Here is a 57671-nt window from a genome sequence, read left to right as displayed (position 1 = left end):
TCGTCGGCCTGCCGGGCAACCCCGTCGCGGTCTACGTGACGCTGCTGTTCGTGGTGCGTCCCCTGCTCGCGCGCCTCGGTGGGGCGAGTGTCGTACCCCCGGTTCCGCAGAAGGTCCGCGCCGCCTTCGCCTATCGCAAGAAGTCGGGACGCCGCGAGTTCGTCCGGGTGACCCTGGCACCCGGCCCCGACGGGGTGATGGAGGTACACAAGTTCCCCCGTGAGGGCGCAGGCCTTCTCACGTCGTTGACCCAAAGCGATGGCCTCGCCGAACTTCCGGACGACGTCATCGGCGTCGCGCCCGGCGACACCGTCGCGTTCTATCCCCACGCCGTACTCTGGTAGCGCGTCCCCGATCAGTTACGGTCGGGGATAAGACGCCGCTCTGCATCGGAAGAGAACTTCTTATTGCGCTCGTCCGCCCGGGCGTTGCATCGCAGCCGAACCCCTGCTTCCGGCGCGCATGACCGAGACCCTTCACGAGACGTTCGCACGGCTGGCCACCCTCGATCGCGACGTCGTCGCCATCGCGTGGCTGTCCTTGCGCGTCAGCCTGTCGGCCGTGGCCATCGGCCTCGTTCTGGGCATTCCCTTGGGTGCGTTCCTTGCCGTGACACGGTTTCGGGGCCGGTCCGCGCTCGTCGGGCTGCTCAACGCGTTCATGGGGCTGCCGCCGGTGATCGTCGGGCTCGTGCTCTACCTCGTCCTGTCACGGTCGGGACCGTTCGGGTCGCTCGGCCTGCTGTTCACCCCTGGCGCCATGGTGGCGGCGCAGGCGGTCCTGGCGACCCCCCTCGTCGCGGCCCTGACCCGCCAAGTGATCGCCGACGCCGAGGACCATCTCGGCGAGCAGTTGCGCTCACTCGGTCTCTCCGCTCCGCGCCGGGCGGGCGTACTCATCCACGACACCCGCTTCTCCCTCGTGACCACGGCACTCGCGGCATTCGGAAGGGCGATCTCGGAGATCGGCGCCGTGCTGGTGGTGGGCGGCAACATCGACGGTCACACCCGCACCATGACGACGGCGATCTCCCTGGAGACCCAGAAGGGCGATCTCAGCCTCGCCCTGGCGCTGGGCCTCGTCCTCATCGGACTCGTGGTCACGGTGAACGCGGTGGCGGCCCTCCTGCGCGGCCACGCCGCCCGCGCCTACGGGTGAGCGCGATGGCGGGCATCACCCTCACGGACATCCGCCTCGTCCTCAATCGCACCACGATCCTCGACAGCCTGAGCCTCGCGATCCCGCCCTCCGGCATCACCGCCCTCGTCGGCCCCAACGGGGCGGGCAAGAGCGCGACCCTGCGGGTGATCGACGGGCTGTTGGTTCCGACGGGTGGCAGCCTGCGGGTGCCGGGTGCGGCGCGCCGGGCCTTCGTGTTCCAGAAGCCGGCCCTCATCCGGGCGAGTGCCGCCGCCAACGTCGCCCTCGGCCTCGTGCCCCTGAGCCTGTCTCGGGCCGAGCGCCGGGAGCGCACCCGCGCGGCGCTCGCCCGCGTCGGCCTCGCACACCGGGCCGGCGACCCGGCCACCCGCTTCTCCGGCGGCGAGCAGCAGCGCCTCGCCCTCGCCCGCGCCTGGGCGGCCCGGCCCGACCTCCTCCTCCTCGACGAGCCGACGGCGAACCTCGATCCCAGTGCCACCGAGCTCGTGGAAGCCCTCATCGCCGAGATGGCGGCGGAAGGCACCAAGGTGGTGCTCGTCTCCCACAATCTCGCACAGGTCGCGCGGCTCGCCGCCGACGTGATCGTCCTCGCCCGGGGCCGCGCCGTCGAGCACGGCCCGACCCGGACCACCCTCCTGTCCCCGCGCACGCCCGAAGCGCGCGCCTATTTCGATGGAGAACTGCCTTGGACTTCCCTCGCCGCAGCGTCCTGACCCTCGGTCTCCTCGCACTCCTGGGGGCTTCCCCCCTGGGGGCTTTCCCCGCGAGCGCCGAGCCGGCCTCCATCGTCGTGGCCTCGACCACCTCGACGGAGCAGTCCGGCCTGTTCAAGCACATCCTCCCCGCCTTCGCGGCAAAGACCGGCATCACCGTGAAGGTGGTGGCGCTCGGCACCGGTCAAGCCCTCGACGCGGCGCGCCGGGGTGACGCCGACGTGGTTCTCGTCCACGACCGGGCGGCGGAGGACGCCTTCGTGGCGCAGGGCTTCGCCAAGGCGAGGTTCGACGTGATGTACAACGACTTCGTACTGGTGGGGCCGAAGGGCGACGCGGCCGGCACGAAGGGCACCGACATCACCGCCGCCCTCCGGAAGATCGCCGCGGCCAAGGCGCCGTTCGTCTCGCGCGGTGATCGTTCGGGAACCCACAGCGCCGAGCTGCGGAGCTGGAAGGAGGCCGGGATCGATCTGGCCGCGGTGAAGGGCGAGTGGTACCGCGATGTCGGCCAGGGCATGGGACCGGCCTTGAACACGGCCTTTGCCCTCGGCGCCTACATCCTGGCCGATCGCGGAACGTGGCTCGCGTTCAAGAACCGGGGTGATCTCGCGATCCTGGTCGAGGGCGACAAGCGCCTGTTCAACCCCTACGGCGTGATGCTGGTCGACCCGGACAAGCATCCCACCGTGAAGGTGAAGGAGGGGCAGGCCTTCATCGACTGGCTCGTCTCGCCCAAGGGCCAAGACTCCATCGCAGCGTATCGGATCGGCGGCGAGCAGCTGTTCTTCCCGAGCGCCGGGCCCGTTCGCGCGCCGTGACCCTCAGCGCGACTGACGCTGGCGCACGATGTACCAGAGGGCGGCCCCGAGCACGATCGCCACGAGGCTTACCCAAACCCAATTGAAATCCATCGCCGCCAGGGTGTTGGCGCTGGAGTTGGAGCCCGCCGGCCCGGTCTCCGGGATCGGCGGGGCCGGGTTCATCGTCTGTGCGACGGCCTCGCCCACGGCGCCGAGCAAAATCGGTACGGCCAGTATCCGGTTCATCGCTCGATCCTCACGGTTGCCGTCCGGCCGTACCGTCGAATGTGAAAGCCGGCGCAGCGGCGAGCTCGGCCTTCGTCAGCCGCAGCTCCGCCCGGACGGGTGCGTTGCCGGAGGCGCCTGCGAGCACGGTCGCGCGTTCCCCCGTGGGCGTCTGCGCGCCCGTGGAACCCGTTGCGTCGGTGACCCGCCCGCTGTGCTTGTCCTCGACGGCGCCGAGGACGTCGCGGGTGGTGTCGCTCCCCGGCATCGTCTGCGGCCCGGCCTGGGCGGCCTCGGCCGTCGACGCGGCATTCTGGGGGGTGGCGACCGAGGTCGGCCCCGAGGTGAGTGGCACGTCGCCGACGTTCCAGGCCAGCAGTTCGAAGGGGACCGCGACGTACTTCTCACCGATCCCCAGGAAGCCGCCGACGCCGATCACGACGGTCTCGATCCGGCCGTCGGCTGCGAGCAGCACATCCTCGATGGTACCGACCCGGACGTGATCCATCCCGACGACGCCGACCCCGATCACCTTCGAAACCCGCATGGTGCCTGGGGCCGGTGCGGTCCGGAACTGAGCCGGCTTCGCGGCACTCGCCTCATCGGCGGCGCGTGCGGGTGCGTTCAGGGTCAGGGCGCCGGATCCGCACAGGATGGCGGCAAGGAGTACGGCGCTCCACCGATACGATTTCATGGCTGACTCCAGGCGCCGGGACACGGGCTTCACGGTCTCAATGCGCGGGCGTGCGGTCCGGTTCATCGCGGTCCCATTCCGGGCGCCGGGGCGACAAACCACGAAAAATCGTCCAGAGCACCCAGCCGGACCCCGCTTTCGAGGCCCCTGCCCCTGATGCCTGCCGAGCCCCTCCTCGTCGCGGCCGCGCTCCTGCCCTTCCTCGGCAGCGTGGCGGCGGCCCTGCTGCCCCGCGACGCGCGCAACGCCGCGGCCCTTCTCGCGGGGTTCGTCACACTCACAAGTCTCGCCTGTATCGGAGCGCTGTATCCCCGCATCGGCGGGGCGCCGGTGGTGCAGACCCTCGACTGGCTGCCCTCCCTCGGGGTCGCACTGGTGCTGCGACTGGATGGCCTCGCCTGGCTGTTCGCCGTCCTCGTCCTCGCCATCGGCGCCCTCGTGGTGCTCTACGCGCGTTACTACATGTCGGCGCAGGACCCGGTGCCGCGGTTGTTCTCGTTCTTCCTCGCCTTCGTCGGCGCGATGCTCGGCATCGTGCTCGCGGGCAACCTGATCCAGCTCGTGGTGTTCTGGGAACTGACGAGCGTCTTCTCGTTCCTGCTCATCGGCTACTGGTACGACAACCGCGCGGCGCGGGACGGCGCGCGCATGGCCCTCACCATCACGGCCCTCGGCGGCCTGTGCCTCCTCGTCGGCATGGTGATCGTCGGGCGGATCGTCGGCAGCTACGATCTCGCCGTGGTGCTCGCGTCGGGGGATGCCATCCGGACGAGCCCGCTCTACCTGCCCGCCCTCGTGCTGATCCTGGCGGCGGCGCTGACGAAATCGGCGCAGTTCCCGTTCCACATCTGGCTGCCCCGGGCGATGGCGGCACCCACGCCGATCAGCGCCTACCTGCACTCGGCCACCATGGTGAAGGCCGGCATCTTCCTGATGATCCGCTTCTGGCCAGTGCTGGCCGAGACCGACGCCTGGTACTGGATCGTCGGCACCGCCGGCATGGCGACGATGCTGATCGGTGCCTGGAGCGCGATCTTCCAGCACGACCTCAAGGGCCTGCTCGCCTACTCCACCATCAGCCATCTCGGGCTGATCACCCTGCTTCTCGGCCTCAACTCGCCGCTGGCCGTCGTCGCGGCGATCTTCCACACGGTGAACCATGCCACCTTCAAGGCGTCGCTGTTCATGGCCGCCGGCATCATCGACCACGAGACCGGCACGCGCGACATGCGCCGCCTCAGCGGCCTGTGGCGGGCCATGCCCTACACCGCGACCCTCGCCATGGTCGCCGCCGCCGCCATGGCGGGCGTGCCGCTGCTGAACGGCTTCCTGTCGAAGGAGATGTTCCTGTCGGAGGCCGTCGACAACGTCGGCGACCATCCGCTCCAACTCGCCCTGCCGGTTCTGGCGACCTTGGCCTCCGCCTTCACGGTGCTCTATTCCCTGCGCTTCATCCGCCAGACCTTCTTCGGGGCACCGCCGCACGATCTGCCGAAGGCGCCGCACGAGCCGGAGCGCTGGATGCGCCTGCCCATCGAGGTCCTGGTGCTGGCCTGCATCAGTGTCGGACTCGTGCCCAACCTCACCATCGGGCCGGCCCTGGAGACCGCTTCGCGTTCGGTGTTCGGCGAGGCCGGCCCAGCCTACGACCTCGCGATCTGGCACGGCTTCAACGCACCCCTCGCCCTCAGCATGGGGGCGCTCGCCGGCGGTGTCGGCCTCTATTTGGCGTTCGGCCGGCGCATCAACACCAACCCCCGCGGCGGCCCCTGGCTCATGCACCGCCTCGACGGCGGCTGGATGTTCGAGCGCGCCATGACCGGCCTCGTGCATGCGGCCCGCGGGCTCGAACGGGCGCTCGGGGCGACGCGCGTACAGGTGCAATTGCGCGCCCTGTTCCTCGTGGCCCTCATCGCGGGCCTGTCGGCCGTGCTCGCGCGCGGCCTGCCCGCCCTGCCGGTCCCCGATCCCTCCGGGATCGATCCCGCCTTCGCGCTCCTGTGGCTGGTGGGCGGCGCCTGTGCCGTGGGGGCCGCCGAGCGCGCCAAGTACCATCGCCTGTCGGCCGTGATCCTCACCGGTGGGGCGGGCCTCGTCAGCAGCCTCACCTTCGTCTGGCTGTCGGCACCCGACCTCGCCGTCACCCAACTGCTCATCGAAATCGTGACGACGGTGTTGCTCCTCCTCGGCCTGCGCTGGCTGCCCAAGCGCGATGAGGCCATCCTGGCACCGGCGGCCGAGAACCGCCGCGCCCGGCGCCGCCGGGTCACCGACTTCGTCGTCGCGGGCGCCGTCGGCATCGGTCTCGCCGGCCTCGCCTACGCGGTGATGACCCGGCCGTCACCCGAGGGCATCGCCCGCTGGTTCGTCGAGGAGGCCTATCCCCAAGCCGGCGGTCGCAACGTCGTCAACGTCCTGCTGGTGGATTTCCGCGCCTTCGACACCATGGGCGAGATCTGCGTGCTCGGAATCGTCGGTCTCACGGTCTTCGCCCTCCTGCGCCGCTTCCGTCCGGCCGCCGACAGCCTGGAGCGGCCGAAGCAGCAGCTCAGGCAGGAGGCCGCCGACCTCGCCCACGCGGAGCGCAGCGTCGGCGACACCGCGTCCGACGCCCTGCTGATCCCCTCCGTGGTGATCACCTGGCTGTTCCCGTTCGTGTGCGTGCTGGCCCTTCACCTCTTCCTGCGCGGGCACGATTGGCCCGGCGGCGGTTTCGCGGCGGGCATCGCGCTCACCATCGCGTTCGTGCTCCAGTACATGGCCCACGGGGCGCAATGGGTGGAGGAGCGCCTGCGCATCCGCCCGATCGCCTGGATCGGCTTCGGGCTCCTCGTCGCCGTTCTGGCGGGGGCGGTGCCCTGGCTGTTCGGCCGCCCCTTCCTCACCGCCGCCTTCAAGTACGCCGACGTGCCGGTCCTGGGGAAAATCCCCCTGGCCAGCGCCGTTGCCTTCGATCTCGGCGTCGTCGTGCTCGTGGTGGGGGCCAGCGTGCTCATGCTCGTCGCCCTGGCGCGGCAATCCCTGCGCCGCGCCCGCGAAGCGGCCGCCGACCTGGAGACCGACGCCTGATGGAGATCGTTCTATCCCTGGGGATCGGCCTGTTCGCCGCCTCGGGCGTATGGCTGCTCCTGCGGCCGCGCACCTTCCAGGTGGTTCTCGGGTTGTCGCTGCTCACCTACGCGGTGAACCTGTTCATCTTCGCCATGGGCCGCCTGACGATCGGCGCCCCGCCGGTTCTCGAAGCCGGCGCCGATGCGGCGCGGATCGCCGATCCGGTGCCCCAGGCCCTGGTGCTCACCGCCCTCGTCATCAGCTTCGCCCTCACGGCGCTGTTCCTCGTCGTCCTGCTCGCCGCACGGGGCATCACCGGCAGCGATCACGTCGATGGCCGCGAGCCCGGCGCATGAGCGCACCGAGCGATCACCTCGTCGTCCTGCCCATCGTGCTGCCCATCGCCGCGTCGGGCCTGATGCTGCTCCTCGACGAGCGGCGCAGCCGCCTCAAGGCGGCGATCAGCCTCGCGACGACCACGGTCCTGCTGGCCACCGCCCTCATCCTGGCCTGGGGCACGCTGGCGGCTCCCCAGGTCTACCGCCTCGGAAACTGGGCCGCCCCCTACGGCATCGTTCTCGTCGCCGACCGGCTCGCGGCGATGATGCTGGTGCTGACGGGAATCCTCGGCCTCGCGGCCCTGGTCTTCGCCGTCGCCCGCTGGGACCGGGCGGGGCCGCGCTTCCACGCCCTGTTCCTGCTGCTGCTGATGGGGGTGAACGGCGCCTTCCTCACCGGCGACCTGTTCAACCTGTTCGTGTTCTTCGAGGTGATGCTGGCCGCGTCCTACGGCCTCGTGCTGCACGGCTCGGGCGAGACGCGGATCAGGGCCGGGCTCACCTACATCGCCGTCAACCTCATCGCGTCGCTGTTCTTCCTCGTCGGCGTCAGCCTGATCTACGGCACCATGGGGACCCTCAACATGGCCGACCTCGCCCGCCGCCTGTCGGGGCCGGCTGGGGCCGAGGCCGGGCTGTTCGAGGCCGGCTGCGCGGTGCTCGGCGTCGCCTTCCTGATCAAGTGCAGCGCCTGGCCCCTCGGGTTCTGGCTGGCCCCGACCTACTCCGCCGCGAGCGCGCCCGCCGCCGCCATCCTGGCGATCCTGAGCAAGGTCGGCATCTACGTCGTCGTGCGCCTGAGCCTGCTGCTGTTCGGCACCGGCGCCTCTGCGGGGTTCGGCCAGGGTTGGCTGTTCGCCGGCGGCCTCGCCACCATCGCGTACGGCACCATCGGGATCCTCGCCGCGCGCGACCTCACGCGGGCGGCGGCCTACGCGGTGATGATCTCGTCCGGCACGGTGCTGGCCGCCCTCGGAACCGGAAGCCGGGCCGCCCTGTCGGGCGCCCTGTTCTACCTCGTCGGCTCGACCCTGGCGGCGGGGGCGCTGTTTCTGCTGGCCGAGATCCTCCAGCGCGGCCGCGACCCGGCCGCGGCGTCCCTGGCCGTGTTCGCCGACGAGTACCACGATCCCTTCGACGACGACGGTGCCACCGAGACCGGCCGGGCGATCCCGGCGGCCGTGGCCATCGTCGGCGGCGGGTTCCTGCTCTGCACCCTGATGCTCGCCGGGTTGCCTCCGCTGGCCGGCTTCATCGGCAAGCTCGCGATGTTCACAGGCCTCGCGGGCGGTGCGATGGCGCCCATGGCCTGGAGCTTCATACTCGTCCTGACGGTCTCCAGCCTCGGGACCCTGATGCCCCTGGTGCGCCTCGGCATCCAGGGCTTCTGGGTGCCGCACGACGGTCCCGATCCGGTGATCGGGCGGCTCGAATTCGCGGCCCTGGCCGGACTGATGACCGTCTGCCTCGGCCTCACACTCTGGGGCGGGCTCGGGCTCGCCTACACCGATCGCACGGTGGCGTGGCTCGCCGACCCCACCGCCTATGTCCGCGCGGTCCTCCCCGGGGGCGCGCCATGAACCGGTTCCTGCCCTATCCCCTGCTCTCCCTCGCCCTTGTCGCGACGTGGCTGCTGTTGAACCCGCCGCTGACCGTCGCGACGGCATTTCTTAGCGTCGTCGTCGGATGGCTCGTGCCCTTCGTCATGCGGGCCCTGCGGCCCGAGGCCGTGCGCGTGCGTGCGCCGGGCACGATCCTCGGGCTGGCGGGGCGCGTTCTCGGCGACGTGGTGCGATCCAACATCGACGTCGCGAAGGTGATCCTGGGCCTGCGCCGCGGCACACGCCACACCGGCTTCGTGTCGATTCCCCTCGACCTGCGCAGCCCCTACGGCCTCGCGGTGCTGGCGATCATCCTCACGGCGACGCCCGGCACCCTGTGGATCCAGTACGATTCCAACACCGGGCGCCTGCTCCTTCACGTTCTCGACTTCGTCGAGGGCGACGAATGGGTCCGCAGGGTCAAGGATCGCTACGAGCGCCCATTGATGGAGATCTTTCCGTGAGCCCGACCCTCGTCCTCACCTACGGCCTGGGGCTGGCGCAGGCGATGCTGGTCCTCGCGATGGTGCTCGCCGCCTGGCGCGTCCTACGCGGTCCCCGAGCCCAGGATCGCGTGCTCGGCCTCGACACGGTCTACCTCAACGGCATGCTCGCCATCGTGGTTCACGGCCTGCGCACCGGCAGCGGGCTCTACTTCGAGGCGGCGCTGATCATCGGCTTGCTCGGCTTTGCCGCCACCCTGGCACTGGCGAAGTTCCTGATGCAGGGCGAGGTGATCCAGTGACCGGCGCCGACCTGCCCGCCTGGGCCGCCTGGCTCGTGGTCGCCCTGGCGCTCGCCGGGGCCGGCTTCTCGCTCACCGGCGCCGTCGGCCTGATCCGCCTGCGAACCTTCTACGAGCGCGTGCATGCGCCGACCCTCGGGGCGACCCTCGGCATGGCCCTGATCGTCACGGCCTCCGTGCTGTACTTCTCGGTAGCAGAGGGGCATTTGGTCCTGCGCGATCTCCTGATCGGGCTGTTCCTCACCGTGACTACGCCCGTCACCCTAATCCTGCTCGGCCGCGCCGCCACCTACCGCGACCGGGCCGAGGGCAACGCCGACGCACCCCCCGACCCGTAAAGCGTGCGCCTCACCCGCTCGCCCGCAGCGAGGCGCCGAGGGCCGCCCTGAGCTGGCGGGTGGTGGACGCGTTGGCATCCGGATCGACCGGCCGGGGCGTGGCGATCGCGAAGATATCGTGGATGCGGCCGGGCTTCGGGCGGAGCACCACGGCCCGGTCGGCCAGCACGGCGGCCTCCCCGACATCGTGGGTGACGAGGACGATGGTCGGGCGCGTCTCGGCCCAGAGGCCGAGAAGGTGGCCGTGCAGATCCTGGCGCGTCACCGCGTCGAGGGCCGAGAACGGCTCGTCGAGGAGGAGAACCTTAGGCTGCGCCACGAAGGCTCGGGCGATGGCGGTCCGCTGCTGTTGACCGCCGGAGAGGTCGCGCGGCCAACGGTCCGCGTGCTCGGCGAGGCCGACCCGCTCGAGGGCATGGGCGACCCGCCTGACTCGCTCCGGTGCGGAAAGATCGGCGAGGCCGAAGCCGACATTCTGCGCGATGGTGAGCCAGGGCAGCAGGCGCGGCTCCTGGAACACGAGTCCGACGCCGGGATGGGGCCGGTCGAGCACCTCGCCGTCGAGGCGGATCGTTCCGCCGCTCGCCGTATCGAGGCCGGCGGCGAGGCGCAGGAGCGTGGTCTTCCCGCAGCCCGAGCCGCCGACCAGGGCGAGAATTTCGCCACGCGCCACCTCGACGGAAATGCCCGCGAGCGCCCGCGTCCCGTCGGCGTAGGTCTTGGAGACGTTCCGGAAGGTGAGCACATCCGCCCCTAGAGGATGTCGCGCGCCACGTCCTGCCAGCGCAGGAGCGGTCGGGTCAGGACGACGAGGATCGTGTCGGCCGCCTTGCCCAGCAGCGCGAAGGTCAGGATCGCGGCGAGGATCTGCTCGGGCTTGCCGAATTGCTGGCCGTCCACGAGGAGGTAGCCGAGCCCCTCGGACGCGCCCATCAGCTCGGCCGCCACCACGAACAGGAAGCCGAGGCCGAGGCCCGTGCGGAGCGCGACGATGGTGGCGGGCAGGACCGCCGGGAGCAGAATGCGGCGGGCCAGCGCCGGTTTCGACAGCCGGAAGATGCGCCCGACCTCTACCAGCTTGCGGTCGACGGAGGCGATGGCCCCCGATACGCCGACATAGACCGGAAAGAACACGCCGACGCCGATGAGAACCACCTTGGGCGTCTCCAGGATACCGAGCCACAGGATGAACAGGGGCACCCAGGCCAGCGACGGCACCGCCCGCAGGGCCTGGAACGCCGGATCGAGGAGGTGGCGCGCCAGTGGCAGGGTGCCGGTCACCGCGCCGAGGGCGATGCCGAGGCCTGCCCCGAGGACGAAGCCGGAGGCGACGCGCACGAGGGTGGCCTGGACGTGCAGCCACAGCTCGCCCGAGGCGGCGAGGTCCGACAGGGTGGCGAGAACCCGGCTCGGCGGCGGAACGAGGCGCCCCTGCGCCAGGCCGCCCCGGACGGCGATCTCCCACCCGATCGCCAGACCGAGCGGGAGGAGCAACCCCAGCACCGCGCGGCCCACGCGATCGCCACGGAGCGGGAGCCCCGAGGCGGGCGCCTCCCGACCATCCGCCTCCGCCGTGTCGGTCAGCCCCGCAGCCATGCTCAGCGCTGGGCCGTTGCGGGCGAGAAGCGAGTGTCGATGAGGCCGTCGACGGCCGCAGCCACATCCGTTTCGGCCGGGATGACGCCCGCCTGCTGCAGGGCGAGGCCGGCGGCGCGGATGCTCGCCGCCTGGACCGGTCCGATCGCGGGCTGGCTCAGATCGGTGCGGGTCAGTTGCCGGGCGATGACGGCCTCGGGCAGCTTGGTCGCCGCGATCAGCGCTGCCTGCACGGCGGCCGGATTGGCCAGCGCGTAGGTGCGGGCGCGCTCGTAGGCGGCGATCACCGTGGCCACGAGGTCGGGATGATCCTTCGCGAAATCCTCGCGCACGTCGAGGACGCCCCAGGTGTTGGCCGAAGCATCGCGGAAGAACAGTACGCTGCCGCCCTCGATCTCGGCCGCCGCCATCATCGGGTCGAGGCCGGCCCAGGCATCGACGTCGCCGCGCTCCAGGGCGGTACGTCCGTCGGCATGCTGCAGCAGGACGAGCTTGGCGTCTTTCTCCGTGAGGCCGGCGCCCTGGAGGGCGCGGATGAGGAAGATGTGCGGATCGGTGCCGCGGGTGACCGCGATGCGCTTGCCCTTGAGGTCGGCGGGTTTGGCGATGCCGCTGTCCTTTCGGGTGACGAGGGCGGTCCATTCGGGCTGCGAGAAAGCGTAGATCGCCTTCACCGGGTTGCCGTTGATCCGCGCGAGCAGGGCGGCGGCCCCGGCCGAGGAGCCGAAATCGATGGCGCCGCCATTGAGGAATTCCAGCGCCTTGTTGGAGCCGAGCGACTGCACCCAGCGCACTCCGATGCCCTTCTGCTTCAAGGCTTCCTCGAGGAAGCCCTTCTCTTTCAGGACGAGGCTCACCGGATTGTAGGTCGCCCAGTCGAGGCGGACCTCCTTCACCTCGGCCGCCAGCGCCAGGCACGGGGCCGCCAGGAGCGCGAGGGCGCCGCAGGCCATGGCGAGAAGCGTGCGGCGCGGAACGGCTTTGAGGTGACGCATGGGAGGCTCGCTCGTTCATCGCGGCGGCCCGTGGGCCGCCGCCGGTTGGGGAGTCTAGCGGCGCGGCAGGGAGTGCAGCGCCTTCAGGAACACGTCGACGTCGTGGCGGGTGTTGTAGAAGGCGAGCGACGCGCGCACCGACTGATCGACGCCGAACCGGCGCAGGGCCGGCAGGGCGCAGTGATGCCCCGACCGCACGGCGATGCCGCGTGCGTCGAGGTGGTGGGCCACAGCCTCGTTCTCGTGCCCGTCGACGACGAAGGACATGACGCTGGCTTTCTGCCGGGCCGTACCGATGAGGCGCAGGCCCTTCACCTCGGCGATGCCCGCTTGGGCGTACTCGAGCAGGTCGTGCTCGTAGGCGGCGATGCCCGGCAGTCCGACGCTTTCGAGGTAGTCCAGCGCCGCGCCGAGACCCACGGCCCCGGCGATGTCGGGCGTGCCCGCCTCGAACTTTTCGGGCGCGCCCTTGTAGACGGTCCGCGCGAAGGTGACGTCTTCGATCATGTGGCCGCCGCCCTGCCACGGGGGCATCGCCTCGAGCAGGTGCTTCTTGCCGTAGAGGGCGCCGATGCCCGTTGGGCCGAACACCTTGTGGCCGGAGAACACGAGGAAGTCCGCATCCAGCGCCTGCACGTCGAGGGGGATGTGCGGCGAGGATTGGGCCGCGTCGACCAGCACCGGTACCCCGTAGGCGTGGGAGAGCGCGATGATCTCCGCCACCGGGTTGATGGTCCCGAGCGCGTTGGCGACGTGGGTCACCGACACGATCTTGGTGCGGCCCGACAGCAGGGCGGCGAACTGCTCGAAGATGATCTCGCCGCGGTCGTTGACCGGTATCACCCGCAGGGTGGCGCCGGTGGCCTGGGTCAGGAGTTGCCAGGGCACGATGTTGGCATGGTGCTCGATCTGGGAGACGATGATCTCGTCACCCGGACCGACATTGGCGCGGCCGTAGGAATTGGCCACGAGGTTGATCGCCTCCGTGGTGCCGCGCAGGAAGACGATGTCGTCCTTGGAGGGCGCATTGAGGAAGCGCCGCACCTTCTCGCGGCCCCCTTCGAACAGATCCGTGGAGCGGGCCGCCAGGGTGTGGGCGGCCCGGTGGATGTTGGAGTTGTGGCGGGCGTAGAACTCCGACGTGGCGTCGATGACGCTCTGCGGCTTGTGCGTGGTGGCCGCGTTGTCGAGCCAGATCAGGGGATGGCCGTTGATGCTCTGGTGCAGCGCCGGGAAGTCCTTGCGGACGCGCTCCACGTCGAACGGCGCGGCGACGGGGCTCGCCCCTTGGGTCGAGACATGCGGCGCATGCCCGTGACCCTGCCCACGACCCGGCTGCACTCGCGGCGACGCGCTGCCCGGCCGGCTGCGGTCGGCGAGGAAGTAGTACTCGCCCTGCGAGAACGGCTCGTCGCCGATCTCGACCTTATGGGGCGACTCCCGGCCGGCCGGCTCCGGCGAGAGCCGGCCAGTGCGCGAGAACGTCTCCTGGGCCTCGTCCTTGCCGTGGCTGCCGGGCGCTGCCGGAACCAGGGACGGGGCGAGGCCGTGGGCGAAGCCGTTGGCGCGCGGATGGTCCTTGGCGACGGTGCGGTGGAGGTCGACGCCACCGGGCAAGGTGGCGGCCACCTCGGGCACGCTCGGCACGAAGAACTCCGGCAAGGCCCGCCCCGGGCCCTGCGCCTCGGGGTGGACCGACGGAAATGCCGACGGCTGGGCGAAACCCGGCCCGGACAGGCCCGGCAGGCCGACCGGTGGCGTGCCGAACGCGCGCGCCCCCAGCGTCGAGACATCGGGCTGCAGGCCCGACGGACCCGAGCCGGACGGGATCGAGGGCGTGCCCAGATCCGCCTTCGGGGCCTGGGGGTGGCCGAAGCCCTGGGGAAGATTCTCCAGAGCCTGCGGGGCTTGCGGGGTCTGCGGCAGGTTCGGAGTCAGGGGCACGCTTGCGGCCTGCCCCTGACCGTAGATCTCGCGGGCGAGGCGCCCGACGAGATCCGAATGCGCCGCATCGCCGAACACGCCCGTGGGGAGACTGCCCGTGGGAAGACGGGCGGACGGCGCGTCAGGCGTAGTCATGGTAGTTGCCCAGGAGCACGTTATCGAGACGCGCGATGGCATCCTCGACCAAGACGGCGGCCGAGAAGTAGCGGGTCACGAGGTGCGAAGCGATGGAGTGGTCGTTGGTGCCCATGTAGCGCACCGACAGGCCGGTCTCGATCTCGCCGGTGACCCCGGACTTCTGCAGGCCGACGACGCCCTGTTCGTGCTCGCCGACGCGCAGGAGCAGGATCGAGGTGGTCTGGGCGCCGGTCACCGGATCGCGGTCGATGGGCAGCTTGTCGCTCGGCACGATCGGCACGCCGCGCCAGGTGAGGAAGGGCGAGCCGAACAGGTGGATCACCACCGGGGGCACGCCGCGCCGGGTGGCTTCCCGGCCGAAGGCCGCGATGGCGCGGGGATGGGCCACGAAGAAGGCGGGCTTCTTCCAGACCAGGGTCAGCAACTCGTCGAGGTCGTCCGGGGTGGGCGGGCCGCCGCGGGTCGGGATGCGCTGGCGCTGGCTGACTTCGTGCAGCAGGCCGAACTCGGAATTGTTGAAGAGTTCCCACTCCTCGCGCTCCTTCACGGCGTCGACCGTGAGGCGGATCTGCTCGCGCAGCTGGTCGATCTCGTTGGAGTAGAGGTCGGTGACGCGGGTGTGGGTGTGGAGGATCGTCTGGATCGTGGAGAGGTGGTACTCGCGCGGGTCGATCTCGTAATCCACGAAGGTGGTGGGCAGGCGCGGCTCGCCGGTATGGACGGCGAGCAGCTCGATGCCCTGCTCTCCGTGGGAGTTGGTGTGCCCCTTGAGGCGGTCGCGCTCCTCCACGTACTGGGTGATGCGCGAGCGGATGCCCTCGTCCTCGATGGCGGCCCGGTCGAGGGTCAGGAGCGTCACCGCCGAGAGCGCCTTCACGGCCGGCGCGGGCGTGTTCTCGCCGACGAGGTCGCCGTCACCGAAATAGTCGCCACCGGTGGCCAGCCCCTGGCGCAGGCGCCCCTTGAACGGTCCCGACAGGGTGAGTTCGACGGTGCCCTCGGCCACCACGGTCAGGCTGCGGTCCGACGAGCCTTCCTCGGCGATGACGTCGCCGGCCTTGTGCTGGGAGGCCGTGAACCGGGAGGCCAGGGCCGAGAGCTCGGCGTCGCCGAGCCGGCTGAACAGGGGGATGCGGCGCAGGGAGGCCGGGCGCACCAGGCGGGCACCGTCGTCGTTGGACAGCTCGATCCGACCGGGCTTCGCCAGCACCACGGCGCGGCGGTTGACCCGGTAGACGCCGCCGGCGACATCGACGAAGGGCAGCAGGCGATGGAACCAGCGCGGAGTGTTGGCCGCGTTCTGGACCGAGGTGACGGTCGCGGTGGCGAGATTGCGTGCCGCAGAAGCGCTCACGCTCAGACCGGGTCCACTCATTAGGGGTCGTCTCCGTATTTCGGGCAGAGGCATGGGAATGCGCGCGACGCGAATGGAATCGCATCGGAACCGCGCCTGACGTGCCCGCTCTCGGTGGTTATGTTTGCGGCCCGCCGCTCGAACGGCTTCGGTGCGGGAGCGATTTCGGTTTAGCTTTCGCGATTAACAAAGGTCAACAAAACGTTCTTCTATATATTGGCACTGAAGGAGTTCAATGCATTGTACATTGGTGTCTCGTAGATAGAACTGGCTAGGCAGCAAGGGATGTGCAAAAAAATCATCTCGTGTTGCTGTCTCGCGTAGAACAGCTGGACTGAAAGAATTTTTTTAAATCCCGTCCCCGAAGAACTGATCCATGCTCATGGCAGGGACTTCGGCTGTCTTGAGCCGCGACACCACCCGGGCCGGCACCCCTGCCACCGTGGTGTGGGCGGGCACGTCGTGCAGCACCACGGCCGCCGCGGCGACCTTCGCCCCCTCCCCGACTCGGATGTTGCCGAGCACCTTGGCGCCGACGCTGAGGAGCACGCCGCGCTCGATCTTGGGGTGGCGGTCGCCGCTCTCTTTGCCGTTGCCGCCGAGCGTCACCGATTGCAGGATCGAGACGTCGTCGGCGATCACCGTGGTCTCTCCGATGACGACGCCGGTGGCGTGGTCGATGAACACCCCCGAGCCGATCCGCGCGGCGGGATGGATGTCGGCGCCGAACACCTCGGAGATCCGGCTCTGAACGTGCAGGCTCAGGGTCGCCCGGCCCTGGTGCCAGAGCCAATGGGCGACCCGGTAGCCCTCGAGTGCGGCCAATCCCTTGTAGAACAGGAACGGATCGAGGTAGCGCCGGCAGGTCGGGTCGCGCTCGCGGATGGCCACGAGGTCGCGCACGGCGTGTGCTCCGGCATGCGGATCCGCCTCGAAGGCCGAGAGGCAGAGGTCGCGCATGGACAGGCGCGCGAGGTCGCCGTCGCCGAGGCGGTGGGCGAGACGATACGCGAAGGCGTGGGACAGGCTCGGCTGGTCCAGGATCGTCGCCTGGATGATGCCGGCATAGAGCGGTTCCTCGACGATCGCCGCCTCGGCCTCGCTCCGCATGGCCCGCCAGACCTCGGATTCCGCATCGGTGTGGCTGACGCTGCGTAGGGGCGGCCGCGTGAAGCCGGCGCGGGCGATGCCGGCTTGGAGGGCGCTCGTCATTCGATGTGATCCTGCGGTGGGGATGGAGCCGCGACCGGACGAGACGTGCGCCGGATCAGGCGATGCGTGTGAACAGGGACGCGCTGTAGCCGACGAGGACGCCGTGCCCGGCGAACTCGACGTCGACGGCCAAGGCCTCGCCCGGCGCCGGATGGATGCCAATGACCCGGCCCGTGGCGTGGCGCCAGATGCCCAGCGCCTCCGCCACGTCGAGCCGTGCGAAAACAACCTGATCGCCCTGAGTCATGGTGTTGTCTCCCTGGCCCCGATTCGCCGAAGCGAAATCCGGGGTGTGATACTTTTTTTCGTTTCGGCGTCTGTCCGGAGTTTGTTTTGCTTTAGTCTTATGGATTTGTAGTATTTATTCTGTATAGGTCTTTATTGTATCCCGATTTCAGGCAATGTCCAAGATAGATCGTCTGTTTTGCTCATGCCATTGCTCCGCTTCCCCCGAGGGCGCCTGCACGAGGATACGGAATACGGGGGAAGCCGTGCGGTTCTGCGGGGCGCCGAACACCAGTGCGTCGGGCCTTCAGGGGCGTCACACTGGATGGGTCAGCGCGCCATGCCCCAGCGGCGAACGGTGAAGCGTTCGAGGGTCGCGAAGACGACGTTCTCCACGAACAGGCCGATGAGCACCACGAGAACGAGGCCCGCGAAGACGCGGTCGGTGTAGAGCTCGTTGCGGTTCTGGAAGATGTACCAGCCGAGCCCGCCGCGTCCCGACGCGGCGCCGAAGACGAGTTCCGCCGCGATCAGGGTGCGCCACGCGAAGGCCCAGCCGATCTTCAGCCCGGACAGGATCGCCGGCAAGGCGGCCGGGATCAGGATCTGCAGCACGTAGGACGGACCGCGCAGGCCGTAATTGCGCCCCGCCATGCGCAGGGTCTCGGGCACGCCTTGAAAGCCCGAATAGGTGTTGAGGGCCATCGGCCACAGCACGGAGTGGATCAGCACGAAGATCAGGCTGCCGGAACCGAGGCCGAACCACAGCAGGGCCAGCGGCAGGAGCGCGATCGCCGGAAGCGGATTGAACATCGCCGTCAGGGTCGAGAGCAGGTCTCGGCCGAACTGCGTCGAGACGGCCAGCGTCGTCAGCCCGAAGGCGAGCACGATCCCGCAGACGTAGCCCTGCACCAGGAGGGAGAGGGAGATCCACACCCGGTCGAGCAACTCGCCGTCGATTAGGCCCTCGATCAGGGCCGACAGGGTGGCGACGAAGCCGGGGAGCAGCAGGTCGTTGTCCTGCCAGCGCGCCAGCCCCTCCCAGACCACGGCGAGCACGGCGATGATGAGACCCTTGCGCAGCCAGTCCTGCTGCCAAAGACGCGTGGACAGCGGCAGCAGGCGCTCCACCGGTGCCTCGACGAACGGCGGCAGGACCCGGTCGTATTCCGGGCGAATGGGCGGCGTGAGCGTCCGGCCCATCATGCGGCCGCCGGTGCGGATGCGGGGTCCGTCTCGAACAGACGTGCGTGCAGCCCCTGCACCGCAGACTGGAATTCGCGGCTGCCGAGGCTGCCGAGATCGAACGCGTGACTGTTGAACTCGCCCCGGACGCGACCGGGATGGGGGGAGAGCAGGGCCACGCGGTTGCCGACCACCAGGGCCTCCTCGATGGAATGGGTCACGAACAGCAGCGTGAAGCGGGCCTCGTCCCACAGGTTCAGCAACTCCTCCTGCATCCGGCGGCGCGTCAGGGCGTCGAGGGCCGCGAACGGCTCGTCCATCATCAGCACCTTCGGCTGCATGGCGAGCGCCCGCGCGATGGCGACGCGCTGCTTCATGCCGCCCGAGAGCTGGTGCGGGTAGCTGTCGGCGAAGCGCGACAATCCGACCTTGTCGATGTAGTGCCGGGCACGTTCCCCGGCCTCCCGTCGGCTCAGCAGACGCGTCGCCCGCAAGGGGAACGCAACGTTCTGGGCCACGGTCTTCCACGGGGGCAGCTGATCGAATTCCTGGAAGACGACGATGCGGTCGGGACCGGGCTCGCGCACCGGCACCCCGTCGAGGGCGATCTCACCCTCGACGGGACGGATGAAGCCGGCCGCCGCCTTGAGGAGGGTGGACTTGCCGCAGCCCGATGGGCCGAGCAGCACGAAACGGTCCGCTTCGTAGACATCGAGATCGATGCGGTGCGTCGCGCGCACCACTCGCTCCGGCGTCCGGTATTCCAGGGTGACCCCGGCGAGGCGCAGGAGGGGCGACGGGGCCGGCTCCGGGCGTGCCTGCGGCGGCGATATCGCGCGCGTCCCGTGGGCGACGGGGCGAGCCGGTTCCCGCTCGAGGAGAGCGAGGTCCGATCGTGTGGCGGCGAACGTCATGGTGCGCGCCGCCTTCAGCTGCCGGTGTCGATGCGCGGATCGGCGAAGAAGTAGTCGCCGATGGCGTTGGGCTCGGTCTTGATCGCCCCGACCCGGTGCATGAACTTGCCGAGACCGATGGTGTTCTCCGGCGCCACCTTGAAGGTCACTTCCGGGTTCTTGATGATCTTCACCAGCAGGTCGCGATCGATCTTGCTGCCGGTGGTCTTGAGATAGATCTCGGCGGCCTTTTCGGGCTGCGTGGTGATGAACTTGGCCGCCTCGTCGAGGGCGTCGAGGAAGGCCTTGTAGGTCTTCGGACTAGTCTTGTAGAATTTCTCGGTCGCGTAGAGCACCGTGGACGAGGCTGGGCCGCCCTGGACCGCGTAGGAGTTCAGGACGATCCGGGCCTTCGGATTTTCGGCGAGTTCCTGATCCTGGAACGGCGGGTTGCCGAAATGGCCCGAGATCTCCGTGCCCCCCTTGATGATGGCGGCCGCCGCCTCCGGATGGGGAATGGCGACGCTGATCTTGTCGAGCCGGGCGTAGTCCTTGTCGCCCCACTGCTTGGCGGAGGCCATCTGCAGGATGCGCGACTGCACCGAGACGCCCACCGCCGGCACCGCGATCCGATCCTTCTCGGTGAAGTCACCGATGCTCGTGACGGCGGGATTGTTGGTTACGAGGTAGTAGGGAAAGTTCCCGAGCGAGGCGACGCCCTTGACGTTCTGCCGTCCCTTCGTGCGATCCCACAGGGTGAAGAGGGGGCCGACGCCCGCGCCGGCGATCTCGATGTTGCCCGACAGCAGGGCGTCGTTCACGGCAGAGCCGCCCGACAGCTGGACATAGTCCACCTTGATGTCGAGACCGGCTTGCTTGCCGTGCTTCTCGATGAGCTTCTGATCCTCGGCGACGTTGAGGAGCAGGTAGACGACACCGAACTGCTTGGCGATGCGCAGCTGGCCCTCGTCCGCCCTCGCCCCGCCGAAGCTCGCCAGGGACAGCGCAAGGCTTGCGACCAGTCCCACGGCGTTCCGACGCGAGAGCGCGCCGCGTTGCTTTGTCATCGTCCGCGCCTTTTTCGATCGAATCTTCTTCGCAATGTTGCCTTGCGAAGAAGATTGAGTCTGCACAGTCGTTGTTCTTGGGTCAACGAAAGCATTATCTTTATAGAGCGTCGATTGGAGGTGAAGTGCCCTCGGAAAGCCCTCGATGTTGGACCGGAATCCTTTTGCCCCGCTTTTCCACAGAGGCACGGACGAGGATGGTGTGACAGGCCGCGCCGAGGACGCGACGCGGTCGCTCGCACCGAGACCGGCCCCTATGCGCAAGCCCTGCGATCCTCGATCTCGGTATTCATGGAGGCGTTCGCGCGGGGCGAGCCCCGGGGGACATGCTCACCGGGACCCCGGTCAGGCGTCGGCCTCGTACGGTCCGGAATCCTCCAGCATCGCGGCGATCCACAGGGCGGCCCGGCCGAACGCCGCACCGCCCTCCCCTCGCGACCCCATGATTTCCGAGAGGCGTACCGCTGTCATCGCATGGCCGCCGTCTCGCAACCGCGCCACGAGGCGGGGGGCGCTCGCCCCGGCGACTGCCGCGAAGCTGCGCCGCCCACCGTGGAGCGCGCCGGCAAGCAGGGCCGCGGCCTCTTCGAGGATGGTCTGAGCGCCTGCAATCGCGCCGGGCACGAACGCTGTTCCGGCGGCGTCCGGAGCCGCAAGGTCGGGCACCAGGAGTCGATCGGTTCCGATGGACCAAGGATCGCAGACCAGGGCGCCGTCCACGATCCATACGGGGCCGGCGACCTGCCGTACGGGGCCCCACCGTTCGGAAAAGGCGCCCGCGAGGGCGTCGAGGGCGCCGGGCGCGGTTCGGTCGTAGGTGCGCGCGAGGCGCAGGGTACCGCCACCATGGGGAAGATCGACCGCCGCCTGCCAGATCTGCGCGCCCGCCGACCACGCTTGGCCCACGACCTCCGCCACGTCGAAGACGTGGAAGGCATCGAGCCGGTCGCGCGGCCGCAGGAAGCCCGGTGGGCGCTGGGCGAGGCGGCGCAGGATCTCGCCCGTCCGGGTCGCCGCGAGGGGAGCGGGCAGGCGCAGCAAGGGCTCGCGCGGCAGGAGTGCCGTCCGCCCGCGCGCGCCCTGGCCGAGCGCCAACAGGCCATCGGCCCGCCGCCGGGCCACGCTGGTGAGAATCTGACCCCGGCCGAGGCCGCCGAGCGACAGGCCCGGCGTGAGGGCGCGCCCAGGCAGACGCGTGACGAAGTCCGCCTCGTCTTCGGCCGGCGCGTAGGTGCGTTCCAGCGCGAGGGTCGCACCCGTATCCGTGTCGGCGAGTGCGACCCGCGCCAGGACTTCGCGCCCTCGCGTCACCAGCCGGGCGCCGAGGGAGACGAGGCGCGTCTTGGCCATGGGCGTTTCGTAGGGCTGGCCGAGGCCGAGGGCGGCGGCACCGCCCACCCGGACTCGCGCCAGGAGTTCGGTCACGAGCTGTAGCACCCTGGCTTCGTCGTGCGTTGCATTGCGGGTCGCGTAAGCTGCGATCTGCGCGGTGAGGTCGGCTTCCGCCAGCAGGATTTGCGTGGCCCCCCGCGCCTGTGCGGCCCGACGCAGCCGTCCGAGGGCCGCCACATGGACCTCCGGCCCGGCCGTGACCCCGGCGTCGAGAAGTCCGGCGACGAGTTCGCCCACGGCGTCCGCGAGGTCGTCCGTTCCGTGATCGAGGGGAACTCTGTCGTCCCCGAGCCGCACCTCCGCCCCGCCCCCGGCCTCACGGAAGGCGCGGATCGCCACCGCCACATGGGCGCAGCCGCCGCCGGCCGCACAATCGCAGCGCGCGTAGCCGACGGCGTCGGGAACAAGGAAGCGCACGCTCGCCGTGGGCAGACGCGCCGCCGGGACCGCCCCATGATCGAGCCCCACGGTCACGCCAGCGGAAAGCAGGCGCTTCAGCTCGGCTGCGGCAGCGGAGCTGAGGCCGGCCTCGAATGCCTGGCCGTCCAGGGTGCCGGGGTCCCAAGGTCCCGCTTCCCCATCCGCCCGCGAATCGGGGGCGCCCGCGATCGCGCTGGTCCGGTAAGCGACGACGAGGGCGACGCGGTGGCGGCACATTCCGCTCGCTGGGCAGGTGCAGGTCGCCTGCCCCGGCGGCTGGTCGGGGTCGAGGCGGGTCAGCGTCCCGTCGGCGAAGCGGGCTTCGACGGTGCCGTCCGGCGCCTCCGCGAGGACCGGTCCCTGCCCGGCCGTGACCTCGCGCACCGCCCGTTTCACGAGGCCTGCGTTGGAAAGCTGGGTCAGGCTCGCGTCGGTGAGTGCCAGGAGGTCGGCGCGCGCCATCCGCCGCTAGCTCCGGATGACGTGGGCGAGCCAGCCGGCCAGTTCGCCCGGCGTCATCGCGGCGATTTCGGCACCGGCCTCGACCAGACGCTGCGCCATGGCCCGGTCGTAGGCTGGCCGCGCCTGCGAATCGAGGGCGGCGAGCCCGAGCACCTTGGTGCGCTGGCCTGTAAGGGCCCGCACCCTGGCGACGAGCACGGCCTCGCTCGCACCCTCGTAGAAATCCGAGACCACGATGACGATGGCGCGTTCGGGAGCGGTGATCAGCCCGGCCGCGTAGCCGACGGCGCCGCCGATATCGGTGCCGCCGCCGAGCTGGACCTTCATGAGCAATGCGCAGGCGTCGTCGCAGTCGCGGGTCAGGTCGACCAAGGCGGTGTCGAAGGCAACGAGGTGGGTCTCGATACCCGGCAGCTTCCACAGGCAGGCCGCCATCACCGAGGCGTGGATGACCGAATCGAGCATCGACCCGCTCTGGTCCACGAGAAGGATCACCTGCCAGGGCTGCATCCGGCGCCGGTTGCGGGCGAAGAAGTGCAGGCGCTCGACGGTGATGCGCCGTCGCTCGGGGTCGTAGTGGCGCAGGTTGTCCCGGATGGTGCGATTGAGGTCGAGGTCCCGGGCGCCGGGGAGCCGGGTATGGCGGCGCCGGTCGAGGACGCCGCCGAAGGCGACCGCGAGATCGCGGGCGAGCTGTTCCGTGAGGCGGCGCACCACTTCCTGCACGAGCCGGCGCGCCATCACCAGCACGTCCGGCGCCATGAGGTGCTTGGTGCGCAGGACCGCCTTGAGCAGGGTCTCGTTGGGTTCGGCGCGGGCGAGCACCTCGGGGTTCGTGATCACGTCGTCGATGGCGTAGAGTTCGATGGCGTCGCGCTCCAACCGCTCGATGGTCTCTTGCGGGAACAGAGTGTGGACCGCGTTGATCCAGTCCGGCACGGTGAGGGCCGAGCCCTCGCGGCCGCCTTGTCGGCGCTCGCCTCGTTCCGCGCCGCCGCCATCGCGGCCGTAGAGCCAGTCGAGTGCGCGGTCCATGGCCGCCGCCCGGCCGGAGAGGCGGCAGCCTGCGCCGGCGCAGGCGGACTCCGCCGCCTCGCCGAGGATCAGGCGCCAGCGCGTGGCCGGATCGAGGCTCATCGCAGGCGCGTCTCGGCCAGCAGGCTCGGACTCCGCAGCAACTCGCTCGCGGTGACCGGGTCGAGATCGCCGAAGCCGCGCTGGTTCGCTCCCGCGGACGGCGCCCCCCATGGGCTTTCCAGGGTCAGTTCGCCCAGGGTCTGCGAGGCTTCCTCGAACTCGGGCGCCCCGGTGAACAGGCCGTCGGCGAAAGTCAGCGACGCCTTGCCCGGTGCCCCACCGGAGAACAGGAAGGCGTGCTCGATCCACCAGATGCCGCCGCCGTCCTGCGGATCGCCGAGGCGCCAGCCGCGCGCCGGCATGCCGCGCAGGCGTTTCGATTCGACGACCACACCCTCGAACCGCTTCGTCTTGGCCGCGCCCCGTTCGGCTTCGGTGAGGGCGAACGTCTCGCGGCCGAGCTGCGGGAAGGGCTGCGCGATCTCGTAGTCGCCGAACAGCGTGCCCCAGGCGGTCAGCGCGTCGGGGTCGAGATGCAGCGGGTGGACGAGGCCGATGAGGCCCGCCGCCTCGGGCGCGAGGTCGATCTCGGCCGGTGCGTCCACTCCGTCCGTGAAGCTCAGGTCCTCGGCGACGCGAAACGTCGCGGTGGGCAGAGTCCGCGGGTCGGCGTCGGCGAAGGTCCCCCAGACGAGGCGCTGGGTGAGGTGGCGGACCAGGGGATGAGCGGAGAAGAACGGGCCGAACACCTCCGGCCGGACCCGGCGCGAGGTGACGAGCATCGCCTCCAGCCGTGCCACTTGCAGGCTCGCCACCGCGCGGGCATCCTTCTTCAGGGCGCTCCAGCGGGCGGTGGCCGCCGCCGCCTTCTCGGCGTCGTCGGACTTGATCGGTTTCGGCAGGTCCTTGAGCCGTGCGCCCGCCGCATCCCGCACCCAGGGCTTCAGCACCTCGTCGAAGCCGGCGCGGAACCGCCGGGTACCGAAATCGAGGTCTAGGCCGCCGCGCTCGTCGAGGTCGAGGTCCGGGGCGAGCCGGTCGGACAATTCCTCCGGTGAGAGGCCCCGTACCTCGGCGAGCTGCGCGATCTTCTCGCGTGCCTTTTCCTGAAGGCCCTTGAACTTGAGCTTCTCGGCGATGCCGTTGAGGTTCATCAGCGCCACGTCCGAGCCGATGTCGACGAGCACGTCGAGGCCCGTGACCGCGCGGGCATGGGCCGCCTCCCCCGGCCAGCGACGGATCAGGCGCGTGAGGTCGCGGGCCGTGCCGTCGTCCCCGAACCAGCCCAGGGTGCGCAGGGCCCAGCCGTCCTTCGAGGGCGTGCCGGCGGCGGTCCAGGCGGAGAAGAGATCCCAGGCGAAGGCCGCGAGACTCTCGGGCGTGCAGGCCTCGCGCACCATCGGCACCCCGGCATAGACGGCATCGGGGTTGGTGAAGGACAGCATCTCGCAAAGCGTCCCCACGGCCTCGTCCGGGAGCGCCCCGCCCGCGCGCAGGCAGGGTTTCGCCAGCGCTCCCGGCACGACCCAGGCCGGCGGCTTGCCGACCTTGGCCGGCACGCGGCCGAGGGGGTCGCGATCGAGCACCTGGGCTACCGCCGTGGCGACGCGCGGCTCGCGGTCCGCATAGGCTGCGACCACCGCTTCGATGGCGGCACGCCCGTCCGGGCGGTCGGATACGAAGAGCCGCAGGGCGTGTTCGGCGGCGTCGCGGGTCGCCCCGGGCTTGCCGACGGCGTCGGGCACGAGGCGGGTGATCGCCGTGCTGCGGTGCCGACGCAGCCAGGCCAGTGCCGGGGTACGGGCCTTCTTGAGCTTCACGAGGGCGCGCGCCGCGGGCGGAGCCAGGCCCTCCGCATCGATGGCGAGGACGGTGGGCAGCAATCCGACGGGATCGGCTTCGATCAGGGCGATGAGGCCCGGCATCGCCGTCTCGCCGAACCGCGACAGCATCCTCGTGACGATCTCCGGCCAGAGCGAGATGTGGCTGTGACCCACGAGGATTCCGGTGAGCGACCACAGCTTGAGAGCCAGGGGGGCCGGCTGCTTCTCCGTGCTTCCGACCAGCCCATGATACGGCGACGACACCCAGTAACGGCAGCTCTGATCGATCTGCCGCAGACGCGCGGCGAGCCATTCGAGCAGGGCGTCGGGATCGTCGAGCGGCGGTGGGGACAGTGCCGGCGGGATCCGGACCCAGTCCTGCTCCGGTTTAGACGTCTCGGCCGCCTCGATGAAGGCGGGGAGTTCGCTCATGTCGTTGAGGATGCGGGCGCGATAGGCGCGCCTGTAACTCTCCGGTACTTCCGTCGCCTCGAATTCGAACGGCGTCGGTAGCGGCGCGAGGTCGAGGACGAGATCGTCCGCACCCCGCATCCGGGCCCGCCACGGCGGATCGCGCAGCACACGGGGCCACGCGGCCCGCTCCGCGAGGGGAACGGCACGGGCCTGCACGAGCCCGTCGAGGAAGCGCGCGGCGCGCCCGTCGGTGTCCCCGATCCAGCCCCGGACCGTGTCGAGGCCGTGGGTGTCGAGGGCGCGCACCGCGCGGGCGCGGAGTGCCGGCTCGGCCCGGCCGCCGGCCAGGACCGCGAGGCAGCGGGGGACGATCGCAGCCGGGTCTGCCGCCAGGGCTGCGTCGAGGGCGGCCGCGATCGGCTTCTCGTGCAGGTGTGGCAGCAGGGTGGCCAGGGCACCGGGCTCGCCCGTCGACAGCATCGCCCGCGCGACCGCCGTCCGCTGCTCGTCGAGGGCGTAGTGCAGGATCCAGTCGAGCCCCGGCAGCGCTGGCTGCCCGGTGGAACGGGCCACCGCGATCAGCGTGGCGGCGGCGTCCGACGCATCGAGGTCGCAATAGAGGAAATACAGGTGATAGCTGCGCTTCGTGCGCCAGGGCGCCGCCGCGGCCGGATCGGAATCCGCCACGAGGGGCAGGAAGTTCGTGTCCGCGGCGACATCGATGCCGGCCGCCGTGGCGGCTTCCAGGACGGCGAGGGGCTGCAGGCCGTGCCTCGCTGGCCGGTCGTCCGCGAGGATGAAGGCGAAGGCAGCCGCCGTCGGCCAGTCCGGTGCCTCGGCGATCCGGTCGTTCAGGAAGGCGACCGCCGCGTCGTAATCCGCCTCCGGTGCGTGGACGAGGGCCGCGCGCGTCGCAAGCTGAAGTGGCTCCGCCCAGGCGAGGTTCTGATAGTGGCCCTGCCTGCGCGTGCCGTCCCGCATCCGGTCGGCGAACCGGGCCGCCTCCATCGCCCCCCCGCTTTCCACGAGGAACCGCAGAGCCGCATCCATGAACCTGAGGAGGTCGGCAGCGTGATGGGCGCCCGCGCGGAAGCTCCGATGTTCGGTCTCGTCCTCGGCCAGATCCCAGATGGATCGGATCCAGTCGCCCATGCCGTCCGGTGGCGGCATCGTTTCGATGAGACGGAGGCTTTCCGTGTCGCCCACGAGGGCGGGCAGGGTCGCGCGGACCGTCCGCAACGCCTCCTCGCCGGTCAGGTGTCGGCCGGGCCTGAGCCGTGTCGGCAGCGGAGTGCCGTCGAACACCGCACCTGACGGCGTCGGGGCCGAAGGGCCCGCTGCGGCCTTCGCCACGGATGCGGCTTCCGGCTCGACAGCCAGCGAGACCGGATCACCCTGCGGTTCCGGAGGTGCTTCCTCGGGCGGCGCGACCTTCGAAGCCTTCGGAGTCGTCTTACCGGTCGTCATTTTGCCGGTCGTCGCCTTACTGGCCGTCGTTTTGCCGGCCGTAGCACTGGCCGGCGCGGCCTGCTCGACCGCCGCGGCCGGTGCCGCACCGACTCGGGCATAACCTTTCGCCGTCTTCTCGCGGACGAGCTTGTCCTTCTCCTTCACGGCGGCGGCTTCGTCCGGAAAGGTCTTGTCCTTGCTCTGACCCTGGGTGCCGAGGCGTCCGAAGCGCACGGTCAGCGTCGTCCCGGTGACATCGGCTTCCCAGAACTTGGCGGACGAGCCCTCGACCAGTTCGTAACGGTCCATGTCGGTTCCCCTCCCTATTCTCCGCCCGTCGCCGCGAGCAGGCTGGGCGTGCGCAGGATTTCGCTCGCGGTCACCGGATCGAGATCACCGAAACGATGCGCGGTGGATGCACCCCAGCCCGTCTCGGTCAGGGTCAGGGCCCTCAGGGTCTGGACTTCGTCGCCGTCCGGCCCGGACCGATGCCACAGACCGTCCTCGAAGCGGAGCACGGCGAAGAGGTCGGCTCCGCCGAGAGGGGTAGGCCGTTGTACCGAACAGACATGCTCGCTTGCCGTATCCGACGACCAGCCCTGAGACCGCAGACCGCGCAGGCGCCGCCCGGCGACCCGCACGCCGTCGAAGCGATCCGTGGCGGAGGCCGCCGCCTCGGCCGGCGTGAGGGCGTAAATCTCCCGTGCGAGCTGGGGAAACGGCTGGGCGATCTCGTAATCGGCGAACAGCGCGGTCCAGGCCGCCAGGGTGCCGGGGGTCAGGTGCAGCGGGTGGACGAGGCCGACCACGCCGTCGAGGGCTGCGAGGTCGAGGTCGAGTCCGGCATCCTCCGCATCGGTTGCGGTCAGGTCTTCGGCCAGCCGGAAGGCGACCCGCGGCGCGGTCGTTGCCAGCCGGTCTTCGTAGAGTCCCCAGACGAGGCGGCCGGCGAGATGGCGGATCAGCGGATGCCCCGCGAAGAACGGCTGGAACACGTCCGGCCCGATGCGTCGCCCCGTCGCCAGCATGGTCTCGAGCCGGGAGACCTGGAGCCGGCCCGCATCCTCCGCGTCCTTTCTCAGCCCGGTCCAAAGCCTGGACGCCTGCTTGGCCAGTTCGGGGTCGTCGGTCTTGGTCGCGCGCGGCAGGGCGGGAAGCCGCTGGCCGTCCGCATTCCGTAGCCAGGGCCTCAGAGTCTCGTCGAAGCCGACACGGAAGTGACGTGTGCCGAAGGACAGGTCGAGGCCGCCGCGTGCGTCCAAGCCGAGATCGGGGGAGAGCCGGTCGGCGAGTTGGACAGCATCGAGCCCGCGCGTCTCGGCGGCGTCCGCGATGGCGTCGCGCGCCGCCTCGCGCAGCTGCAGCAGCGGGTTCTTCTCGGCCAACGCGCTGAGGTTCATGAGCGCCGCGTCGCTGCCGATCCCGGCGAGGACGGCGATGCCGGCCTTGCCCCGGGGTTTGAGGCCCGCTTGGCCCCAGGCACGGATCTGACGGGTGAGATCGCGGGCGCAGGCGTCGCCGCCGATGAGCGCGAGGGTCCGCATCGCCCATTCGCCGGCCACGTTGGCGCCGGCCGCGAGCCAAGACTGGAACACCGCGAGGGCGAAGGCGTCGAGGCTCTCCGGCGTGCAGGCCGCCCGCACGGGCGCGATCCCCGCATACGGGGTCAGGGGGGACGAGAAGGCGAGCATCTCGCAGAACGCCGTTATCGCCGCATCGGGCAGCGTACCGCCCGCGAGTAGGACCGGACGCGGAAGGGCTGCGGGTACGAGCCAGGGCGGCAGCTTCGGGGGCTTGACCGGCACCTGATCCAGCGGATCGCTGTCGACGCCGGATACCACCGCCTCGGGCACGCGCGGATCGATCGCCGCATAGGCCGCCACGGCCGCGTCGAAAGCCGCCCGGCCCGCGGGCTCGGAGGCGAGGAAGCGCAGCGCCGCATCGGCCGCGTCGCGTTCCGGGCCCGGGGCGCCGAGGGCATCGGGCAGGAGCCGCAGGGCGGCGGTGCGGGGATGGGCGCGCAGCCACGCCACTGCCGCTGGCCGCGCCCGCTTGGTCCGATGAAAGGCCCGCGCGGCGATGGGCGTGAGGGCGGCCGCATCCACCTTGAGCACATGCGGAAGCTTATCCTCCGGCTCGGCCGCCACGATGGCGACGAGGCCCGGCAGGGCGCGTTCGCCGAAGCGGACGACCATCGCGGCAGTCTGGTCGTGCCGGACCCCGGAGAGTGCCAGCAGGGGGACTGTCTTCTCCCAGAGGATGAGCGCCAGCGGTTCCGGTTGCCAGGTGACGCCGGTGAACCAGGAATCGTAGATGTAGCAGAAAAATCCGCCGAACCCGTCCCGATCGAGCCGGCGGTCGAGCCATTCCAGGGCGGCCTCCGGGGAAGTTCCGACCGCCGGGACCGGTGTGACGGGCGGCGGGATCGGCCTTGTGTACTTCGCCTCGCCCTCGGCCTCGGTCTCGCGAATCCGCTCCACCAAGCGGTCCATGCCCTCGACGATGAAGCCCGCCCGGTAGCCGTAAGTCGCGTCATCCATCGCCTCCGCGGCGTCGAATTCGTGCGCGAAGGGCGTCGGGATCGGCGCCAGGTTAAGAGCGATGCGCCCGCGCGCTGCGGCCCCGCGCCGCCAGGGGGGATCGCGCAGGATGCTCGGCCATGCCTCGCGCGGCGCGGGCGGCCGGTCATCCGCGAGCAATCGGTCGAGCCGCCCGGAGAGCTTGCCGCCGCCGGAGGCGGCCCAGGCTCGTGCCGCCTCCGCGCCGTGACGGCCGACCAGGGCAATGGCGCGGGGCGCGTAGGCCGGGCCGCCCTTCGCCTGTCCCTTGCCCTCCATCGCCTCCAGATAGTCAGGGAGCATGCGGTCGGGGAAGGCGATGTCCGCCGCGTCCAGGGCATCGCGGACGAGCTTCGCGCCGGTGAAGGGCAGGAGCGCCATCAGGCCCTCTTCGGCACCGGTGTCGAGGAGGGCCTTCGCCACGATGGTCCGGTCGACGCCGATGGCGTCGCGCAGGAGCCACACGAGGCTGGTCGTTGCCGATTCGCCTGCCGCGTGCGCCACGGCGATCATTGTCGCGGCAACCTCGGCGGCGGTCACGTCACGGGTTGCGAGGATTGCCTTGTGCATGGGATCGGCCTGCCACGAGGCGGCCTGCGACGGCGGTAGATCGACGATGAACGGCATGGCGCTGTAACCCTGGCGGACGAACAGGCGCGATGTCCCGTGACGGTCCAGCATGGCGGCGGCGCGTAGCGCATGGTCGGCCCCGGCGCGGTCGTCGGCCAGGACAGACGTGAGCCAGAAGCCGAGATGTGGATCCGGGTCCTCCGCGTGAAGCCGGAGGCAGGCGGCGAGTGCGGCGTCGAAATCCGCGTCCGGTGCCGCCGTGAGGGCGGAGCGCATCCCGAAGCTATTCGGGATGTCCCAGACCGAGACTGGCATCGTACCGTACTTGCTGGTCGGACGGGGACGAAGCTGGTCGAAGAGGCTCACCAGGGGGGCGATGCCGGAGCGTGCCACGAGCCAGCGGGCGAAATGCATGAACGCGGCCCGAGTCGCCGGACCCCGGGGGCCGAGCTTCCGGCCCCAGAACCGTTGGTCCATCGTCGGACAGGCGGCACGAAGCAGATTCAACCAATCGCGCGCCTGCGCCGCGTCGAGGGCCGGCGGCTCGCGGTCGAGACGAGCCGCGAGGGCCTTAGCGTCGGCGCCCTCCGGCGCAGAGTCCAGCAGGTCGCGGATCGCGGCGACGAAAGCGGCCCAGTCGGCCGCGGGATCGAGGGCCGGGCCGGGCCGGGTTCGGGTCGGCAGGGACGTGCCGGAGAAGATCGCCCGATCGGCCTGCGCTGCCTCGGGCATGGCGCTCGCGGAGACGGGACCGGCCTCCGGTGGGACCTCGATCGCCGCCGGGGTGGGTGTCGCGTCGGTCTCACCGGTCGTGGGGCGATACCCCTTGCGGGTCTTTTCCAGGATCAACCGGTCACGTTCCTGCCGCGCACCGTCGGCCTCCGGGAAAGGTTTGACCTTGGACTGACCCTTGGTCCCGATCCGCCCGAACCGGACGGTGAGGTCGCATCCCTCGACGCCCACGTCCCAGAACTTGGACGACGATCCTTCGGTCAGTTCGTAACGCTGCATACCGTTCCCCCCCTTCCGCGCAGAGTTAGACCCCGTCGCACTGATCTAGGTCAACCCGTACCGCGCGAGTCTGTCCGCGACCCTCGCCTCCTGCGCGAGTGCCGTGGCCTGGTCGATGGGCATCGCGCCCTGCCGCATCCAGGCCAGCGCTTCGGCCTCTGCCTGGGCGGGGCCGATACCGCCCCGGCGCAGGATCGCGGCAGCGATGCGCTCGCGCTCGCGCGGTGGAAACCACGCGAAGGCCATGCGCAGCGCGGGCAATGCCCGCAGGAAATCCGCGTCGTCCCAGGCGCTGACCAGTGCTTCGACGGCCGCCAGCGTCGCATCCTGCGCGACCTCTTCCCGGGCGAGGGCGAACAGGCCGGCGAGAAAATCGCCGAGGGTATCGGGCAGGCCGAAGCGGCGTAGCCGGCGCGCGGCTTCGTCCGGCCCCGCTCCGATCTCGCCGCAGGCGACCAGGAACCCGAGGGCCGCCCCCGCGAGTGCAGGCGGTGCGTCCGGGTCGGCCAGCCGCCGCCCCAGCATGGCGACGAAGGGCGGGCGCAACGGTGCGAGGCCCGGCACGGTGTCCCGGCAATCGCGGAACAGGTCGCGGCAGGCGAGGACGAGTTCGATGGCACCGAGCCCTTCGCGGGCATCCACGATGGTCTCGATGAGAGACAGCGCGCGCTCCCCCAGGGCGACGCAGAGTTGGGCGAGGGCCGGGGCCGCCGTTTCCCCGAAGGCCGCGCCGAAGCGGTGGAGGCGCACGAGCCGGCGCCCGGTACCTCCGAGGTCGGCAACAGCGTGCGCCGTGGCGATGCCCCGGCTCAACCGCCCGAGCAGGTCACCCTCGATGGGGAGGCCGGCGAAGAGCGCGTCGGAGAGAGCGAGGGCCAGCACGTGCAGGCTGTCCGGGTCGGCCTCGATCCGCGCGGCGAGCCGAGCCGTGGCGGCCATGGCGAGCGTGCCGCCCCAGAGCGAGGCCTCGATCAGGGCGCCGGGCCAGTCGGGATGCCGCGCGATCGCGAAGCTTTCGCGGGGCAGTCCTGGTTCGGCGAGGTCGGGGCCCTCTTCGCGGCCGATGCCCGGAAGTCCCAGGACGACGGTCTGGTGGAGCAGGTGCGCCCGCGCGCGGTCGGCGGGCTCGGCCCAGTCGATCGGCACGCGTCGGCGTAACGGACCGGGTTCCAGGTTGGCGGCGCGCAGGCGCTCCTCCACATCGGCGACGAGGGGCGGCTGTCGGGTGCCCGGGGCGAGCCGTCCCTCCCGGTGGCCGGCCAGGGCCCGCAGCATCGCGGCCAGGGCCGCGTGGCGTGGGGCGGCGGCGGACGCCGTCCAGGCGGGCGGCGCATCGAGGGCGTCCTTGACCAGGGTGGCCAGGGCCGCGTCGATCAGGTCGGCGCGCAGGATCGCCGGGTGGGCGCGCAGGCGCGCGAGCGCACCCGCATGGGCCGCCCAGGCGATGCGGTCGGCGGTCGAGACCACCTGCCCGGCCTCGCGCAGGGCGGTCGCGATGGTGCCGGCGGCCCAATCCGCTGCCGGGTCGAGCCCCTCGGCGGCGACGTGTTCGTAGTAGCCCGGTGAGGGCATGCCGGCGCTGTAGCCGGAGAACCGGTCGAGGCGGGCATAGGAATAGGGCACCACGTAGCTGCCGGTCCGCTCGCCCTGATCCGGCGGTGCCGGTTCGGGCCGGGCGCCGTCGGCCCGAGCCGCGTAGCGTCGGATGGCTTCCGCGTGCCAGCCACCGCAGACCAGCACCACCGGCTTTCCCCCGGCCGCGCGCAGGGCCCAGGCCGCGTGGGCGCCCATGAAGCGCTCGCGCGCCTCCTCGGCCGGATCGTCCGTGCCGGGCGGACGCAGGAGAGCGAAGTAGCGCGCGAGCCGGTCCGGCAGCTCGTGCTCCGGGGCGGCTTCGGCCAGCATGTCCCAGAGGGCGTCCTGATCCTCGGCGCCGAGGGCGGAGGCGAGCGCCCGTTCGGCGGCTTCGGCCCGGGGGCCGTGCGGGTCGGCGTAGCGGTTTCTCCGCTGGCCGAAGGCCGGATCCCAGGCCGGCAGGTCGCAGAACAGGGTCTCGGCGCCGACGGCCCGGCCCGAGACGAGGGCCTGCCATTCCGGCGAGAAGGCGCAGAACGGCGTGTAGGAGGCGTGGCTGGCGTGCTCCGTGGCCCGGAACGAGAAGATCGCCACCGGCAGGGCGTGGTCGAGGGCGAGGTCGGCGAGGTGCGTGTTGAAGTCCGACGGCCCCTCGATGAGCACCAGGGCCGGGCGAACCGTCTCGATGGTACGGCGCACAAGGCGCGCGCAGGCCGGCGAATGGTGACGCACGCCGACGACCGTGAGCGGCTCGCCGGTCTCGGGGCCGTTCATTGCGGGGTGAGGAGGTGACGGGCGGCGTAGAGCGCGCGCCACGCCGCGCCGTCGCGGCGGCCGACGCGCTGTTCGAGGTAGCGGCGCAGGCGCGCCAGATCCTCGGCATCGTCCTTGGCGGCGGTTCCGGCGAGGCAGGCGACGATGTCCTCCGGCCGTCCCGCGTCGCCGCGCAGGAAATGCGCCTTGACGCCGATGGCGTGGGCGACGCTGACGGCCTCCGCCGTGCTCATCACCGAGGAGAGCCGCTCCAGGCCGGTGCCCTCGTGATCCACGGCCTCGCGCAATTCCCGGAAGCAGGTCACGAGGAGTTCGAGGATTTCGGGGTCGGGCGCGCGCGGCACGCCGGACCGGACGAGGAGTGCGGTGGCTTCCCGGCGCACCAGAGCGAGTTCGGCCGCCGCGTCCGCGATGGGAAACACCGTCTCGAAGCCGAAGCGGCGCTTGAGGGCCGCCGACATCTCGTTGACCCCCCGGTCGCGGGTGTTGGCCGTCGCGATGAGGTTGAAGCCCTCGCGGGCATAGACCATGCCGGCATCGCCCGTCAGTTCCGGCACCGCGAGCACGCGGTCGGAGAGCACGGACAGCAAGCTGTCCTGCACCTCCAACGGACAGCGGGTGATCTCCTCGAACCGCACGATGCGACCCGCGCGCATCCCGGTATGGAGTGCCCCCGGCACCAGGGCGCGTTCGCTCGGCCCTTCCGCGACGAGGAGCGCGTAATTCCAGCCGTAGCGGATTTGGTCTTCGGTGAGCGAGGCGCCGCCCTGGATCGTCAGGGTCGAGCCGCCGCTGATCGCGGCGGCGAGCAGCTCCGACAGGAGGCTCTTCGCGGTGCCGGGCTCGCCGATGAGCAGCAAGGCCCGCGACGTCGCCAGGGTGACCATGGCACGCTCGACCAGGGCCGGCGAGCACACGACCTTCGGCTCCCCTGCCCCATCGCCGCAGATGAATCGCTTCACGCCCTGGAGCGAGAGCTGCCAGCCGGGCGGGCGCGGTGCCGTATCCTCCGCTCGCAGCCGTGTGAGCTCTGCCGCGTGCACGACCTCCGCCGGGGGCCGCTGGCGGGTTTCGCCGTCCGTCCTCGCCCGTTCGACCTTCGCCATGCCGCTTCCCCCGCCGAGGTGCACCGCAGTGCCGCCTCACCCGGCCGGAGACTGCCCCGGTCCAGGGCGGTTTCTCAAGGGCGCGCGATCGCGAGGGTGTTACGTAAACCCCCGTCCGTGAACGCGCGCCCGAGCCGCCACCCTACGCGACCACGAGGTTGAGGGCGTGGGTGGCCGGCGCGAGCTGCACGCGCCGGCCCCATTCGAAGGCGATGAAATCCTGCTCGATCCCGTCCGCGAACACCACGCCGCCGTCGTTCATCCGCGACGTGACCGCGAGGGACGCCCCGGTGAGCTTGCCCGCGCGGAGCTCCGTGGTGCTCGTCACGCTGGGGAACGGCTCGCGCACCCAGTAGCCCACCGCCGCCTCCTCGACGCCGATCCGTAGGGTGAGATGGGTCGCCTCGCCGATGGAGCGGGCCCAGCCGGTCAGACCGGTGCCCGAGGCGACGATGAGACCGCTCGACGACTGGTCCTCCGAAACACCGTCCGCCTCGATCCGATAGCGCGCGGATTGGTGGCTGCGGTGGCCGACGAAGATCTCGTTGAGCGCGAGTAGCGTCTGCCCGTCGTCGAGCACCGCCCGCACCATGGTCCGTCGCTCGATCTGCGCCGCCCCGGCGACGCTGGCCGCGAGCAAGGGCCCCAGGCGCTCCACCGCGACGCGGGCCAGCACGCCGTCGTGGAGATCGGGCGCCGGATTGACGCCGATCACCGGCTGGTCGCGCAGGTACTTCGCCACGTTGGCGACCAAGCCATCCTGTCCGACCGCGACGATCACGTCATCGGGGGCGAACAGGAACCGGTCGAGGTCGCCGCGCCGTGCCAGAGCCTGCCGCCACGCCCCCGGCACGGCGGCGCGCGCCTGGCCGAGTACCGCGTGGAAGCGGGCGTGCCGCGCTTCCATCTCCGCGAGGTTCTGGCCGCGGCTCTCCAGGAAGAACCGGGCCTGGCCACGGGTGGCGTGCCGGGCCAGGAGGGCTTCGTAGTCGGTGTCGCGGATCACGAACACGGCGCGCGGGGGGACGACGGACATGGTGTCCTCAGCGCGGGAAGGCCGGCGGCGCCACCGGTGGGCCCGGCTTGCGGAACTCACCCAGGACGGCCGCGAGAAGGTCGGGCGTGACGTTGACGTGCTCGATGGTCTCGAGCTTGCCCGCGAGTTCACGGGCGGCCAGCCCGAGCAGCACGGCGGGCGGAAGGTCGCGATAGATGGCCGCGCGCCGCTGCTCGGCCTCGGCCCTGGCACCCTCGACGAGGCGGATGCGCTCGGCCTCGGCCGCCGCCTCCAGCCCGTGGGCCTCGGCCAGGCCGGCCGCGCGGTCGCGGGCATTTTCCGCCTCGCGCGCGATGAGCACCGTCTCGCGCCGAGCGAGTTCCGTGCGGGTCTCCAGCTCGTTCTCTGCGATGGTGCGCTCCTTCTCGACGGCGAGGGCGCGGCGGGCAAAGGTCGCCGCGTCCGCCTTCTGCTGAAGCGACTCGAAGGTCGGCGTCTGCAGGGCGCGCTCCAGTTCGCTCGTGGGCGCGAGGTTGGTGAGCCGCACCGAGACCACGGCGACGCCGATCTCGGCGAGGGAGGGGGCCGCTCCCAGCACTGACTCGAGGGCGATGCGCAGGGGTTCGGGGCCGGCGTCCAGCAGCGCGCCGACGGGGTTTCCGCCGATCTCCTGCAGGACCGCCTGGCCGGCGATGCCGCTGAGGCGCGCCTCGATGCGCTCGATGGGTTCGCCGCGCGGCTTGCCAGTGTGCAGTCCGAGGGAGAAATCGACGCGGCCGGCGAGCAGGTCCGGATCGACGACGCGCCAACCGATGGTCCCCTGGACCACGACGGTCTGAAAGTCGCGGCTGCGGCCGCGCACGAACAAGGTCATCTCGCGGTCGTCCATCGGCACCTCGCTGATGCTCGCGGTCTCCGGCCGGAACCAGAAGACGAGCCCCCGGCCGCTCTGCCGGACGCGGCCGTTGCGGTAGCGGATGACGTGGCTGCTCGCCTCGCTCTTCAATTGCGCGATCGGGCCGAAATTGTGGATCGTGGCCATGGGATCTTCCTCCAGGATGGACGCGGATTCAGAGCGGTTTCCGAACGCGGTAGAGTTCGGCGGGGCGGAACGAGGTGCCGGCCTCGCGGGCCCCCGTCGGTGCCAGCCAGCCGCGGTCGAGCATCCGGCGGCGGAAGGCGGGCTTGTTGAGGGGGATGCCGAGGATCGCCTCGTGCACGTCCTGCAATTGGCGCAGGGTGAAGTGCTCCGGCAGCAGGGCGAAGCCGATCCCGGAATAGTCGAGCTTGCCCCGCAGTCGCAGGATCGCGAGGGCCAGGATGTCGGCGTGGTCGAAGGCGAGGGACAGCGGGCTCCGCCGTCCCGGATCCTGCGCGGAGAATGCCGTGACGGGGCCGCCGGTCTCGCCGGCCCACGGCACCTCGACGATGGCCGCCGACAGCTCCGCCGCGCCGTCCAGGGCCTGCCGGAACGCGGCTTCCGGCAGGAGCGCGAGATAGGCCACGGAGACGATGCGCATGCGCGGGTCCCGGTCGAGGGCACCGAAGGTGTAGAGCTGCTCGAGGTGCGGCCCGGCGATGCCGGCCTTGGCGCGGAGGACGCGTTCGGCGGCCGCGTCGAGGGTCTCGTCCATCCCGACGAAACCGCCGGGCAGCGCCCAGCGATCGGCATGGGGGTGCTCGGTCCGCTTCAGCAGCAGGGCCGCCGGGCGGTCGGCATGAATACTCATCAGCACGAGATCGACGGTGAGCGCCGGGCGCGCGAAGGCGTTCGGATCGTACGCTGCGAGGAACGCGTGCTCAGACATGGCATCACCATATATTTAATCTGCGTATAACTAAGATGCGAATTAGATATATGTCAAGGCATCGGGACCGTAGCGCGTCAGACCGGTTGATCGCTTCGCGATGCGGATTCGGGCTTCGCTCAGGCCGCCCGTGGACCATCGTGGGGACATGAAAGTCGATCGTCCGGGCCGGCCGCCGCGCAAAACCGGGTCTGGCCGACCCATGAGCCCGGGGAGGGCGGCCGGCGCCGCCCAACCAGGGAGACGTCACATGCGCTCGATCTCGATTCTCGTCCTCGTCGGCCTGCTCGGCGGCGCGGCTCCGGTTCTCGCCCAGGGGACCGACAGGGCTGCCAGCGGAGGCGGCAATCAGGAGTTCCTCGGCGTCGATCTCGACAATGGCGGGGTCTACTACAACGGCCGCAACTCGGGACGGTACTGCGTCTACCGGACGGTCGAGGTGTTCGACCGCAACACCGGTTATGTCGAGGCGCGCCGCATGCGCCGGTGCGGACGCGGTCTCTACCTGCCGTAGGGAGCGCCATCATGCTGATCGCCCTCTCGCCTCTTCACTTGGCGGTCCTCAGCCTCGCCATCGCGCTGGTTGCAAGGTAATGGCCCGGCGCGCCATGCTCCGGCCGAATTTGCCCTCGACGTCCGGTCGGATACCCACCGAGCGTTCGTCGGAACCCGTCTTCTTCCATGTGGCAAGGAGAGCCCGTGCATGAGGAACAACATAACGGTCCGGAATGCGCGGGCTCGCGCCACCCGCTGGCTCGTGGGGGTTCTCGCCCAGATCACGCTCCTCGCCGGTGCCGTCGAGCCGGTCCGGGCTGCGCCCGATCCCGCCATCTTCTCCGACAATGCCGATTCCGTCGCCGTCGTGATCGGCAACCGCAGCTACAAGCAGACGGTGCCGGTCGACTTCGCGCACAACGATGCCGAGGCGATGCGGGCCTACCTCGTCCAGCGGCTCGGTTACCGCGACACCAACGTGTTCGTCCTCAAGGACGCGACTCTCAACGAGTTCAATCAGGCCTTCGGCACCGAGCGGAACCCGCAATCGGGCCGGCTTTGGCGCAGCGTGCGCGAGGGCCGCTCGAACGTCTTCGTGTATTACTCGGGCCACGGCGTACCGGATCTGGCCACGAAACAGCCCTTCCTGCTGCCGGAGGACGGCAACCCCAACCAGGGCGAGAGCGGCTACAGCCTGGAGACCCTCTACCGCAACCTCGACCTCGTGAAGCGCAAGATCGGCGCCGAGCGCCAGCTCGTGGTGATGGTCGATGCCTGCTTCACCGGCGAGACCGGCCGCAAGGGCGAAAGCCTGCTCGCCGTCTCGGCACCCGGCTTCGCCCCGTCCCGGCCGAAGGCCGAGACCAGAATCGTGCGAATGGTCGCCACCTCCAGTGCGACGCCGGCCAACTGGGACGAGGCGAACCGGCTCGGCCTCCTCACCAGCCGCTTCCTCATGGGCGTCTCTGGGCTGGCCGACGCGACGGATCGGCAGGGCAACGGCGACGGGCAGGTGCAATGGCCCGAGCTGAAACGCTACCTGCGCACGGAGGTCGAGGAGGCCGCGCGCCGCGCCAGCGGCCGCGAGCAGGTGCCGGAGATCGACGATGCGCCCATCGTGCTGAAGGCCTCCCTGCCCGTCGAGGCCGTCGCCAAGGGCGTCGCGGCGGTCCGCGACGAGGCGGCGTGGCGCCGTGCCGAGACCCTCGGCACCCGCGAGGCCGTCGAGGCCTATGTGGGCACCTGCGGCGAGGTCTGCGCCCACAGGCCCCAGGCCATGGAAAGGCTGCTCTCCGGTAAGCGCAGGGACGCGGCAGCCATCGATCAGGAGAACTGGGCTCGGTTCGGCCAGCAGCGGCAGTACCAGGCCTATCTCGATTCCTGCGGCGAGGTCTGTGCCTACCGCAGCCTCGCGGAGGGCTATCTCGGCGGCTCGGACCCGAACGGCGATCCGCGCGTGAAGCGCTGCGACGACCTCGCCGCCGGCACCGACGACCCCGACCGGCCCAAGGGCGTGACGGGGGTGAAGCTCGGGCGGATCGAGGCCAGCGCGGCCATCGAGGCCTGTCGCGCCGCCGCCGCTTCGTACCCGACCTTGCGCCGCCTCGCCTACCAGCTCGGCCGCGCCTACGACAAGTCCGACCGCTACAAGGAGGCCTTCGCGGCCTATGACGGCGCGGCCAAGGCCGGCAGCGTCTCGGCGATGAACAACCTCGCCACGCTCTACGAGAACGGCCAGGGCGTGAAGCGCGCGCAGGCGGAGGCGTTCCGCCTCTACCGGCAGGCCGGCGAGGGCGGCAACCGGGTCGCCCTCGCCAACGCCGCCCGCATGCTCGAATACGGCAACGGCATCCCGAAGAACGAGGCTCAGGCCGTGGCGCTCTACAAGCGCGCGGCGGAAGCCGGCGACGTCGCCTCCATCTCGAAGCTCGTGCCGCACTACGCCACCGGCGCCCACGGGTTTCCGAAGGATCTGCGACAGGGCTTCGACCTGTTCCGTCAGGCTGCCGACAAGGGCGATCCCGTCGCCATGGCGACCATGGCGGCCCTGATCGACAACGGTTTCGGCCGGTACTTCCCGGGGGTCAGCGCCTCCGGCCTGGTGCTGCGGGCGCTCAAGCGCGGCGAACTCGGCGCCGCCTCCGTCTCGGCCACCGACACGGGCGCCCAGAAGCTGAAGCCCGAGACGATCCGCGCCGTCCAGCGCGCCATCAAGGAGGCCGACTACTATTCGGGCGCCCTCGACGGACGCTTCAACCCGGTCTTCGTGCGCGCCCTCGACCAATACGCCAAGGCGAACGAGGCGGAATGAGACGCGCTCGCGCGTTCGGGCTAATCGCGGCCCTGGTCGGCACGCCCGCCGCCGCCGATCCGGGCACCGCCGCCTTGGCGCCGTTCCTCGATGCCGTCGCCGCCTGCGCCGGCCGGGCCGACCTCCGGCTGGCCGTGGTCGGCGTCGAGCCCGGCCAGACCGCGCTTTCCCGCGAGCAGGCCGAGGAGGTGCGCCTCGCCGTGGAGAGTCGGCTCCAGGCGACGGGCCGGGTGCGCCTCGCGGCGGCGGCCGACGTGGTGCGGATCAAGGCCCTGCGCGAGGGCACCACCGGTCTCTCCGGCGCCGAGGCCGAGGCGCAGATCCGCGAGGCCTTCGCGGGCGACGCCAGCGTGTTCCTGGTGGAGCCCCGCCGGGCCGGCGAGACAGCCGCGTTCCGACTCCAGGCCATCACCCGGAGCGCCGCCTGCAAGGCCACCAGCGAGCCCGTCGTCGTACCGATCCGGGTCGGCGCAGGCGTCGCGGATATCGATGCGGTGATGGAGCTGGCGGTCCGGGCCTTCGCGCAGGCAGCGCCGAATGCCGGCGCCGTCGCGATCTGTCCCTTCGTGGCCGAGGGCGGCCATTCGACCTGCGCGGGCGCGCTGACCGACCGCCTCGTCATCGCCCTGGACGCCGAGGCCCGCTCGGCCAACCGCATCCTGAAGGGCGCCCGCCTCGATGTCCGCCGCAATCCGTCGGGGACGACCTGCGAGGGTCCGGTCACCGCCCGCGGGCGCTTCTCCCAGGATCGCGACGCCGGCGGCAATGCCCGTGCCTGGATGGAGCTGGAGTTCCAGCGCGGCGGCGCCGTACTGGCGCCCACCGGGCGACGGCGCATCGGCACCGAGGGGCTCGGCTGCGACCCGACCCCCCGCCCCTTCCTCGACCATCTGGCGGCGACGGCCCGGACCGACGGCGGACGCCTCGCGGTCTCCGCCACCGCCACGCCGTTCTCGGCGGGGCAGCGCCTGGAGATGCGCATCGAATCGAAGGCCGCTCAGAGCCTCTATTGCTGGGTCGTCGCCCCCGACGAGACCGCCTTCGTCGCCCTGCCGGTGCGCGGCAATCCCGCCTCCTCCGTTCCTCTCAAGGCCGGCGACGTCCGGCGCTACCCACGCGGCTACGGGCTCGACGAGATCGTCGCGGGCGCGCCGTTCGAGAACCTGTTCGCCTGCTTCGGGGTCTCGGGCGGCCTGCCGCCGGAACTGGAGGCGCGCTGGCTGGCCGTTGCCCCCGGCACGGAATCCGACGCCAGGCTCCTACAGGCACCCGAGGTGCTCGATCTCGTGGACAGGATCCGGGCGACACCCGGCGTGACCGAGGCGGCGGCACGCATCGTCGTGCGCTGACGGGCGTGCGTTGACGGGCGTGCGTTGACGGGGATGACGGCCGAACGCGTGGGCGGTATCGCTGCACCGTCCGGGACATCGCGGAAGGGATCGGGCGGGGACATGACCGGCGGATATGACGAGCGATGCGCGGCCGACCTCGCCAACGTGTGCGAGGGGCGCGACCTGTCCCGGGAGGATCGGGCCTGGCTCGCGCGCGTCGTGACCGGCGCCGTGCGGCCGAACCGCGACAAGCCGCTCTGGGACCTCGCCCACGCGTTATGTGCCCTCGCCCGGCTCACGTCCGCCCGGGACGGACGCGACCTCGTCTCCCTCGCCCTCGATCCGGGTCTCGCCAGGCCGAACGCCATCGCCGCGCGCTTCGGCGAGGCGCGGGCGGACGGGGTTTGCGCCGACGAACGCGGCCTCGTTTTCGCCGACGGCGCGGGTTGGCGCACCACCTGGGCCGGGCTCGCACGCCTGCTGGCGCTGGCCGAGTTCCTGCTGACGGCGGAGGATCTCGGGCAGTTCGCTCTCCTGTCCGGCTGGTTCGGGGAGCTCGCCGAGACGCCCGATGGCGACGCGGCCCCCCTGTTGGGCAAGCGCCTGGGCCGCCACCTCGCCGCCTACCGCAACGCCCATCTGCCGCTCGCGCCCCTGGAGCGACGCTTCCGCGGGCTCCTCGGTTACCTGCGCGGGCGAGCGGAGTTCGACGACGACGACATCCTCGCGTTCTGGTGCAGCGAGATGGAACAGGGCGAACGGCCGGGCTTCCGCACCATCGCCGAGCACTTCGTCACCTTCGAGGCCGCGGCAGGCCTGCGCAACGGCCTCGACAACCTGACGGCGGCCGATTCCCTCGAAGCGCATGTGGGGTGGGAGGAGCGCCTCGATGCGTCGTTGGCCGACCTCGTCGCGGGCGACCCGGCCGAGACCCTGGTCGATCTTCTCGCCGGCCTGGCGGAAGGCCCCAAGATCCTGACGGGGGCCGAGCGCGACGATCTCGTCGATCTCCTGCGCCTGGAGCCGTTCCACCGCACCCGTCCGCTCACCGCGCTGCGGGCCACGAGCTTCGGGCGGGTCCAGGCGGGCCTGTCCAACCGTCTGCGGCGTGGTGGTGGCGGCCTCGATCTCGCCGAGCGGGTCGCCTGCACGGAGGCCGAGACCTATTCGGTCCTGGCGGAGAGGGTCGCTGCGCTGGCGGCGCATCTCGACCGGATGCTGCGCATCGCGGCGGCACTCCGGGTCCCGGCGGAGGCGGAAGGGCTCGCACCGGAAACGCGTGACGCGCTGGCCGCCGCTCGGGCCGATATCCGGCGGGTCCGGCGCGCCGGGTTCGACGATCCCGCCCGTCTGGCCGAAGGCTTCGCCGCCGCCGATTCGGCCCTCGTGCGGCTCGCCGGAGAGATCGACCGGTTCCAGCGCGCGATCGCCGGATTGGTGCGCCACCGTCCCCTGGAGCCGGCTTTCACGGCAGACCGGGACATCTTCGCGAAAACCTTCGCGCAAGCCTACGTGGCGGAAGCGACGGCATGAGCGACGAAGCGGCCCGGCTGCTCGCCGAAATCCACGCCGCGCGTGCCTTGGCGCGCGCCGCGACGCCCGCCACCCGGCCGGGCGTCGCCGCCCTCTGGGCTCACGCCACCCGCGATCCGGGCGGCCCGGTCGATCTCGCGACGGTCCGGGCGATCCGGGCGGACCCCGGGACGGCCCGACGCTACCGCGCGCTCCTCGCCAGCCAGGCGATGGCGCACGCCCCCTTCGCCGTCGCGGCCTCGGACGGCCCCGTCGCGTCGCGCCGCATCGGAGCCTTCACCCTCGAAATCCTGGCCGCGACGGAGGATGCTCCGCCGCTCCTGATCCTCCGGGGCAGCGAAGCCCGGTCGCCACGCCTCATCGAGGTGATCCTGGGAGACGAGACCCTACGGGTCGCGCTGCCGCCCCCCATCGAGGGCGCGATCCTCCTCGCCCTCGATCCGGCGGTCCCGGAGGCGGTTCGCCTCGGGGCGATGCTGCGGGATCCGGCCTGTGCGGCCTTCCTCCTATGATGTCGCGCACATGATCGGCGCCCCGGCATGATCGGCGCCCCGGCATGACGCAGGCCTCGGTTCTCGTGGTTGTGCCGACGACCGGCGGCCCGCTTGTGCTGCGCGGCTTGACTGCGCGCCCCGGCATGCCGACTTCAGCCGCCTTCGCGGTGGGCGATTACCGCCCCCTGCCCTGGTCCGGGGATTACGCGCGGCTCGCGGCCGAAGGCGGCCCGTTGTCCCGCCTACCCGGCATCACCGCCGGGCCCTACGAACTGCGCCTCAGCGGGTCGTTCGACGCCGGGCGCTCGTGGGAGGTGCCCGTTTGCCTCGCCCACGGCCTCGTCGCACGCGGCTTTCGATTGACCCCCGAACCGTCCGAGGCGGATCTCGTGGTCTGGGCGACCGGCGCCGTCGATCTCGACCTCGCTGTCCTGGCCGCCGATTATGCGCTCCTCGACAAGATCGAGCGCTCTCGCGACCTGATGACCGAGGCGGCGCGGGCCGACCTCTACGTCCTTCTCCCCAGCGGTCCCGAAGCCGCGCAGGCCGAACGGATCTTCCGCGCGCTCCCGAGGGCGCGTCCTTCGGCGATCCTGCCGTCCGCATCGATCCCGGCCGCCCTCGCTGCGCTCGTGCGCGGCACCCTGCCGACCGTTGCCACCGCTGGCCGGCGTCGTCGTGCGCCGCCTGCCGTCGCGGCCGGTCTCGTGATCGCGACGGCCTTGGTCGCGATCCTCATGGCGCTCGACGGCCATCCGACGAAGGAGAGACCGGAGGCCCCCCCGGCCCTTGCCGAGGTCGACGCGGTCAAGGCTCGACCGGCCACCCTGCCGGATGGCGGCGCGCCGCCGCCAGGCGTGGAGGTCGAGGAACTCGTCGCGCCGGCGGGCTCCTCGTGCCGGCGCGTAGCGTTCGGTGCCGATCCGCCCGAGCGTCGCGCCGTTCCGTCGGAAGCGAGCGGACGCCTGCGCGCGAGCCGGCTCGCCTCGGACCTGTGCGGCCTCGCCTTTCGCCTCGTGCGACCCGGCGCCCGCCTCGCGGTCGACCCGGCCTTGGCCGCCGCCGCCCTGCCGCCGGTGCGCCTTCCCGACGGGGCGCAGGCCTACTTCCTGCGGGAGGGCAGCCGCCAGAACCTCGTCTACGTGGTCCAAGCCCTATCGGAGGCGGGCGTGCCGAGCGCGTCGGATCGTCTCGAACACGCGTTGCGACGGTGATGCTGCAATCACCGGTCGCAGCCGTAGCTTTTTGACGCAGCGTCGGACGGCGGGCATAACGCCGTCGCCGAGAGGAGAACAGGGATGGCCGAGAGCCGCCGAACGCGCCGCTCGATCCTGCGGGGAACCTGCCTGATCCTGACGTTCGCCGTCGCCGAGGGCGCGCAAGCCCAGAGCGTCGGGTTCGATCCCGCCGATTATGGGCGCGCCCAGCTACCTCTGCGACAGACCACCGGCGATGCGGCCTCCTATGTCGACCGCAACAAGGGCGCGTTCGAGCCCATCGCCGAACTCGACCCCAAGGACGCGCTCGCGGCGCTTGCCCGCCCGATCGGCCGGGTGGACATCGTCCTGCGCAACACCCGCAGCGGCCAGACCGTCGGCGCCTCCTGCACGGGCACGCTGCTGCCCGGCGACTACGTGCTGACGAACCACCATTGCCTGCCGCAGGCGGGCGACCTGACCCCGGTGAAGGCGTCGATCCTCATGGATTACCTGACCCTGGACGGGCAGGGCTCGCGGCGCTTCGACATCGATCCGAACCCCCTGGAATTCGACCCGCGCCTCGATTTCGCCCTCGCCCGCGTCGCCGGCAACCCGACCGCCATCTACGGCTCCGCCCGGCTCTCCGGTGCGGCGGTGTCGGGCAACCGGTCCATGCTCGTCATCCATCATCCCCTCGGGCGGCCGAAGGTGATGAGCCGCTTTCGCTGCTTCGCCGTGAAGGATCAGGGCGAGGGACCCGATCTGCGCCACCGCTGCGACACACTCGGGGGCTCCTCGGGCTCGCTGATGTTCGACGCCTCCGTGGCGGGCGTCGCGCTGCACAAGGAAGGCGGGCTCGACCCGAAGGACCCGTCGAGCTTCAACAACGCCACGCGCCTCTCGGCGATCCTCGGGAAGAGTCGCATCCTGGCGGAGATCGCCGCCACGCAAGGGCATCCGCCCGCGGCCACGACCCCTGCGGCCAGCGCCGCCGCGACCCCACCTCGCCCGCCTGCGGCACCGGCTGCCGCCGCCGACGGCGCCCTCGATCCGGATCGGATGAACGCGATCCTGCGCGGTCGTTGATCGCCGCTAGGAAATTCGACGCATCACACCGGGCCGGGCGGCGAAAACCGCTCTGGTCCGTCCATGGACAGGGTGTGCGGGGCGGGAGCAAGGCCCCGAATATGAAGAGGATCGGATCCCATGCGGATCGATGACGCGCCCGCCCGCCACCTTGAGCCCGTGCGGCTCACCGAGACAGCCGCCCTCGATCGCGCTGCGCGCGCGCTCTGTGGACGCTCGGGACTGATCCTGGCCCTCACCCTCGCCACCCTGCTCGGTCAGGCGGCCCGCGCCAACCCGCTGACGGAAGTGCCAGGCGCCCGACCCGACGCGGCGCCGCGTGACGGGGTCAGCGAGCGGGCGGAGGGGGCGGTGCGCAACCCCGATGCCACCGCCATCATCCGGTCCCTCGCGCCCTTCGCCGACGGCAACCCGGGTGCCCCGGTGCGGGCCGTCGTGCCCGATGACGGCGGGCCGGCCCTGCGTGTCGATGCAGGCCGCTCGGTCGATCTCATCGTATTCTTCGCCTACGACAGCGCGCGCCTGACGCCCGAAGCGCGCATCCAGCTCGAACCCCTGGGGCAGGCGCTGCGTTCGCCGGATCTCGCCGGTCACGGTTTCCTCATCGCCGGCCACACCGATGCGGCGGGGGCCGCCCCGCACAACCGGCGTCTCTCCCTGGCCCGGGCCAGGGCGGTGAAAGCCCACCTGGTCGAGATCTACGGCATCGCACCGGGGCGCCTGCGCGTCCACGGCTGGGGGCCGAGCCGCCTGAAGGACCCGGCCGCGCCGCTCGCGCGGGTGAACCGCCGCGTCGAGGTGAGCCTGATCGCGCCCGCTCGCACCGGCGTCCTGCGCTTCGTGGTGCCCGTCGCCGAAACGACTTGCGGCGGCCCGTCCCCCGCCGATCCGCGCCTCAGGGTCGCTCTCGACCTCGACGATTTCGATGCGGCGCCGACGCCGCCAGCCTGGTCCGAATGACCCCGACCCCGAGACTCAGGAGAGAGATGATGCCGCTACTTCGGACCGCCGTGTTCCGCACCGCCGCCTTCGCCGCGATCCTTTCGGCGGGTCTCTCCGGGCTCGTCACGCCGGCCCAGGCGCAGGCAAAGCCCAACATCGTGGTGATGGGCGAAGATGCCGACGAGGATTCGGTGCCGCGCGGCAACCGCATCTTCCAGCGGGTGATCACCGAACTGTCCGAGACGATGAACCTGCGCGGCTACAACGTCTACGACGAGACCGCCGTGGCCATGGGCTTCACCCAGCCCAACCGTGTCCGGCGGCGCGACGCCGAGCTGATCGAGGTCGCCCGCGCCGTACAGAACCCGCCCGTGGACGTGGTGGCGGTGTTCCAGGTCTACGCCTCGGCCTCGAAGTCCGCCTACTCCGACATCGTGCGGCCGGAGGTGCGCATTCCGGGTCGCCTTCTCAACGTGCGGACCGGTCAGTCGCTCGGTGCCTTCGAGGTCGCCGGCGTGCAGCTGCCGCCCCTGCCTCAGGGCTGCGACCGGGAATGCCTTCTCGAGCGGGTCGGGGCCGAGGCGAAGACCATCGCGGCCGATGTCGCGGCGGCCCTGACGGCGAAGCTCGACGGCGTCGTCGCGCCCCGGCGCGGCACCGACGCGGGCGGCCCCGCCTTCACCGCCCCGCCCCTCGCGGGCGGTGCGCCCGCGGCGGTTCCGGGGGGCGAGGCCTGCGGCGGCCTGCCGACGGCCTACACCGTGAAGTTGAGCGGCTTCTCGGCCCAGGAGGTCCAGGCGGCCGAGGAATACATGGCGGCCTTCCGCTGCTACGAGCACCACCGTCCGGTGCGCTCCGGCGGCGCGTCGGCCGAGTACTGGTACGAGACCCGTTCGGATTCGGCGCGTCTCGGCCGCAACCTGCGCCTGATGCTGGAGCACATGAGCGCGCCGGGCCAGGTCCAGTTCTCGGGCAACACCTTCGTCATCAGCCGTGTGGCGACGCGCTGAAGCCCCGGAGTCCCGCCCATGTCGTTTCCGCGCTCCCGCTACGCCGTCCTGCGACTGCTCGCCCTCCTGGGCCTTCTCGCAGCTCCCGCCCATGCCGCCGAGGCGACGTTTCCGCCCACCGGAGCGGTCGGTCTCGTCCCGCCGCCCGGGATGGTTCCGGCCAAGGCCTTCGCTGGGTTCGAGCACCCCTCCGGCGCCTCGATCGTCATCATCGAGATGCCGGCGGAGGCCTACGGACAGCTCGTCGCCAAATTCACGCCCGAGGCCCTCGGACCGACCGGCTTCGTCGCGAAGGGCACGGGCGAGGGCTTGTCCGTGACAGGGGGCGAGGGCCGGCTCCTGCGCGGCAGCCAATCGGCCAACGGCCTCGCCTACACCAAGTGGATCGCGGTGGTGCGGGGCGGAGCCGGCACCGGCCTCGTCACCGTCCAGGTCCCCGAGGCCGCCCGCCGGCAGGTGCCCGACAAGGCCGTGGAGGCGGCACTCGGGACGATCGCGTTCCGGGCACCCGGCAACGTCGCCGACCAGATCGCGGCCCTGCCCTACTCCGTCGGCGATCTGGCGGGCTTCCGCCCGGTCCGCACCCTGATGGGCAACGCCCTTCTGCTCACCGACGGCCCCAAGGACATCGATCCGGAGGGCGAGCAGGCGATCGTCATCGTGGCGCCCTCGCTAGGCCAGGTTCCGGTCGCGCCCGGCCAGGAAGGCGCCTTCGCCCGCAAGGCCCTGGGCACCATCCGCGAGGTGCGGGACATCGCGGTCACGGACGAGAAGAACTCGACCCTCGGAGGTGCGGCCGTGGTCCGCCTGCGCGGGACCGGCAGCGACACACTGTCCGGCCGGATGATGAGTGTGCACCAGACGATCCGCTTCGATGGCGCAGGGTACCTGCGGGTCATCGGCTTCGCCGGTGCGGACCAGCGGGACGTTCTCGCGCGGATCGATCGCATCGCCGCGTCCATCGCAGTGCGCTGAACCCGAGGAGCCTCGTCATGATCCGTCCGGCAATCCTTCTCACGGGCTCGTTCCTGTGGCTCGGAACGGCAGTCCTCGCAACCGGTGCATCAGAGGCGGACCTCACCGACATCCCCGGCACGACGGCGCAATGCCGCGAGGCCGAGAGCCGCATCGCCTGCCTGCAGACCCTGACGGAGCGAAGCGCCCGGCGGCTCCGGCAGGCCCTGGCGAAGGCGCGGGCGGCCATCGCGCGCAGTCCCACGATCTCCGACGCCGAACGGCCCGCGGCGCGTGAGACCCTCGAGCGGACCCAGCGCGCCTGGCGCATCTACGCGCGCCTGCGCTGCGAGGCGGAGGTCCCGGTCGCCTTCACGGGTGGGACCGGCCGCAACCAAGCCGTGCTGACCTGCCTGCGCGTGCATGATGCGCGCCGCACCGCCGAGCTCGGCGACTTGGCTGGAATCGATTGACGTCGAGGAAGAGGGACGCCCCCATGAGATGGCTCGTTCTCCTGATCGCCTCGCTCGGTGCCACCGACGCCCGCGCCTGGCAGGCGGCCGATGCGCGCGCGCCGCTCCTCCAGGATTGGGAGGCCCTCAACGCGGCCTGCCGGGGCGGGCGCGGCGACGATCCCCGAACCCTCGATGCCTGTGCGCGGCGCGACGTCGTCGACCGACGGCTCATCGCGGAGGGCTGGTGCTACGGGCGGCCCGGCGACGCCGGGTATCAGCGGGCCTGGCGCCGTTGCACCGATGACCCGCGCGGGCGGCCGTTACGCCCGAACCCGTTACGCCCGAACCCGTGGCACTCGCGGGGCCCGGCGACGCGCCGATTGGACGCCGGAACGCCCGATCTCGAACACGGAGCCCGTCATGACCCCTACGATCCGCCTCGTCTGCGCCCTCCTCCCGCTGCTCTCGTCCGGGGCCCTCGCGCAGGATGCCGGCGCGAGCATCCTGCAGGGACTCCAGCAGCAGCAGTTCCAGGGGCTCGATGCGGCGATCGGCGCCCAGTCTGTCGAGGACACCGCACGGTTGCCCCGGGGGGATGCCGAACGTCCGGTCCGCCGCGCGGCCCTTCCGTTCACGACCAGCGCCGAGCTGCGGGCCGCCACGATCGGCCGGCACATCCAGGCCTTGCGGGCGACGAACCCCATCGCCGCGGTCGAGGTCGCACGCGAGATGGCCAAACACGATTACGACGCGATCTTTCGCAGTTTCCTCACCCAGACCGATCTGCGAGCAGACGATGCCGGCGACGTGCTCACGGCCTTCATCGTCCTGCAGTGGATGGTGGCGAACAACGTCGAGGTCGACCCGAGCCCCACTGCCCTGCGGGCGATCCGGCGCCGAATGGTCGAGCCGATTGCGGGCAAGCCGCCCCTGTCGCGACCCGCCACCCGCGCCGCCTTCGCCGAACAGGTGAAGCTGCGCACGGTCCTTCATCATGCTGGCTGGCAGGCGGCCCGGCGCCTGGGGCTGGTGCCCGATTTCCTGGCCGGGTTGTCGAAGGACTTCATCCCGGTGGCGTCCCTGCGGAGCGTCGCCTTCACCGACGAGGGGCTGGTTCAGAAAGGGCGCCGGCCCGGTTCCGCCGGACCAGCCCCGGATGCGGACTCGGCCGGGGGCCGGGCCGGCGCCACCGCGCCGCGGCCCGTCCCCGCTGCCGACGCGGTTGTGTCTAGCCCCGCGCCCCTGGCCGAGCCGCGCCACACCGCGAACTGGTCCGCCGTCGAGGGCGTGTACTTCCGGGCCGCCACGGGCGTCGGCGTCGGCGGCATGGTGGTCATCGAGTACGAGCCGCTGATCCTGTTTCGCGACGGCAGCAGCTACGAGATCGACGACGCGGCCCTGGAGGATGTCGACCTGACGGAAGAGCGGATCGCCAAACCCCGCCGGTTCGGGCGCTGGACCCGCTCGGGCAATCGGTTCGTCCTCACCGGGGCGGACGGGAAACCGCAGGACAACACGCTTCAGGGCGGCTCGTTCTTCAAGGCCTATCCGGCCGATGCGGGGGAGCGGGCCATCGCGCGGACTTACCGGCGCCTGTCGGGCGGCGGCAACAGCGCCATGGGGGGCGACGTCATGATCTCCGTGGCGAGCCGGTACGCGTTTCGTGCGGACGGAACGTATGGGCGCGGCGGCGCCGTGGGGGCCGTCAATTCGGGTGCGACCTCCGGTGCCGGTTCGGCCATGAGCCGACGCGGTGCCCCCGAGGGCGGGCGCTACGCCCTCGACCACCACACCCTGACGCTCATCGGCGAGGACGGGCGAAGCCGGCGGCTGTTCTTCGCCTATGGCTCACGGAAGGACCCGCCGCAGCCGGACCGCGACATGGCCTTCATCGGCGCCAGCGTCTTTTCGCAGCCGGATTGATCCGGGCGGGCATCGCGGGGCGGCCCACCCCGCCCCCATCCGGTGCCGCGAGCTTGCGCCGGCCGGTCCTCATGCGGGATCGGAATAGGGCTGTCCGAGACGGCATTGGACCCCAGACCCCGACGCGGCGCATCGTATCCGCACAAGGGGAGATCGCGATGCTCGGTGTACTTGGTGGGATGGGTCCGATGGCGACCGTGGACTTCATGGGCAAGGTCGTCCGCAACACCCCGGCCGCCTGCGATCAGGACCATATCCGGATGATCGTCTGCTCGGCGGCCGACATCCCCGACCGCACGGCCGCGATCCTGGGCAAGGGGCCCGATCCCTTCCCGGCCATGCGCGACACCCTGCGGCGGCTCGAGGCGGCGGGTGCGCGCCGGATCGCGATCCCGTGCAACACCGCGCATCGTTGGCACGCCGCCCTGCAGGCCGAAACGTCGCTGCCCATCCTCCACATCGTCGACGCCGTGGCGGACGCGCTCGCCGGCGGAATGGGCGATCGCATCGGTGTGCTGGCGACCCGTGGCACGATCGCGGCGGGCATCTACCGGGAGCGTCTGGCCGCGCGCGGGTTCACGTGCCGGACACCCGATGCCGCGGGACAGGCCGAAGTGACGCGCGCGATCCGCCTCGTGAAAGCCGGGCACTCGGCAAAAGCCGGGCACTTGGCAGAAGCGCACACGATCCTGGCCGGGCAGGCCGAGGCGCTGATGGCGGCCGGGTGCAGTCGGATCGTCATGGCATGCACGGAAATCCCGGTTGCGCTGGCCTCCGTCGAAGGTCCCCTGGGCACGGCCCTGGTGGATGCCACCGAAGCCCTGGCCCGTGCCTGCGTGCAGGTCTGCCTGCAAGACGATGCGGGCCCGTCGCTGGCCCGTGCCGCCTGAGCCCGCTGGCGCGGCGCAGACGGCCCCGTCCGCCCCGGCGCACGGCCTTCCCCCGAGCGCGGATTTCAGGCGTCTTCGGCGTCCTCGACCCGGTAGCGCAGCCAGACGGTGCCGCCTTCCAGGGTCTCGGTCTGCAGGTGCCGGAGCGCCTTTCCGGCCGCCGGTCGCTCGCCCGGTTCGCCGTGATACTCGAAGATGGTGGGCACGCCCGCGAGGCCGTCGAGGGCCGGCGAGACGAGAAGGCTGACCTCATCGATCAAGCCGGCCTTGAGGAAGGCGCCGTTGATGATGCCGCCACCCTCGAGAAGCAGGGTCCGTACGCCGAAGGCCGCACCCAGGGTGTCCATGGCGGCGGACAGGTCCCGGCCCTCCGGCCCCGCGAACAGGTAGGAGACCCCGTCCTCCCGAAGCTCGGCGAGGTAGGCGTCGGAGACGCCCTCGCCGAGGACCGCCACCACGTGATCGCCGCCGGCATCGTCCCGCCCGTAATGGACCTTGCCGTGCGGATCGATGGCGACGGCCAGATCGCGGCCCTTGCGGTCGCCGAGATGGGTCCGGCGCAGACTGGCCGGGATGGCCGACGGCATGCGGGGATGTCCCTTGGCGATCTCCGCCATGGTCGTGCGGCCCACGATCCATCCCTCGCCCCCGAGACGTGCGGCGGTCTCCTCGTAGTACCGGTGGACCAAGCCGTCCGCGATACCCGTGGCCGGCGGTGTCCAGCGGCTCGGGTGGAGCCGGCCGTCGATGGAGCTTCCCATGTGACAGATGATTCTCGGGCGCATGGCGGGCCTTCGCCTGTTCTCGGGTTACGGTCGTGTCAGATAGCACGCGGTTCGCTGGCCATGACCCGCGGCGCCCGGTCCGAAAGGTCGACTTTCGGCCCGGATCGCAACCCGACGTCCCGACATCCGCCGCCGTTTTTTGCGCCTCTCCTCAGGCCGCGTCGGGCAGGCGCGCGACGAGCTTGTCGAGGGTGATGGGATAGTCCCGCACCCGAACGCCGGTGGCGTTGTGGATGGCGTTGGCGACCGCCGCCGCGGCTCCCGAGATGCCGAGCTCGCCCACGCCCTTGGCCTTCAGCGGTGTGGCGACGGCATCGACCTCGTCGAGGAAGATCGCGTCGAGGTGCGGGATGTCGGCATGGACCGGGACCTCGTACCCGGCCAGATCGTGGTTGGCGAAGAAGCCGCGCTTCGTGTCGACGGCGAGTTCCTCCATGAGGGCGGCCCCGATGCCCATGGTCATGCCCCCGATGATCTGGCTTCGCGCCGCCTTCGGGTTGAGGATGCGCCCGGCCGCGCACACCGCCAGCATCCGCCGGACCCGGATCTCCGCGGTGTCCACATCCACCCCGACCTCGACGAAGTGGGCGCCGAAGGTCTGGATCGCGAATCGCTTGGTCAGGTCGCCGAACTCCATGGCGTCCTCGGCCACGAGATCGCCTCCGCTCGCGGCCCCGGCGAGGGGTGCGCTCAGATTGCCGGACCGGACGAGGCCGTCCGCGAACACCGCGTCGGCGGAATTGATGCCGAGGCGCTGCGCCACCGTCTCGCGCAGGCGCATGCAGGCCGCGTAGACGCCGGCGGTCGAGGAGGCGGCCCCCCATTGACCACCCGAGCCAGAGCTTTCGGGAAAGGACGAATCCCCCAGCCGAACCACGACACGGTCCAGGGGCAGACCCATCATCTCGGCCGCGGTCTGGGCGATGATGGTGTAGGTGCCGGTGCCGATATCGGTCATGTCGGTTTCGACCGTGACCACGCCGCGGCCATCGAGCCGAACCCGCGCGGCGGACTTCGTCACCGGCGCCCCGCGGATGGCCGAGGCCATGCCGAGGCCGACGCGCCAGCGCCCGTCCCGCACCTGCCCGGGCTTGCCCACGCGCCGGTCCCAGCCGAAGCGCTCGGCGCCCTGACGCAGGCACTCGACCAGCTGCCGCTGCGAGAAGGCGCGCTCCGGCGTCTCGGGATCGACCTGGGTGTCGTTCAGGACGCGGAAAGCGACGGGGTCGAGCCCGAGCTTCTCCGCCATCTCGTCCATGGCGACCTCTAGGGCCATCATGCCGGGGGCCTCGCCCGGCGCCCGCATGGCGCTGCCCTCGGGGAGGTCGAGTTGCGCCAGGTGAAGGCGCGTCATCCGGGCCGCGCCCGCATAGAGCAGCCGGGTCGGAACGACGGCGGCCTCCGGGCGTCCGCCTGCGAGGTTGCCGGACCAGCTCTCGTGGCCGATGGCGGTGATGCGCCCGTCCGCGGTCGCGCCGATGCGGACGCGCTGGATCGTGGCCGGACGGTGGGTGACGTTGTTGGCCATCAGGGGCCGCGTCAGGGCGACCTTGGCGGGGCGGCCGGCCGCCCGGGCCCCGAGCGACGCCAGGACCGCGTCGGCGAGGATCGTCCCCTTGCCGCCAAAGCCCCCGCCGATGTAGGGCGAGACCAACCTGACCCGGTCCTTCGGGATGCCCAGGGTCTTGGCGAGGTCGCGCACCCCCCAGTTCATCTGCTGAATCGAGGTCCACAGGGTGAGGCGGTCGCCGTCCCAGGACGCCACGGAGGCATGCGGCTCCATCATCGCGTGGGTCTGGTCGGGCGTCGTGTAGGTCTCGTCGACCCGGAAGGCCGCCGCGGTGAAGGCACCCTCGAAATCCCCGACCTGCGTCTCGGTCGGCCCGCCGAACTGGCCGGGCTTCGGCACCGGGGCGGTCTCCTTCGCCGCCGCGAGCTCGAAGCGGCCCGGGGTGGCGACCGCATCGACCCGGATGAGGGCAGCGGCGGCGCGGGCCTGCTCGAAGGTCTCGGCGACCACGACCGCGACGGCCTGATGGTAATGGTCGATGTCCGGCCCCGCGAGCGCCCGGGCGACGTAGAACGCCCCCCGGTCGAGCGGGCCGGCGTTCCGCGCCGTGACGACCGCCAGCACACCGCTGGCGGCCTCCGCACGGGACGTGTCGACGGAGCGGATCCGGCCCTTGGCGATACCGGCGCCCACGACGAAGCCATGCGCGAGGTTCACCTGCGGGTCGTGCCAGTCGTTGGCGTAGGGGGCGGTCCCCGTCGTCTTGAACGGACCGTCGATCCGGTCCGTCGGCTTCCCCACGACCACCAGCCGGTCGATGGGGTTCTGGCCCGCGGGTGTCTCGAACTTCATGCCACCGAACCCTGCGCTGAGCCTGTTGCGATGCTGTCTCCCGTCGCGGCGCTCAGGCCGCGTCGGGCATGCGGTTCAAGAGCTTGTCGAGGGTGATGGGGTAGTCCCGCACGCGGATGCCCGTGGCGTTGTGGATCGCGTTGGCCACCGCGGCGCCGACGCCGCAGATGCCGAGTTCGCCCACGCCCTTGGCCTTCATCGGCGACGACATCGGATCGACCTCGTCGAGGAAGAACACCTCCTGGTGCGGGATGTCGGCGTGCACCGGGACCTCGTAGCCGGCGAGATCGTGGTTGACGAAGTAGCCGCGCTTCGTGTCGACGGCGAGTTCCTCCATCAGGGCGGCGCCGACCCCCATGGTCATCCCGCCGATCACCTGGCTGCGGGCGGTCTTCGGATTGAGGATGCGGCCGGCGGCGCAGACCGCGAGCATCCGGCGTACCCGGACTTCCGCCGTGGCCACGTCGACCCCGACCTCGACGAAATGCGAGCCGAAGGTCGATTGCTGGTGGGTCTTGCCGAAATCGCCGAACTCGATGGCGTCCTCGGCGACGAGATCTCCCGCGGTCGCCGCCTCGGCGAGTGGGACGGCGCGGTTGCCAGAACGGACCTGCCCGTCCGCGAACACGGCGTCGGCCGAATTGACCCCGAGCTTGCCCGCCACCGCCTCGCGGAGCTTCACGCAGGCCGCGTAGACGCCGGCGGTCGAGGAGTTGGCGCCGAACTGCCCGCCCGAACCGGCGGACACCGGGAAGGTGGAGTCGCCGAGCCGGACGATCACCTTGTCGAGGCCAACCCCCATCATCTCGGCGGCCGTCTGGGCGATGATGGTGTAGCTGCCGGTGCCGATGTCGGTCATGTCGGTCTCGACCGTGACCATGCCCTTCGAATCGAGCCGGACGCGGGCGGCCGATTTCAGCACCATGTTGTTGCGGAAGGCTGCGGCCACGCCCATTCCGACGAGCCATCGCCCGTCGCGGACTTGCCCCGGCTTGCCCCGCTTGTCCCAGCCGAAGCGTTCTGCGCCCTGGCGCAGGCATTCGACGAGGCTGCGCTGCGAAAACGCACGCGACGGCTTCTCCGGATCGACCTGGGTGTCGTTGATCTCACGGAACCGGATGGGGTCGAGCCCGAGCTTCTCCGCCATCTCGTCCATGGCGACCTCGAGGGCCATCAGGCCGGGAGCCTCGCCTGGCGCGCGCATGGCATTGCCCTCGGGAAGATCGAGCACGGCGAGGCGCAGGGCGGTCATCCGGTTCGGTGCCGCGTAGAGCAGGCGGGTCTGCAGGACCGCCGCCTCGGGACCGCCTTCCGGCAGATCGCCCGACCAGCTTTCATGACCGATGGCCGTGATCCTGCCGTCCTGGGTCGCACCGATGCGGATGCGCTGGAGGGTCGCCGGCCGATGCGTCGTGTTGTTGAACATCTGCGGACGCGTCAGAGCGACCTTCACCGCCCGTCCCGCCGCGCGGGCTCCGAGCGCCGCGAGCAGCGCCTCGGACCGCAGGAACAGCTTGCCGCCGAAGCCGCCGCCGATGAAGGGCGACACGAGGCGCACGTTCTCCTTGGGAACGCCCAGGGTCAGCGCCAGATCGCGCACGCCCCAGTCGATCATCTGGTTCGACGTCCAGACCGTGACCTTGTCGCCATCCCAGGACGCGACGGACGCACAGGGCTCCATCATCGCGTGGGCATGGTCGGGCGTGGCGTAGCGCTCGTCGAGCTTCACCGGCGCGGCCGCGAACGCGCCCGTGAAATCGCCCACGGCGGTGGCGGATGGACTGCCTTGGACATCGCCCGGATCTGTCGCCCCGGCCTTCGCCACGGCCAGATCGAAGGCTCCTTTCGAGGTGGAATACCGGACCTTGACCAGGGCCGCGGCGGCGCGGGCCTGCTCGAAGGTCTCGGCGACCACCACGGCGACCGCCTGATGGTAATGCTGAATCTGCGGACCGCCGAGAAGGTTCGCCGTGTTCAGCTTGCCCTTGTCGAGCTTGCCCGCCGTCTCGGCGGTGACGATGGCGACGACGCCCGGAGCAGCCTTGGCGGCGCCCAGATCCATTGACGCGATCCGGCCCTTGGCGATGGTGGCGCCGAGCACGTAGCCGTAGGCTTGGTTCGCCGCCACGTCGTGGCGCTCGTAGGCGTAGGGGGCGGTGCCGGTGGTCTTGTACTTGCCGTCGATCC

47 protein-coding genes (1 of these 47 running past the window's edge) are annotated in these 57671 nt (G+C 71.1%); 23 read left to right on the top strand and 24 right to left on the bottom strand.

Features of this window, described 5'->3' with window-relative positions:
* The 4 genes from ASF52_RS02615 to ASF52_RS02600 all read left to right on the top strand — a co-directional run.
* Positions 1-344, top strand: the 3' portion of a protein-coding gene (locus ASF52_RS02615) for a molybdopterin molybdotransferase MoeA (RefSeq protein WP_056167168.1). It extends 910 nt beyond the left edge of the window; only the last 344 of its 1254 coding nucleotides appear in the window; its start codon lies off the left edge, out of view; the stop codon is at positions 342-344.
* A 118-nt stretch (positions 345-462) separates the two neighbouring features.
* Positions 463-1158, top strand: coding sequence for an ABC transporter permease (locus tag ASF52_RS02610; protein WP_056167165.1), 696 nt, complete (start codon positions 463-465; stop codon positions 1156-1158).
* A 5-nt stretch (positions 1159-1163) separates the two neighbouring features.
* On the top strand, positions 1164-1874 hold the full coding sequence (locus ASF52_RS02605) for an ATP-binding cassette domain-containing protein (protein ID WP_156629943.1): 711 nt from the start codon (positions 1164-1166) through the stop codon (positions 1872-1874).
* Entirely contained in the window at positions 1847-2695 is an 849-nt protein-coding gene (locus ASF52_RS02600; protein ID WP_056167152.1) for an extracellular solute-binding protein, read from the top strand. Before ASF52_RS02605 ends, ASF52_RS02600 begins: the two co-directional genes overlap by 28 nt.
* 3 nt (positions 2696-2698) lie before the next feature.
* Here ASF52_RS02600 and ASF52_RS02595 read toward each other — a convergent pair whose 3' ends face one another.
* Both ASF52_RS02595 and ASF52_RS02590 read right to left on the bottom strand, forming a co-directional pair.
* Complete coding sequence (locus ASF52_RS02595; RefSeq protein WP_056167149.1) at positions 2699-2923, bottom strand: hypothetical protein; 225 nt, start codon at positions 2921-2923, stop codon at positions 2699-2701.
* 10 nt (positions 2924-2933) lie between these two features.
* Positions 2934-3596: a PRC-barrel domain-containing protein gene (locus tag ASF52_RS02590; RefSeq protein WP_056167326.1), complete on the bottom strand. Its 663-nt coding sequence runs from the start codon at positions 3594-3596 to the stop codon at positions 2934-2936.
* 156 nt (positions 3597-3752) lie between these two features.
* Between ASF52_RS02590 and ASF52_RS02585 the strand changes: the two genes are divergently transcribed.
* Genes ASF52_RS02585 through mnhG form a run of 6 tightly spaced genes read left to right on the top strand, consistent with a single transcriptional unit; the run spans position 3753 to position 9669 of the window.
* On the top strand, positions 3753-6665 hold the full coding sequence (locus ASF52_RS02585; protein WP_056167146.1) for a monovalent cation/H+ antiporter subunit A: 2913 nt from the start codon (positions 3753-3755) through the stop codon (positions 6663-6665).
* Positions 6665-7003: a Na+/H+ antiporter subunit C gene (locus tag ASF52_RS02580; protein WP_056167144.1), complete on the top strand. Its 339-nt coding sequence runs from the start codon at positions 6665-6667 to the stop codon at positions 7001-7003. The genes ASF52_RS02585 and ASF52_RS02580 overlap by 1 nt, the downstream gene beginning before the upstream one ends.
* The gene (locus ASF52_RS02575; RefSeq protein WP_056167141.1) at positions 7000-8565 is read left to right on the top strand and encodes a monovalent cation/H+ antiporter subunit D; all 1566 of its coding nucleotides are present in this window, start codon (positions 7000-7002) and stop codon (positions 8563-8565) included. Before ASF52_RS02580 ends, ASF52_RS02575 begins: the two co-directional genes overlap by 4 nt.
* The gene (locus tag ASF52_RS02570) at positions 8562-9050 is read left to right on the top strand and encodes a Na+/H+ antiporter subunit E (protein ID WP_056167138.1); all 489 of its coding nucleotides are present in this window, start codon (positions 8562-8564) and stop codon (positions 9048-9050) included. The genes ASF52_RS02575 and ASF52_RS02570 overlap by 4 nt, the downstream gene beginning before the upstream one ends.
* Complete coding sequence (locus ASF52_RS02565; RefSeq protein ID WP_056167134.1) at positions 9047-9331, top strand: K+/H+ antiporter subunit F; 285 nt, start codon at positions 9047-9049, stop codon at positions 9329-9331. Before ASF52_RS02570 ends, ASF52_RS02565 begins: the two co-directional genes overlap by 4 nt.
* Positions 9328-9669 (top strand): monovalent cation/H(+) antiporter subunit G, encoded by a 342-nt coding sequence (mnhG, locus tag ASF52_RS02560; RefSeq protein WP_056167132.1) that lies wholly within the window; start codon positions 9328-9330, stop codon positions 9667-9669. Before ASF52_RS02565 ends, mnhG begins: the two co-directional genes overlap by 4 nt.
* A 10-nt stretch (positions 9670-9679) precedes the next feature.
* Here mnhG and ASF52_RS02555 read toward each other — a convergent pair whose 3' ends face one another.
* From ASF52_RS02555 to ASF52_RS02465, 19 genes are all read right to left on the bottom strand, one after another.
* Positions 9680-10414 (bottom strand): ABC transporter ATP-binding protein, encoded by a 735-nt coding sequence (locus ASF52_RS02555; protein ID WP_056167129.1) that lies wholly within the window; start codon positions 10412-10414, stop codon positions 9680-9682.
* An 8-nt stretch (positions 10415-10422) separates the two neighbouring features.
* Positions 10423-11265 carry an ABC transporter permease gene (locus ASF52_RS02550; RefSeq protein ID WP_056167126.1) on the bottom strand — a complete coding sequence of 281 codons (843 nt, stop codon included), beginning with the start codon at positions 11263-11265 and terminating at the stop codon, positions 10423-10425.
* Between the two features lie 2 nt (positions 11266-11267).
* Positions 11268-12260, bottom strand: coding sequence for an aliphatic sulfonate ABC transporter substrate-binding protein (locus ASF52_RS02545; protein WP_056167122.1), 993 nt, complete (start codon positions 12258-12260; stop codon positions 11268-11270).
* Positions 12261-12314: 54 nt separating this feature from the next.
* On the bottom strand, positions 12315-14339 hold the full coding sequence (locus ASF52_RS02540; RefSeq protein ID WP_056167118.1) for a family 2A encapsulin nanocompartment cargo protein cysteine desulfurase: 2025 nt from the start codon (positions 14337-14339) through the stop codon (positions 12315-12317).
* Positions 14326-15717, bottom strand: coding sequence for a family 2B encapsulin nanocompartment shell protein (locus ASF52_RS23430; RefSeq protein ID WP_056167115.1), 1392 nt, complete (start codon positions 15715-15717; stop codon positions 14326-14328). Before ASF52_RS23430 ends, ASF52_RS02540 begins: the two co-directional genes overlap by 14 nt.
* Positions 15718-16044: 327 nt before the next feature.
* Entirely contained in the window at positions 16045-16806 is a 762-nt protein-coding gene (gene cysE / locus ASF52_RS02530) for a serine O-acetyltransferase (RefSeq protein WP_443136645.1), read from the bottom strand.
* 157 nt (positions 16807-16963) lie between these two features.
* Positions 16964-17155, bottom strand: a complete 192-nt coding sequence (locus ASF52_RS02525; RefSeq protein WP_056167109.1) for a hypothetical protein — start codon at positions 17153-17155, stop codon at positions 16964-16966.
* A gap of 308 nt (positions 17156-17463) precedes the next feature.
* Positions 17464-18336 carry an ABC transporter permease gene (locus ASF52_RS02520; RefSeq protein WP_056167096.1) on the bottom strand — a complete coding sequence of 291 codons (873 nt, stop codon included), beginning with the start codon at positions 18334-18336 and terminating at the stop codon, positions 17464-17466.
* A complete protein-coding gene (locus tag ASF52_RS02515; RefSeq protein WP_056167092.1) occupies positions 18336-19232 on the bottom strand; it encodes an ABC transporter ATP-binding protein in 897 nt (298 codons plus the stop codon). The genes ASF52_RS02520 and ASF52_RS02515 overlap by 1 nt, the downstream gene beginning before the upstream one ends.
* 14 nt (positions 19233-19246) lie before the next feature.
* Positions 19247-20278, bottom strand: a complete 1032-nt coding sequence (locus ASF52_RS02510) for an ABC transporter substrate-binding protein (protein WP_056167089.1) — start codon at positions 20276-20278, stop codon at positions 19247-19249.
* 345 nt (positions 20279-20623) lie between these two features.
* Positions 20624-22552 (bottom strand): SWIM zinc finger family protein, encoded by a 1929-nt coding sequence (locus tag ASF52_RS02505; protein ID WP_056167086.1) that lies wholly within the window; start codon positions 22550-22552, stop codon positions 20624-20626.
* Between the two features lie 6 nt (positions 22553-22558).
* Positions 22559-23689, bottom strand: a complete 1131-nt coding sequence (locus ASF52_RS02500; protein ID WP_056167083.1) for a VWA domain-containing protein — start codon at positions 23687-23689, stop codon at positions 22559-22561.
* The gene (locus ASF52_RS02495; RefSeq protein WP_056167081.1) at positions 23686-27624 is read right to left on the bottom strand and encodes a DUF4132 domain-containing protein; all 3939 of its coding nucleotides are present in this window, start codon (positions 27622-27624) and stop codon (positions 23686-23688) included. Before ASF52_RS02495 ends, ASF52_RS02500 begins: the two co-directional genes overlap by 4 nt.
* Positions 27625-27638: 14 nt before the next feature.
* The gene (locus tag ASF52_RS02490; RefSeq protein ID WP_056167078.1) at positions 27639-31454 is read right to left on the bottom strand and encodes a DUF4132 domain-containing protein; all 3816 of its coding nucleotides are present in this window, start codon (positions 31452-31454) and stop codon (positions 27639-27641) included.
* A gap of 45 nt (positions 31455-31499) precedes the next feature.
* A complete protein-coding gene (locus ASF52_RS02485; protein WP_056167075.1) occupies positions 31500-33803 on the bottom strand; it encodes a DUF5682 family protein in 2304 nt (767 codons plus the stop codon).
* A complete protein-coding gene (locus ASF52_RS02480) occupies positions 33800-34909 on the bottom strand; it encodes an ATP-binding protein (protein WP_056167072.1) in 1110 nt (369 codons plus the stop codon). Before ASF52_RS02480 ends, ASF52_RS02485 begins: the two co-directional genes overlap by 4 nt.
* A gap of 142 nt (positions 34910-35051) precedes the next feature.
* The gene (locus tag ASF52_RS02475; RefSeq protein WP_056167067.1) at positions 35052-35945 is read right to left on the bottom strand and encodes an NAD(+)/NADH kinase; all 894 of its coding nucleotides are present in this window, start codon (positions 35943-35945) and stop codon (positions 35052-35054) included.
* A gap of 7 nt (positions 35946-35952) precedes the next feature.
* Positions 35953-36948, bottom strand: a complete 996-nt coding sequence (locus ASF52_RS02470) for an SPFH domain-containing protein (protein ID WP_056167063.1) — start codon at positions 36946-36948, stop codon at positions 35953-35955.
* 28 nt (positions 36949-36976) lie between these two features.
* Positions 36977-37714 carry an NUDIX hydrolase gene (locus tag ASF52_RS02465; RefSeq protein ID WP_056167062.1) on the bottom strand — a complete coding sequence of 246 codons (738 nt, stop codon included), beginning with the start codon at positions 37712-37714 and terminating at the stop codon, positions 36977-36979.
* Between the two features lie 250 nt (positions 37715-37964).
* On the opposite strand from ASF52_RS02465, the gene ASF52_RS02460 reads away from it, so the two are divergent.
* From ASF52_RS02460 to ASF52_RS02400, 13 genes are all read left to right on the top strand, one after another.
* The gene (locus ASF52_RS02460) at positions 37965-38228 is read left to right on the top strand and encodes a hypothetical protein (protein ID WP_056167052.1); all 264 of its coding nucleotides are present in this window, start codon (positions 37965-37967) and stop codon (positions 38226-38228) included.
* Between the two features lie 189 nt (positions 38229-38417).
* Entirely contained in the window at positions 38418-40520 is a 2103-nt protein-coding gene (locus ASF52_RS02455; protein WP_056167049.1) for a caspase family protein, read from the top strand.
* A complete protein-coding gene (locus ASF52_RS02450) occupies positions 40517-41869 on the top strand; it encodes a hypothetical protein (protein WP_056167047.1) in 1353 nt (450 codons plus the stop codon). Before ASF52_RS02455 ends, ASF52_RS02450 begins: the two co-directional genes overlap by 4 nt.
* Positions 41870-41971: 102 nt before the next feature.
* Complete coding sequence (locus ASF52_RS02445) at positions 41972-43384, top strand: hypothetical protein (protein ID WP_056167045.1); 1413 nt, start codon at positions 41972-41974, stop codon at positions 43382-43384.
* A complete protein-coding gene (locus ASF52_RS02440) occupies positions 43381-43896 on the top strand; it encodes a hypothetical protein (protein WP_056167042.1) in 516 nt (171 codons plus the stop codon). Before ASF52_RS02445 ends, ASF52_RS02440 begins: the two co-directional genes overlap by 4 nt.
* Positions 43897-43940: 44 nt before the next feature.
* Positions 43941-45092 (top strand): hypothetical protein, encoded by a 1152-nt coding sequence (locus ASF52_RS02435; protein WP_056167038.1) that lies wholly within the window; start codon positions 43941-43943, stop codon positions 45090-45092.
* Between the two features lie 84 nt (positions 45093-45176).
* A complete protein-coding gene (locus ASF52_RS02430) occupies positions 45177-46163 on the top strand; it encodes a trypsin-like serine peptidase (RefSeq protein WP_056167034.1) in 987 nt (328 codons plus the stop codon).
* 120 nt (positions 46164-46283) lie between these two features.
* Positions 46284-47123, top strand: a complete 840-nt coding sequence (locus ASF52_RS02425; protein WP_082515157.1) for an OmpA family protein — start codon at positions 46284-46286, stop codon at positions 47121-47123.
* A 29-nt stretch (positions 47124-47152) separates the two neighbouring features.
* Positions 47153-48115 carry a hypothetical protein gene (locus tag ASF52_RS02420; protein ID WP_056167319.1) on the top strand — a complete coding sequence of 321 codons (963 nt, stop codon included), beginning with the start codon at positions 47153-47155 and terminating at the stop codon, positions 48113-48115.
* 18 nt (positions 48116-48133) lie between these two features.
* A complete protein-coding gene (locus ASF52_RS02415) occupies positions 48134-49090 on the top strand; it encodes a hypothetical protein (protein WP_056167031.1) in 957 nt (318 codons plus the stop codon).
* 17 nt (positions 49091-49107) lie between these two features.
* On the top strand, positions 49108-49542 hold the full coding sequence (locus tag ASF52_RS02410; protein ID WP_056167029.1) for a lysozyme inhibitor LprI family protein: 435 nt from the start codon (positions 49108-49110) through the stop codon (positions 49540-49542).
* A 402-nt stretch (positions 49543-49944) separates the two neighbouring features.
* On the top strand, positions 49945-51447 hold the full coding sequence (locus tag ASF52_RS02405) for a hypothetical protein (protein WP_244473672.1): 1503 nt from the start codon (positions 49945-49947) through the stop codon (positions 51445-51447).
* A gap of 158 nt (positions 51448-51605) precedes the next feature.
* Positions 51606-52337: an aspartate/glutamate racemase family protein gene (locus ASF52_RS02400; protein WP_056167025.1), complete on the top strand. Its 732-nt coding sequence runs from the start codon at positions 51606-51608 to the stop codon at positions 52335-52337.
* Between the two features lie 65 nt (positions 52338-52402).
* On the opposite strand, the gene ASF52_RS02395 is transcribed toward ASF52_RS02400, so the two are convergent.
* The 3 genes from ASF52_RS02395 to paoC (ASF52_RS02385) form a co-directional block, all read right to left on the bottom strand.
* Positions 52403-53122 carry a RibD family protein gene (locus tag ASF52_RS02395; protein WP_082478835.1) on the bottom strand — a complete coding sequence of 240 codons (720 nt, stop codon included), beginning with the start codon at positions 53120-53122 and terminating at the stop codon, positions 52403-52405.
* 151 nt (positions 53123-53273) lie between these two features.
* Positions 53274-55484 carry an aldehyde oxidoreductase molybdenum-binding subunit PaoC gene (gene paoC / locus ASF52_RS02390; protein WP_056167018.1) on the bottom strand — a complete coding sequence of 737 codons (2211 nt, stop codon included), beginning with the start codon at positions 55482-55484 and terminating at the stop codon, positions 53274-53276.
* 52 nt (positions 55485-55536) lie between these two features.
* The coding region (gene paoC / locus ASF52_RS02385; protein WP_056167015.1) for an aldehyde oxidoreductase molybdenum-binding subunit PaoC at positions 55537-57671 on the bottom strand (2135 nt) is incomplete at its 5' end.

The sequence above is a fragment of the Methylobacterium sp. Leaf112 genome, from assembly GCF_001423295.1.
Classification (GTDB): Bacteria; Pseudomonadota; Alphaproteobacteria; order Rhizobiales; family Beijerinckiaceae; genus Methylobacterium.
Note: the sequence above shows the minus strand (reverse complement) of the source record. Positions and strands in the feature narration are given on the sequence as shown.

Bases quoted from the DNA above. Each gene is read 5' to 3' on its own strand.
- ASF52_RS02485 (WP_056167075.1), bottom strand. From the start codon at position 33,803: ATGAACGGCCCCGAGACCGGCGAGCCGCTCACGGTCGTCGGCGTGCGT.
- ASF52_RS02435 (WP_056167038.1), top strand. From the start codon at position 43,941: ATGACGCAGGCCTCGGTTCTCGTGGTTGTGCCGACGACCGGCGGCCCG.
- ASF52_RS02420 (WP_056167319.1), top strand. From the start codon at position 47,153: ATGCCGCTACTTCGGACCGCCGTGTTCCGCACCGCCGCCTTCGCCGCG.
- ASF52_RS02550 (WP_056167126.1), bottom strand. From the start codon at position 11,265: ATGGCTGCGGGGCTGACCGACACGGCGGAGGCGGATGGTCGGGAGGCG.
- ASF52_RS02460 (WP_056167052.1), top strand. From the start codon at position 37,965: ATGCGCTCGATCTCGATTCTCGTCCTCGTCGGCCTGCTCGGCGGCGCG.
- ASF52_RS02545 (WP_056167122.1), bottom strand. From the start codon at position 12,260: ATGCGTCACCTCAAAGCCGTTCCGCGCCGCACGCTTCTCGCCATGGCC.
- ASF52_RS02465 (WP_056167062.1), bottom strand. From the start codon at position 37,714: ATGTCTGAGCACGCGTTCCTCGCAGCGTACGATCCGAACGCCTTCGCG.
- ASF52_RS02475 (WP_056167067.1), bottom strand. From the start codon at position 35,945: ATGTCCGTCGTCCCCCCGCGCGCCGTGTTCGTGATCCGCGACACCGAC.
- ASF52_RS02575 (WP_056167141.1), top strand. From the start codon at position 7,000: ATGAGCGCACCGAGCGATCACCTCGTCGTCCTGCCCATCGTGCTGCCC.
- ASF52_RS02445 (WP_056167045.1), top strand. From the start codon at position 41,972: ATGACCGGCGGATATGACGAGCGATGCGCGGCCGACCTCGCCAACGTG.
- ASF52_RS02505 (WP_056167086.1), bottom strand. From the start codon at position 22,552: ATGGCGCGCGCCGACCTCCTGGCACTCACCGACGCGAGCCTGACCCAG.
- ASF52_RS02400 (WP_056167025.1), top strand. From the start codon at position 51,606: ATGCTCGGTGTACTTGGTGGGATGGGTCCGATGGCGACCGTGGACTTC.
- ASF52_RS02490 (WP_056167078.1), bottom strand. From the start codon at position 31,454: ATGCAGCGTTACGAACTGACCGAAGGATCGTCGTCCAAGTTCTGGGAC.
- ASF52_RS02605 (WP_156629943.1), top strand. From the start codon at position 1,164: ATGGCGGGCATCACCCTCACGGACATCCGCCTCGTCCTCAATCGCACC.
- ASF52_RS02480 (WP_056167072.1), bottom strand. From the start codon at position 34,909: ATGGCGAAGGTCGAACGGGCGAGGACGGACGGCGAAACCCGCCAGCGG.
- ASF52_RS02540 (WP_056167118.1), bottom strand. From the start codon at position 14,339: ATGACTACGCCTGACGCGCCGTCCGCCCGTCTTCCCACGGGCAGTCTC.
- ASF52_RS02580 (WP_056167144.1), top strand. From the start codon at position 6,665: ATGGAGATCGTTCTATCCCTGGGGATCGGCCTGTTCGCCGCCTCGGGC.
- ASF52_RS02520 (WP_056167096.1), bottom strand. From the start codon at position 18,336: ATGGGCCGGACGCTCACGCCGCCCATTCGCCCGGAATACGACCGGGTC.
- ASF52_RS02430 (WP_056167034.1), top strand. From the start codon at position 45,177: ATGGCCGAGAGCCGCCGAACGCGCCGCTCGATCCTGCGGGGAACCTGC.
- ASF52_RS02455 (WP_056167049.1), top strand. From the start codon at position 38,418: ATGAGGAACAACATAACGGTCCGGAATGCGCGGGCTCGCGCCACCCGC.
- ASF52_RS23430 (WP_056167115.1), bottom strand. From the start codon at position 15,717: ATGAGTGGACCCGGTCTGAGCGTGAGCGCTTCTGCGGCACGCAATCTC.
- ASF52_RS02415 (WP_056167031.1), top strand. From the start codon at position 48,134: ATGTCGTTTCCGCGCTCCCGCTACGCCGTCCTGCGACTGCTCGCCCTC.
- ASF52_RS02590 (WP_056167326.1), bottom strand. From the start codon at position 3,596: ATGAAATCGTATCGGTGGAGCGCCGTACTCCTTGCCGCCATCCTGTGC.
- ASF52_RS02405 (WP_244473672.1), top strand. From the start codon at position 49,945: ATGACCCCTACGATCCGCCTCGTCTGCGCCCTCCTCCCGCTGCTCTCG.
- ASF52_RS02450 (WP_056167047.1), top strand. From the start codon at position 40,517: ATGAGACGCGCTCGCGCGTTCGGGCTAATCGCGGCCCTGGTCGGCACG.
- ASF52_RS02425 (WP_082515157.1), top strand. From the start codon at position 46,284: ATGCGGATCGATGACGCGCCCGCCCGCCACCTTGAGCCCGTGCGGCTC.
- ASF52_RS02510 (WP_056167089.1), bottom strand. From the start codon at position 20,278: ATGACAAAGCAACGCGGCGCGCTCTCGCGTCGGAACGCCGTGGGACTG.
- ASF52_RS02470 (WP_056167063.1), bottom strand. From the start codon at position 36,948: ATGGCCACGATCCACAATTTCGGCCCGATCGCGCAATTGAAGAGCGAG.
- ASF52_RS02610 (WP_056167165.1), top strand. From the start codon at position 463: ATGACCGAGACCCTTCACGAGACGTTCGCACGGCTGGCCACCCTCGAT.
- ASF52_RS02495 (WP_056167081.1), bottom strand. From the start codon at position 27,624: ATGGACCGTTACGAACTGGTCGAGGGCTCGTCCGCCAAGTTCTGGGAA.
- ASF52_RS02585 (WP_056167146.1), top strand. From the start codon at position 3,753: ATGCCTGCCGAGCCCCTCCTCGTCGCGGCCGCGCTCCTGCCCTTCCTC.
- ASF52_RS02570 (WP_056167138.1), top strand. From the start codon at position 8,562: ATGAACCGGTTCCTGCCCTATCCCCTGCTCTCCCTCGCCCTTGTCGCG.
- ASF52_RS02500 (WP_056167083.1), bottom strand. From the start codon at position 23,689: ATGAGCCTCGATCCGGCCACGCGCTGGCGCCTGATCCTCGGCGAGGCG.
- cysE (WP_443136645.1), bottom strand. From the start codon at position 16,806: ATGCGGAGCGAGGCCGAGGCGGCGATCGTCGAGGAACCGCTCTATGCC.
- ASF52_RS02595 (WP_056167149.1), bottom strand. From the start codon at position 2,923: ATGAACCGGATACTGGCCGTACCGATTTTGCTCGGCGCCGTGGGCGAG.
- ASF52_RS02515 (WP_056167092.1), bottom strand. From the start codon at position 19,232: ATGACGTTCGCCGCCACACGATCGGACCTCGCTCTCCTCGAGCGGGAA.
- ASF52_RS02440 (WP_056167042.1), top strand. From the start codon at position 43,381: ATGAGCGACGAAGCGGCCCGGCTGCTCGCCGAAATCCACGCCGCGCGT.
- ASF52_RS02525 (WP_056167109.1), bottom strand. From the start codon at position 17,155: ATGACTCAGGGCGATCAGGTTGTTTTCGCACGGCTCGACGTGGCGGAG.
- ASF52_RS02410 (WP_056167029.1), top strand. From the start codon at position 49,108: ATGATCCGTCCGGCAATCCTTCTCACGGGCTCGTTCCTGTGGCTCGGA.
- paoC (WP_056167018.1), bottom strand. From the start codon at position 55,484: ATGAAGTTCGAGACACCCGCGGGCCAGAACCCCATCGACCGGCTGGTG.
- ASF52_RS02395 (WP_082478835.1), bottom strand. From the start codon at position 53,122: ATGCGCCCGAGAATCATCTGTCACATGGGAAGCTCCATCGACGGCCGG.